The organism is Reinekea sp. G2M2-21 (assembly GCF_015687175.1).
Classification (GTDB): Bacteria; Pseudomonadota; Gammaproteobacteria; order Pseudomonadales; family Natronospirillaceae; genus Reinekea.
In genome coordinates this window covers 230,685-281,705 of record NZ_JADPQG010000006.1, presented here as the reverse complement: position 1 = coordinate 281,705, position 51,021 = coordinate 230,685, and the positions used below count along the sequence as shown (strand labels likewise).

At 45.1% G+C, this 51,021-nt stretch carries 40 protein-coding genes and 2 pseudogenes (1 of these 42 cut by a window edge); 28 read left to right on the top strand and 14 right to left on the bottom strand.

Annotated features, from left to right (window positions below; translation table 11 throughout):
- Nucleotides 1-305, top strand: a pseudogene (locus IYN85_RS20210) (IS3 family transposase); the annotation flags it as partial.
- A gap of 440 nt (nucleotides 306-745) precedes the next feature.
- A pseudogene (locus IYN85_RS20205) lies at nucleotides 746-973 on the top strand (transposase); the annotation flags it as partial.
- A 935-nt stretch (nucleotides 974-1,908) separates the two neighbouring features.
- Here the strand turns inward: IYN85_RS20205 and IYN85_RS20200 are convergent.
- From IYN85_RS20200 to IYN85_RS20160, 9 genes are all read right to left on the bottom strand, one after another.
- Nucleotides 1,909-2,547 (bottom strand): LysE family translocator, encoded by a 639-nt coding sequence (locus IYN85_RS20200; RefSeq protein ID WP_196160753.1) that lies wholly within the window; start codon nucleotides 2,545-2,547, stop codon nucleotides 1,909-1,911.
- Nucleotides 2,548-2,583: 36 nt separating this feature from the next.
- A complete protein-coding gene (locus IYN85_RS20195) occupies nucleotides 2,584-3,327 on the bottom strand; it encodes an SDR family NAD(P)-dependent oxidoreductase (RefSeq protein WP_196160752.1) in 744 nt (247 codons plus the stop codon).
- A gap of 17 nt (nucleotides 3,328-3,344) precedes the next feature.
- Complete coding sequence (locus tag IYN85_RS20190; RefSeq protein ID WP_196160751.1) at nucleotides 3,345-4,517, bottom strand: acetyl-CoA carboxylase biotin carboxylase subunit family protein; 1,173 nt, start codon at nucleotides 4,515-4,517, stop codon at nucleotides 3,345-3,347.
- Complete coding sequence (locus tag IYN85_RS20185) at nucleotides 4,514-5,770, bottom strand: ATP-grasp domain-containing protein (protein ID WP_196160750.1); 1,257 nt, start codon at nucleotides 5,768-5,770, stop codon at nucleotides 4,514-4,516. The genes IYN85_RS20190 and IYN85_RS20185 overlap by 4 nt, the downstream gene beginning before the upstream one ends.
- A gap of 27 nt (nucleotides 5,771-5,797) precedes the next feature.
- Nucleotides 5,798-6,754 carry a TauD/TfdA family dioxygenase gene (locus tag IYN85_RS20180; RefSeq protein WP_196160749.1) on the bottom strand — a complete coding sequence of 319 codons (957 nt, stop codon included), beginning with the start codon at nucleotides 6,752-6,754 and terminating at the stop codon, nucleotides 5,798-5,800.
- 141 nt (nucleotides 6,755-6,895) lie between these two features.
- Nucleotides 6,896-8,737, bottom strand: coding sequence for a carbamoyltransferase (locus IYN85_RS20175; protein WP_196160748.1), 1,842 nt, complete (start codon nucleotides 8,735-8,737; stop codon nucleotides 6,896-6,898).
- Nucleotides 8,734-10,833 carry an iron-containing redox enzyme family protein gene (locus IYN85_RS20170; RefSeq protein WP_196160747.1) on the bottom strand — a complete coding sequence of 700 codons (2,100 nt, stop codon included), beginning with the start codon at nucleotides 10,831-10,833 and terminating at the stop codon, nucleotides 8,734-8,736. The genes IYN85_RS20175 and IYN85_RS20170 overlap by 4 nt, the downstream gene beginning before the upstream one ends.
- Nucleotides 10,834-10,943: 110 nt before the next feature.
- The gene (locus IYN85_RS20165) at nucleotides 10,944-11,996 is read right to left on the bottom strand and encodes a hypothetical protein (protein WP_196160746.1); all 1,053 of its coding nucleotides are present in this window, start codon (nucleotides 11,994-11,996) and stop codon (nucleotides 10,944-10,946) included.
- Between the two features lie 511 nt (nucleotides 11,997-12,507).
- A complete protein-coding gene (locus IYN85_RS20160) occupies nucleotides 12,508-12,774 on the bottom strand; it encodes a hypothetical protein (RefSeq protein ID WP_196160745.1) in 267 nt (88 codons plus the stop codon).
- Between the two features lie 42 nt (nucleotides 12,775-12,816).
- On the opposite strand from IYN85_RS20160, the gene IYN85_RS20155 reads away from it, so the two are divergent.
- Together IYN85_RS20155 and IYN85_RS20150 are read left to right on the top strand one after the other, a co-directional pair.
- Nucleotides 12,817-14,043, top strand: coding sequence for a multidrug effflux MFS transporter (locus IYN85_RS20155; RefSeq protein WP_196160744.1), 1,227 nt, complete (start codon nucleotides 12,817-12,819; stop codon nucleotides 14,041-14,043).
- 495 nt (nucleotides 14,044-14,538) lie between these two features.
- Complete coding sequence (locus IYN85_RS20150; protein WP_196160743.1) at nucleotides 14,539-14,724, top strand: hypothetical protein; 186 nt, start codon at nucleotides 14,539-14,541, stop codon at nucleotides 14,722-14,724.
- Between the two features lie 409 nt (nucleotides 14,725-15,133).
- Here IYN85_RS20150 and IYN85_RS26015 read toward each other — a convergent pair whose 3' ends face one another.
- The 3 genes from IYN85_RS26015 to IYN85_RS20140 form a co-directional block, all read right to left on the bottom strand.
- Nucleotides 15,134-15,259 carry a hypothetical protein gene (locus tag IYN85_RS26015; protein ID WP_370592235.1) on the bottom strand — a complete coding sequence of 42 codons (126 nt, stop codon included), beginning with the start codon at nucleotides 15,257-15,259 and terminating at the stop codon, nucleotides 15,134-15,136.
- Between the two features lie 12 nt (nucleotides 15,260-15,271).
- Nucleotides 15,272-16,495, bottom strand: coding sequence for a hypothetical protein (locus IYN85_RS20145; protein WP_196160742.1), 1,224 nt, complete (start codon nucleotides 16,493-16,495; stop codon nucleotides 15,272-15,274).
- 240 nt (nucleotides 16,496-16,735) lie between these two features.
- A complete protein-coding gene (locus IYN85_RS20140) occupies nucleotides 16,736-17,887 on the bottom strand; it encodes an oligogalacturonate lyase family protein (RefSeq protein WP_196160741.1) in 1,152 nt (383 codons plus the stop codon).
- Between the two features lie 233 nt (nucleotides 17,888-18,120).
- Here IYN85_RS20140 and IYN85_RS20135 point away from each other — a divergent pair, with 233 nt between their 5' ends.
- From IYN85_RS20135 to IYN85_RS20080, 12 genes are all read left to right on the top strand, one after another.
- The gene (locus IYN85_RS20135; RefSeq protein ID WP_196160740.1) at nucleotides 18,121-19,011 is read left to right on the top strand and encodes a carbohydrate ABC transporter permease; all 891 of its coding nucleotides are present in this window, start codon (nucleotides 18,121-18,123) and stop codon (nucleotides 19,009-19,011) included.
- Nucleotides 19,012-19,042: 31 nt separating this feature from the next.
- Entirely contained in the window at nucleotides 19,043-19,912 is an 870-nt protein-coding gene (locus IYN85_RS20130) for a carbohydrate ABC transporter permease (protein ID WP_370592234.1), read from the top strand.
- Nucleotides 19,913-19,917: 5 nt separating this feature from the next.
- On the top strand, nucleotides 19,918-21,051 hold the full coding sequence (locus IYN85_RS20125) for an ABC transporter ATP-binding protein (protein ID WP_196160739.1): 1,134 nt from the start codon (nucleotides 19,918-19,920) through the stop codon (nucleotides 21,049-21,051).
- A 19-nt stretch (nucleotides 21,052-21,070) separates the two neighbouring features.
- Nucleotides 21,071-22,354 carry an ABC transporter substrate-binding protein gene (locus IYN85_RS20120; protein WP_230390881.1) on the top strand — a complete coding sequence of 428 codons (1,284 nt, stop codon included), beginning with the start codon at nucleotides 21,071-21,073 and terminating at the stop codon, nucleotides 22,352-22,354.
- Nucleotides 22,355-22,737: 383 nt separating this feature from the next.
- Nucleotides 22,738-23,496 (top strand): 2-dehydro-3-deoxy-D-gluconate 5-dehydrogenase KduD, encoded by a 759-nt coding sequence (gene kduD, locus IYN85_RS20115; protein ID WP_196160760.1) that lies wholly within the window; start codon nucleotides 22,738-22,740, stop codon nucleotides 23,494-23,496.
- Between the two features lie 14 nt (nucleotides 23,497-23,510).
- Nucleotides 23,511-24,464, top strand: coding sequence for a sugar kinase (locus IYN85_RS20110; protein ID WP_196160738.1), 954 nt, complete (start codon nucleotides 23,511-23,513; stop codon nucleotides 24,462-24,464).
- The gene (gene eda / locus IYN85_RS20105) at nucleotides 24,461-25,099 is read left to right on the top strand and encodes a bifunctional 4-hydroxy-2-oxoglutarate aldolase/2-dehydro-3-deoxy-phosphogluconate aldolase (protein ID WP_196160737.1); all 639 of its coding nucleotides are present in this window, start codon (nucleotides 24,461-24,463) and stop codon (nucleotides 25,097-25,099) included. The genes IYN85_RS20110 and eda overlap by 4 nt, the downstream gene beginning before the upstream one ends.
- Nucleotides 25,100-25,116: 17 nt before the next feature.
- Entirely contained in the window at nucleotides 25,117-25,467 is a 351-nt protein-coding gene (locus IYN85_RS20100) for a cupin domain-containing protein (RefSeq protein WP_196160736.1), read from the top strand.
- Nucleotides 25,468-25,482: 15 nt separating this feature from the next.
- Nucleotides 25,483-26,118 carry an RpiB/LacA/LacB family sugar-phosphate isomerase gene (locus IYN85_RS20095; protein ID WP_196160735.1) on the top strand — a complete coding sequence of 212 codons (636 nt, stop codon included), beginning with the start codon at nucleotides 25,483-25,485 and terminating at the stop codon, nucleotides 26,116-26,118.
- A gap of 194 nt (nucleotides 26,119-26,312) precedes the next feature.
- A complete protein-coding gene (gene kdgR / locus IYN85_RS20090) occupies nucleotides 26,313-27,095 on the top strand; it encodes a DNA-binding transcriptional regulator KdgR (RefSeq protein ID WP_196160734.1) in 783 nt (260 codons plus the stop codon).
- 215 nt (nucleotides 27,096-27,310) lie between these two features.
- Nucleotides 27,311-28,642, top strand: coding sequence for an MATE family efflux transporter (locus IYN85_RS20085; RefSeq protein WP_196160733.1), 1,332 nt, complete (start codon nucleotides 27,311-27,313; stop codon nucleotides 28,640-28,642).
- Nucleotides 28,639-30,273, top strand: a complete 1,635-nt coding sequence (locus tag IYN85_RS20080) for a pectate lyase (RefSeq protein WP_196160732.1) — start codon at nucleotides 28,639-28,641, stop codon at nucleotides 30,271-30,273. Before IYN85_RS20085 ends, IYN85_RS20080 begins: the two co-directional genes overlap by 4 nt.
- A gap of 815 nt (nucleotides 30,274-31,088) precedes the next feature.
- Here the strand turns inward: IYN85_RS20080 and IYN85_RS20075 are convergent.
- Both IYN85_RS20075 and IYN85_RS20070 read right to left on the bottom strand, forming a co-directional pair.
- Nucleotides 31,089-32,576, bottom strand: coding sequence for a polysaccharide lyase family 1 protein (locus IYN85_RS20075; RefSeq protein WP_196160731.1), 1,488 nt, complete (start codon nucleotides 32,574-32,576; stop codon nucleotides 31,089-31,091).
- Between the two features lie 141 nt (nucleotides 32,577-32,717).
- Nucleotides 32,718-36,194, bottom strand: a complete 3,477-nt coding sequence (locus IYN85_RS20070) for a pectate trisaccharide-lyase (protein ID WP_196160730.1) — start codon at nucleotides 36,192-36,194, stop codon at nucleotides 32,718-32,720.
- A 1,024-nt stretch (nucleotides 36,195-37,218) separates the two neighbouring features.
- On the opposite strand from IYN85_RS20070, the gene IYN85_RS20065 reads away from it, so the two are divergent.
- From IYN85_RS20065 to IYN85_RS20015, 12 genes are all read left to right on the top strand, one after another.
- Nucleotides 37,219-37,404, top strand: coding sequence for a hypothetical protein (locus IYN85_RS20065; RefSeq protein ID WP_196160729.1), 186 nt, complete (start codon nucleotides 37,219-37,221; stop codon nucleotides 37,402-37,404).
- Nucleotides 37,405-37,579: 175 nt separating this feature from the next.
- Entirely contained in the window at nucleotides 37,580-38,245 is a 666-nt protein-coding gene (locus tag IYN85_RS20060) for a hypothetical protein (RefSeq protein WP_196160728.1), read from the top strand.
- Nucleotides 38,246-38,464: 219 nt separating this feature from the next.
- Entirely contained in the window at nucleotides 38,465-38,599 is a 135-nt protein-coding gene (locus IYN85_RS26205; RefSeq protein WP_255533800.1) for a hypothetical protein, read from the top strand.
- A gap of 168 nt (nucleotides 38,600-38,767) precedes the next feature.
- A complete protein-coding gene (hsdR, locus tag IYN85_RS20055; RefSeq protein ID WP_196160727.1) occupies nucleotides 38,768-42,253 on the top strand; it encodes a type I restriction-modification system endonuclease in 3,486 nt (1,161 codons plus the stop codon).
- A gap of 297 nt (nucleotides 42,254-42,550) precedes the next feature.
- Nucleotides 42,551-43,630, top strand: coding sequence for a Fic family protein (locus tag IYN85_RS20050; protein ID WP_196160726.1), 1,080 nt, complete (start codon nucleotides 42,551-42,553; stop codon nucleotides 43,628-43,630).
- A 12-nt stretch (nucleotides 43,631-43,642) separates the two neighbouring features.
- Nucleotides 43,643-45,349, top strand: a complete 1,707-nt coding sequence (locus IYN85_RS20045) for an N-6 DNA methylase (RefSeq protein ID WP_196160725.1) — start codon at nucleotides 43,643-43,645, stop codon at nucleotides 45,347-45,349.
- Entirely contained in the window at nucleotides 45,342-46,847 is a 1,506-nt protein-coding gene (locus IYN85_RS20040; protein ID WP_196160724.1) for a restriction endonuclease subunit S, read from the top strand. Before IYN85_RS20045 ends, IYN85_RS20040 begins: the two co-directional genes overlap by 8 nt.
- Before the next feature lie 67 nt (nucleotides 46,848-46,914).
- Complete coding sequence (locus IYN85_RS20035; RefSeq protein WP_196160723.1) at nucleotides 46,915-47,559, top strand: hypothetical protein; 645 nt, start codon at nucleotides 46,915-46,917, stop codon at nucleotides 47,557-47,559.
- A gap of 266 nt (nucleotides 47,560-47,825) precedes the next feature.
- A complete protein-coding gene (locus IYN85_RS20030) occupies nucleotides 47,826-48,290 on the top strand; it encodes a transposase (RefSeq protein ID WP_196160722.1) in 465 nt (154 codons plus the stop codon).
- A 42-nt stretch (nucleotides 48,291-48,332) separates the two neighbouring features.
- Nucleotides 48,333-49,115, top strand: a complete 783-nt coding sequence (locus IYN85_RS20025) for a hypothetical protein (protein WP_196160721.1) — start codon at nucleotides 48,333-48,335, stop codon at nucleotides 49,113-49,115.
- 6 nt (nucleotides 49,116-49,121) lie between these two features.
- On the top strand, nucleotides 49,122-49,304 hold the full coding sequence (locus tag IYN85_RS26005; RefSeq protein ID WP_230390879.1) for a DUF3800 domain-containing protein: 183 nt from the start codon (nucleotides 49,122-49,124) through the stop codon (nucleotides 49,302-49,304).
- Between the two features lie 292 nt (nucleotides 49,305-49,596).
- Nucleotides 49,597-51,021: the 5' portion of a hypothetical protein gene (locus IYN85_RS20015; RefSeq protein ID WP_196160720.1), read on the top strand. It continues 114 nt past the right edge of the window; 1,425 of the gene's 1,539 nt are visible here — the first part of the coding sequence; it begins with the start codon at nucleotides 49,597-49,599; its stop codon lies beyond the right edge, outside the window.

The window sequence follows — 51,021 nt, the reverse complement described above, 5'->3', positions numbered from 1 at the left end:
CTCAGATCAGGGCGTTCAGTACACATGCAGTGATTGGCGCACGTTCCTGAAAGACCACAATCTGGAGGCAAGTATGAGTCGGCGAGGCAATTGCCATGACAATGCAGTCGCTGAAAGCTTTTTCTCGAATCTAAAAACGGAGCGCATCCGAAAGAAGATTTACAAGACTCGAAACGAAGGGCGAGCAGAAGTCTTTAACTATATTGAGCTTTTTCTACAACCCAGTTCGACGACATGGAAACAATGATGGACTGTCTCCGGTCGAGTACGAGAAACAGTATTTTGAGAAGCTAATGAGTGTCTAAGAAACTAGGGGCTTGCCATCGACTTCTTTCGAGACTGGATCAAATAATACAAAAATATAGCTCGTGTTTTGAACTTCAACACTTTTAAACATATTGTCCATTATTCCAAGGATATAAATTGTATTGTCACTATTTAGAATTTTGTGGAGTATGTAATGTGCGCCAATAGCAGCCTGTTGTAAAAGTAACTTTAGCGTACAATACTTGGAAATAAAATTGCAGATAGACGTATTGGCGACGATATGAATCCTTACTACGGCATGTTCAACTTTGTTGACATGGAATCCCGAATTCCTCAATCGCATCCGATCCGAAAGTTTCGCAAAATTGTGGATGAGCCCTGGCGTTAATAGAGCCGCTTTTTGATGAAGCCTATGCGGGCAAAGGGCGCTCCTCAACTATTGCGGAGATGCTATTGAAAGCTTCCCTGTTGCAAATATTGTTTATCCCGATCTGAACGACAGCTATGCGAACGGATTGATTTTGACATGATGTTCCGTTGGTTTTTCTGGCACGGCATAGACGATTCGATATGGAGCCATTCCGCATTCTCAAAAAAACGTGACCGATTCATGAGCAGCAATACCGACGATCGCTTGTTTGATACCATTAAGACGCAAGCTTACGCCAAGCAGGTATTGTCTCGTGATCACTTTTCTGTCCATTGATGTGAGATTTTAGAATTCAACCATAAATTGTCTCAAGCCGATTTACATTTTTTAAATGTTCTTTGATCGATTAAGTAAGGTGATGCTTAGAAATTGCTCACTTTGTAGCGATCAAATAGCCTAGTTGTAAGTGGTTGCTAACTCTATGTGGGCCCAATAATCGGGTTGTGACAATTTATGCTGGATTTATGTGACACTTTATGCTGTAAACGACACGCCGAAAGGAGTGGGGGCTTTTTTGTGTTTTATTGATGCAGTGAGAACCGTTCGCTTCATGCGTTCCGGGTTCGCCAAAATGTCTGGAACATTTTGCACCATCCGCAGGATGCACGAAGTGTCAGCGCCATGGACGGCGCTGAGTGCTTCCCGCCGTCGGACTCAAAACAGTCGAGCCCTTGATTCCGTTGTTTCACATATTTTACTGACGTAGCGAGAACCGTTCGCTTAACGCGTTCCGGGTTCGCCAAAATGTCTGGAACATTTTGCTCCATCCGCAGGATGCACGAAGTGGCAGCGCCATGGACCCGCTGAGTGCTTCCCGCCGCCGGACTCAAAACAGTTGAGCCCTCGATTCCGTTGTTTCACATATTTTATAGATTAGCGAAACGAGAACCGTTCGCTTAACGCGTTCCGGGAATGCTATGAAAACCATTTATGGTTTTCCCCATAGGCTCCTTTCGGTCCTGCGAATTCGTCCTCTGCGAATTAGTTGCCTGTGCGTAGGGAAAAATACAGTACCATCCGATGGATGCACGAAGAGGCCGCGCCATGGATGGCGCTGAGTGCTTCCTGCCGCTGGACTTAAAACTGTCGAGTCCCCGGTTCGGTTGTTTCACTTAATTTACTAATGCCGAGAAAACTATTTACTTCGGTAACAGGACCCTTAATACAGTCACTTTGTATGTTACGGGTCCGGCGATGGTTATTGACAGCAATTAGGTTGCTGGTGTTTTTTGAAACAGAATTTTGACGGCGAATGCGCCTAGAACGGTACCCGAAACCCACCGTTGAATAGTCATGGCTTTCGGGTTTTGCGACAAGGTATTACTGATCGAACCTGCTCCGAGTACGATCAATGCATTGATCGATGCCGCAATAGTCACTTGAATCATGCCGAATTGAATAAACTGATTAAAAGTTGATCCTATCGAGGTGTCAATGAACTGTCGAATCAAAGCCGCATACATCAATGCGATTTTAGGGTTCAATAGGTTCGTTACCAGTCCCATTGTGAACAATCGTTTAGGTGAGTGAGCTGACAACACCTGAGCTTCGAAAGGAGACGCTCCTCTGGGTTTGACCATACTCCATGCCAAATAACCCAGATAGAAAGCTCCCACAATCCTGACAATGTCATAAGTAACCGGCACCGCTTTAAATATTGCGGACAGGCCTAACGCCGAAGCGAACATATAACAAATAAAGCCGAGGACTACACCAGCTAGCGATATCATGCCGGGCATTCTGCCCTGTGAGATGGATCGAGACGCCAAATACACCATATTGGGACCGGGCGTCAGTACGATACCGAGTGCAATCACTGCAACGCCTGCCATACTTGCACCGCTAACCATAGGTAGACCTCCTTTATAAGTGTTCAGATCTTCAAACTATTTTTCATGCCAACCGAGTTCACCTCGATGCAATGCATATTGGCCACGTTGAGCAACTGGGCGTACGACAATTTCATCAATGTTAACGTGCGGAGGCAGGTGTGCGATGCTTGCCACGACTTCAGCTACATCTTCACCGGTCAACGGTCGGTCAACTCCTTCGTAGACGGCTTTCGCTTTTGCTTCATCCCCATTAAACCGATTTAATGAAAATTCTGGTGTGTACACCATGCCAGGTAATACTTCCGTGATTCGGATAGGCTTACCTTTCATTTCCAATCTAAGTGACTGCGTTAAGGCTCTTTGCGCACTTTTTGCAGCGCAGTAACCGCTGCCGCCTTCATAACCACCTAACGCTGCCGTCGATGTTATGTTGATAATGCAACCCTGAGCTTCAATGATTCGAGGTAGCAAAGCTTGTGTCATTTTCAGAGTGCCTATTACATTTCTGTCAAACATGGTTGACCAGTCTTCTGCCGAGTAAGAGTCGACTTGGTCAAGCCCAAGTGCGCCGCCAGCACAGTTGATCAACAAATCGCATTGTTCGACAGCCTCAAAATCATCTTTCGTCACGTTCGTGACATCAAGTGGTAAGGCTAGCCCTTGAAGCTCATCCGCGATTTTTGCGATACGCTCGGCCCGTCTTGCGACAAGAACTACTTGCCATCCTGAAGCGGCCAATGTGCGGGCGCATGCTTCACCAATTCCGGTACTGGCGCCGGTAATTACTGCTGTTTTCAATTTAATTCCTCTCTAATTCAGGCTTCAGACAGTTGTAAAAATACTTTCTGTACATCTGTTAATAGTAATTCTTGATGATTACTTTTAAAACGCAGCCGGGTTTTGGCGCCTTCATAGACTCCACTGGCATAGAACTCTTTCTCTTCCCCTTGGGCCCAATAAAGCGTTTTTAAGTCGTCTTTACTTGCACCGTGTCGTTGGGCAATGATCCAAGCACCCCTATCGATTTGAATGGGGCGACTGCCTGAGCTTAATTGCCGAGCACGATCTCGGTAAACGGTTGAAAGCCCGGTTTGTAATTCCCAGGCAATACCCAATAGATCAATATTTCGAATTTCTCGCCACATAAACGGAATTTCAGCTCCGCCGACTCGCGCTGCGATTTCCAGGAAGACTAACTCCTCGCCATCCTCAAATAATTCCAGGTGGAAGACCAAGTCTTCCTTTGGCGAAAATGCGGCGACTAACACTTTAACGCGATCAAGAATGCGTTGCTCTTCATCCCCATGGTTTAGCTCAACGCTGCCTAAGGGTGAGTTTTCATCGAATTCCGCGCAAGTATTTGAGTAGCGAGAAACCGTCGCCACAACCAATTCATTACCATCCCACCAACCATCAACATGTAAGATGGGCGCAGAGCAAAACTCCTGAACCATCATGGGTTCATGGAATGGCTCTTCTTGGTCAAGTTGCTCTAATGAGGTGATTCTCTTTACGCCTTTACTGGCTGTGCCAAATCGAGGTTTCAAGATTATCGGGAAGCCGGATGACGTCACAATCGACTCGACATTTTCAGGTCTTTCTGCAGGAAGAACTTTTATGGCTGACTGCATTTTCGCAACATCAAGCATTTTCAGTTTGTCACGGAACTGTTCTGCTCGTGCACTATGATCACCCTTTATTTGCCAGCGCTCTCTCAGGAGAGCGGCCGTCAGTAAGTCTGCTTCATTTAAGGCGACGATAAGCTCAGGCATACCGTGTTCACTAATATGTCGCTCTGCAATACTCAGCACTTGCTCAACATTGTCCAATGATGGAAAGGCTTCTATCGACAGACAACAGGCCCTTGGCAATGAATCAATCGATTCCTGCGTACAAAGGACGCGAAGCTTAAGGTTGGAGTCTTTAAGGTACTCTGCGTAGAGTGCCTGTTGTCCTACCCAGCGATGCAAACACAGTATGTAGCTCATTCTTGTACAACCACTTCGAAGTGAACTTGGGAAACCAGTTCGTCTGTGATCCGAACAGCATCTTCACGAGACTCACCCGTGGCAAGTACGTACCCTGAAGCACAGTCTGCGACTGTGTCTAAACGAGGGATGGTATCTCCTTCATGCTTCTGAATAACGACCGCCTTCTTGGATTCTCCCAGATCAAAAAGAAATGGTAAAAAGACCATTGGCGCTTCGCCTTTTTTCGTATAGCGCACGTCGATATCATTTGGCAGGTCCGTTGAAACACTGACAACTTTCCCTGGCGTAGGAACAAAGAACTGGATGGCCGCACCGGCTATTGGCTCAGGAGACGTCTCTGGCAAGGTATCTATACCTAATGGAATAGTCAGAAACATTCTATTCAGATCTACACCAAATGCCCGTTTTACCAGTTCTGGTGCACCAGACCCTGCCAATCGAGCGTGGGACTCCAGTACACGTGGGCCTTTTTCGGTCAGTACGAATTCGCTATGGGAAGGACCCTCCCGTAACTCAACAGCGTCTAACAGGCGGCAAACCATGTCACGCAGTTCATTGAGCCAAGGCTTTGCGTATGAGCTGGGAGTGCTGACTTCCCACTCGACATACTTTTCATTCATACGGTATTGGGAATAACCAATGGGAACATGACGACCTTCAAAGGAAAAGGAGTCAACACTCACAACAGGTCCGTCCAGGAACTCCTCGATGATGATGTTCGTTACGCCAGCAGCTTCGAGTGAGACCATCGCATTGCGAACATCGGTTTCATTGCTGCAATGATGAATATGAAGACTGGCGACGCCTTCAGCCGGTTTCAGTACAGACTGTCCGACTCGATCGACGAAGTCGATGGCTTCATCCACTTGGGTGATTTTTTGGTAGGCAACAGGGCTGAGATTGTGCTCAGCCAGATGATCGCGCATGGCCAGCTTGTCTTTAAGTAAGAAAGCCGTCTGATAGGCAACGCCCGGGAGTTGAAAATAATCGACCAATTTGCCGGTTGACTCCCCGGCATTCTCAGTTGTGGTTAGAATTCGGTCGAACGGACGTTCCTTGTGTAATGGTTCCAGAACCTTGATCATGGCTTCAGCGTCTGTGATATCTGCGTGAACAATCTGTTCACAGTAATTAATCACGCTCGGCTCGTATGCACCTTCTTCATGGACCAGGACAACATCAATTCCAAGTTCTTTTGCGTTGTGGATTGGTGAAGGGCGACCACCAATTACGGCTACACGTTTATTCATTTCTGACTCCTTATTCCTATTATCGTTTTAGCTGCCATAAATTCGGCGTAACCAACGAGCATTGCCATCGAGTTTTGGCTCAAAAGCCTTTCGTCTGTGTAACACCTGGGTATTTTTAAAGATCAGGAAATCTCCCGGTCCAAGAACCAGTCGATTTCCTTCAATGTCGTGAAGTTTTTGAATTAAAACATCCAATGCTTCTTTTCCATCTGGATCTGTAGCTGTAATGATCGATTCATCAAAACGCATCCTGAATCCACCGCCTGAATATTCCAGGATCGGGAAAATTCTGGCTTTACCGTGGAAACTTTCATTGGACGCAGGTGCTTTGAACTTAAATGCAGGTCGCATTAACTGCTCAATGGCCCAGTTCGGTAAGGTATCCAACACCGTGTCAATGAATACCACGTCGGTTGAGGCGGCTTCTTCATTGCGTACCGCAGTAAAAGCTAGATACTCTGGCGTGCAGGATGTGATATCGCTGTTTTTGTCTGCAAATGGCCAGTTTGGATTGTCCGTATGCCATGAAAAGTCGACATCAGCACCCCAGGAGCTGGTGGTACCGACAGCGTCTGGCACGGGTACGACATTTCTGACGAGTTTGCCGTAGTTCTCGTATTCCACTGCGTGTGGTTCCACCCCCAGAAGTCGTAGCATGCCAAATAGCAACAGGTCAAAATCCAGGACGCATTGGTCTTCGCTCAGAAACCCGGTACGGGGTGATGGAATATCCGTAGAGAGATTGATACCCTGCAGTAACAGCACTTTGTGACTGCTGCGGGCAAACTTTCGAATGTCGTCAATAACATCCGGATGCAAGACCGATCTCAGCCAGTTGCTTCCCGTTTCTCCAACATTTTCAGCGGTATGATGCTGACCGGCCAAAGATGCACGAAATTCATTGAGGTCCTCCAACTTCAAGTTATCCAACTTGATCGTTTTCAAAAATGAAAATGAAGGAATCTTATTGACCATAATGTTCATTTCGTTCGTCTCAAATAAGACGTGGACTTCATGTCTGGTTTCGCAGCGAAAGATTTGCTTCTACGCACGTAGATGCCGGACAAAGCAACAAAAAACATTAATAAGTAGTACATTTGGTTTCTCCTAAATGATTGGTTTGAATCAGTCCAGTGGCACTGCTTCGCGCCAGTCAATTTCTTCGATAAACTCAGGTTGCTTCGCTTTTTCCAAATAGAAATCGCCGATGGCCAAAATGTCCATATTGGTTCGCATGAAACATTGGTAGGCTTCAAAAGGCGTATTTACGATTGGTTCTCCTCGAACATTAAACGAAGTGTTAACCAACACCGGGCAACCGGTCATGTCATAAAATGTATCCAGAAGGGCACGGAATCTTGGGTTCCGTTCTTCATCAACTGTTTGCACTCGTGCTGAACAGTCAACATGTGTGATAGCAGGCAAGTCGCTACGAACCACATTGAGAAGGTCAATGCCGCTCCGTTTTTTATCTTCAGTCGGTACGGACTTTCGGATCGCTTCAACAACCGGAGAGACAACCAGCATGTAAGGGCTCTCTTCAACAATGTCGAAATACTCACAGGCTTTCTCAGCCAGCACGACTGGTGCAAATGGCCGGAAGGATTCCCTGAATTTGATTTGCAGATTCATGTTCTTCTGTGTGTCCGCGCGTCGAGGGTCGCCAATGATGGAACGATTTCCCAATGCCCTTGGACCGAACTCCATTCGTCCCTGAAACCAACCAATCACTTTTCCGGATTCAATCGCTGAGGCGACCTTTTTGTCCAGGTCGGTAGACGCTAGCTTTTCATACACCGCGCTGTGTTTATCCAGCTCCGCCTGGATTTGATCTGCAGAATACTCAGGTCCTAGCAGTGCGCCTTGCATGGCATCTTTCAATTCCTTTTTCAGCTCCCGTGTATGAACATTCCGGTACTTACGATCTGCCAGAAGTGCCGAACCCAGGGAGCCGCCCGCGTCGCCAGCAGCGGGTTGAATCCAGAGTCGATCAAACGTTCTTTCGCGTGAGACAATGCCATTGGCGACGCAGTTCAGCGCAACACCTCCCGCCATGCACAGGTGACTTTCACCAGTAAGCTCCTTTGCGGTTTTTGCCAGCCTTGAAACGACCAGTTCTGTTACTTTTTGAACGGACGCAGCCAGGTTGAATTCTCTTTCTGTCAGTGGCGCCTCTGACTCTCGGCGAGGTCCACCGAAAAGATCTTCAAAACTACCGCCCGTCATAACTTCGCCATTGACGAATTCAAATTTTGGCCAATTTAACCGGAAGCTTCCGTCGGCTTTAACGTCAATCAATTCCGTTAAAATCGTGTCTACATGCGTTGGCTTACCATAAGGAGCCAGCCCCATTAGCTTGTATTCTCCAGAGTCCACTTTGAATCCGCAGAAGTAAGTGAACGCGGAGTACAGCAGCCCCAATGAATGTGGAAACTGAATTTCAGCAACCAGCTTCAGGCTCTGAGGTGTGCCATGCCAGACAGTGGTGGTTGCCCATTCACCGACACTGTCAACACAAAGTATTGCAGCACTTTCAAACGGGCTTGGATAAAATGCCGATGCAGCGTGAGATTGATGGTGACTGTAAACATTGATGGTACGATTGGGGCGGTCACCCATGTCTCTCAGGTGGCGAACGACTTCTTTGTCCATTCGGCGTTTAGACGTTAACCAGTCTTTTAATACCGGAGCATACTTGAGCGTTCCTTTTAAACCGGCTGCGGCTGCCGTGGATACAACACGAGTAAATTTAACGGCGGAGTCTTCGTAGTAGGCGACATGATCTACATCGGAAAGCTCGATATCAGCGCAACGTAAAACATACTCTATAGCATGTTTCGGGAAGCTTCGGTCGTGCCTGACACGGGTGAAACGCTCTTCCTGGGCAGCGGCGATTATCTTGCCGTCGGCCAGTAATGTTGCAGCGCTGTCGTGATAGAATGCTGAAATTCCAAGGGTATACATCATAGAATTGATTTCATCCTTTCTTTTATTTTGTGGAAGATGCTTTTTTGCGGTATCTGACTGAGGGACATGTACCCTGTACGAATCCTTTGCCAAAGTTCCACTTGCGCATCTGTTGAGTAGGTTGATAGATAAGCGTCGATAGCGGCTGCAGCCCATGCGCTATGGCCAGTTGATGTGTTGTCGATGGTATTGTGTAAGTCCACAAACAAAGTGGGGAATCGGTACTTAACCAAAGCTTTGTGCGTTTTTCGATAGCCACCTCCGACTCCTGACAATTCCATAGCAAGGTTTAAACCGAGGATTTCAGGGGTAAATGTCAGAGGGAATCGACCAATACTGAGCCAGTAAACGGGTAGGGCGAAGTCTTTGTTATCGAACGCAGAATGCTCTGAAAACTCAACGCTGGCAGTCGGCGGAAATTCACCGTAAACCTTGTTGAGTAGCTGTCGATAAATGACAGGATGGTTTTGTCTTTCTACACCGTTTCCGAGCTCATCGTAAAAAGTCTCAAACAGCCGAAACCCAAAAGACGAAGTGGCCACTTGGGGATGGCAGAATCCACTCAACCAAGCGCCATCAATCATTGTCAACGGAGCTAAAGCCAAAATGTCTGCCACCACCGCATCTTTTTCAGGTACATCGTCGCCTTCATCAAACTGTTGATTTGATAATTGGTGACGGTGTTGTAGCCATCGGACCAATGTTCCGGCGGACCAGCTGGACGGCAGGGGGCAATCCCCTTCTTTGGCTGCGCTTGCCAGCCAATGCTTGGCGTAATCTTTCGCCCATGCTTCATCCGATGGAAGTGTTTCTGAACGCAACAGCCGATAATACCGCGTTCGGATCGGTACATCGTTTTTGCTGAAAGGGACCAAATTGTGACTACTGTGTTCGAGCAGAGCTAATTCACCGTCATCTTGCCATTGCTTGTACGCTGGCGTTGTTAAAGAATCCGACTCGTAAGGCATCCCTTTGATCCATCGATTTAAAATAGCGATGTCATCGCCATCAAAAATTCGGAACATCTTGCCCGTAGGCGCTATAAGTTTATTTAACAGTGGGCTTGATTCGGGTTTTCCTTCGGTCACAAATGCGCTCGATGCGAGGTGTTTCAAGAAATTGTCCGTATCGTCCTTATCGAGCAGTTCGCGCATGGAAACTTTTGCGAGTTTCGTCTTCCGATGATATTGACAGGCATCAAACGTTCTATTGGCGATGAGTTGTCGTGCCGCTTCACGAGGGTCCTTCCATGCATCCAAAAGGTTAAGTAATTCTCCGCAAAAGACTTTTACCTCGTTCAGAATCCAGAAATATCCCTTCAATATTTGCACTCGCCCTTTATCACCGAAATCATCGACGTAAGCCTGTACGGCACCAATAGAATCCTCCAGGCACTGATGTTGGCTATGCGATGAAGCGCCCAGGTCCAAAAACCAAGCGTTATCGGTCACTAAGGTAGACAAGAGTTCTAATGGTGGGAGCGTCCCGGGCTGCCGGAGCAATAAATTGATACCTAGAATTTCACCCGTCAATGACTGTGGGAAATGTCCGAATGTGACTAACTTTGCCGGTAGGTTAAATGCACCATCGGAAATTCTACTGTCGGTACTTGAGTGAATAAGGTTATCAACTGAAGTGGCAAGGCCGTTGTCCTGCAACAGCGTTTGAAACAGCTCTACACGTCCGTTACGGGGTTGCCCATGGGCGATGTCCTGCGCATGTACCTTCAGCGTTTCCATTGCATAGCGGGATTCATTGTTACTGTTACCACAGACGAATGATATTAAGTGCAGTGTACTGAGAAATAACGGCGTAACTTCCAAAGCAAGTTTTGCACGGATTGACGCTGTTTCGTCGGGACATTCCTTTATTTCATCACGCAAGCACAGAAACGACTGTCGCAATGGTGCCAAACACTCAGCTGCCTCTGCGCTAAGGGCATCAATAAAGCCGCGCTCATCCAACGCCTGGCCGGCAAAATGCTCTGGTATCTCAACGTTGTGAACTAGTCGATGCAGAACATCCGCCGTAAACTTAGTCCGGACATTTTGGCCGGCCTCAGCGTTAAGGAATTGTGCAAAATATTCTCGGTTCATATTATTCAAAACATTGGGTAAATCGAAGAGTCATTTTTTTTGCTCTTTTTCTTTTTTCGACCCATCAAAGCGCCGAGCATGTCACGTAGTTTCTTAATCATAATTAGTCCTTAGTTACCCAATAAATTTTGGACCGATTTCGCAACGATATCGTTCCCATGATCAGTGAAGTGAGCTCGGTCCACGAACAGCCACTCATCTTCCGCGCACTGTTGAAGTTCGGTCACCAAGTTTCCAAAGGGTATGTCCAGTTGATGGCAGCCCGTAGCAAGTATGTCTGCGTATGAACCGGCAACTGAAGGGTCTGAAATGTCCCCATACAGTGTGTCCCATGTACCCAGTCGAGAAAGTTGATCGAGTTCGTCGTAGAGGGATTGCTCTTCAGCGCAAGGTTTTCTGACCCAAGTCGCTAGCGGTTGCATTAGATACGTTAACTTTGCATCGACACCTCGAGCCAAGTGTGCCCATTGTTGCAGGCACCGGAGACTTTCGGTTGCACCAAGGTGTATGGTTTGCTCGATTGGCGGTACCGCAGTTGTTTCTGCAGGCCATTTAGGGAGTTTTTTATCCTGTACTTCACCACCGTTTTCTTTGGCTATGTCATCAAACCTCTCGTAGTACTCGCCACAGAAATAGAATGGCGGTAACTCCCCTCGAATGAACTCTGGAAGACGAGCCATAACCAGCGTGTTAAAACCGCTCATGATCACAATATTTTTAATTTTGGGTAGCCGGTGCGCATGCATGATGTACAGCAATAGTTCTTGTGCTGAGTTGTAGCAATGACCCGCAAAATTCAACCATGGCGTGCCTGATGGGTCGTGAGCAGTCAGCCTGGAAACCACTGTGGCGGCATCGGACGTTGCACCATACCCAAGTGAAGGTGATGCTCCGACGAGAAGGTTAACTTGCGGGTATTTTTCTTTGCTTAACGTCCCAACACTGATTGGATTGCCATCAGTATCGACCGAGTATCTAAACCCGAGGTGATCCGTATTGATGGAATTCGACGTGAACTCAGCAGCATTAAAACCCATTACGTAAGGCAGGTATTGTGATCGGCCACGTGCAGCGAAGCGATCATAATCCAACATTTGCGGGGTTATTTTTACCCGAATCAAGCTTGGATCATTCAATGGTTTTCGCTTTTCTTTTTTAAACATGGGTCTGCTTCTCTCCAGTGATTCGTTGGTTCGTTGTTTTGATCGTAGTCGTAACTTTTAATCGTTTAACACGCAATAAACTACGCTCAAATTGAAGGCAAAAGGCATCAGAATATGTGTTGGCTAATTAACAAAATGTGCGCCTGGCTTCTTGTTTGACTTCAATTAATTTGTGCGACTTTTTTCTTTTTGGTTTTTCTTTTAATGCCTTTTGAATGTTGTGTTCATGATTCTTGAAAAAGCTATTCTTTAGTCAACAGGTATTCCATTCGAAAGAATAATTGCGAACACGTTAATCGTTTTATGTGTCAGCTCTGTTTCAAAAAATAAATTTTTAGTCAGAAGTGTTTCCTGATTTTTCTCTCTTTTTTAGGGATAACACGAAAGTTTTTTTGTAGCTAGCCTAATAATTGAAAAGCGACAGTGTCTAATATATTTTTTTAGACCTGCGTCTAAAGTTTTTGAAGTTTCTTTGATTTTTATTGATGCCGCTCTAAGAAATCAAAGTTTTTCACTGTGGGAAAAAACTAAAAAGTAATGAATTTCGGCCTTGCTTAAAAAGCTGACCGTATGGATATGTATAAATTTTTAGACGTGCGTCTAAAAAACATAAATTGGCTTGAGTTTTTGCATGGATATCTTTCATAAATTGGAAGGTGAGTCTGTTGTTGCGCTTCTTTTTAAACTCGATGTGTGTAGAATGCGCCGCGTTTTCATAAGTTTGAATGATAATTGTTTGAACCTTCGTGCTCGTTACAAAAAGATCGGTGGCTTTCATTTTTTTGCAACGTGACCTTTTCAAAAGTTGAGGGGCTCTACCATGGCGTTTGCAAAACCTAAGAAAATTGCATTTTTGGAATTTGTTACGCTAATGGCGTTAATGACGTCATTAACGGCATTAAGCACCAATGCAATGTTGCCTGCACTGCCTGCCATTGGTAACTATCTGTCTGTGGCTAATGCTAACGATCTTCAATTGATTGTGTCTTTTCTGTTTTTGGGCATGGCTGTCGGGATGATTTTCTATGGTCCCCTGTCGGACAGCGTCGGCAGAAAGCCACCCATTTATGCCGGTATTTCCATTTATATTGTTGGGTGTCTTATTTCTTTGCTGGCAACAGATCTTGACCTGATGCTAGTCGGACGTTTTGTACAGGGATTTGGGTTGGCAGCGTTTCGAACGTTGTGCCTTGCTATGGTGCGCGATCAGTATAAAGGCGACGTCATGAGTCGCGTTATGTCTTTTATTATGGGTGTTTACATTTTTGTGCCGGCGATAGCGCCTACAATTGGACAAGCCATTGTGCATTTCATTGATTGGCATGTGGTTTTTTTGTTTTTCGTGGCCCTGTCTTTAACCGTTTTAATTTGGATTACTTTACGGCAACCGGAAACGCTAGCGAAAGAAAATAAGAAACCACTCACCTTTGCGACGTTAGCGAGCGGATTGAAAGACATTCTCACCAACCCAGTGGCGTTGGGTTATACCATTGCATCGGGTTTTGTATTGTCGCCATTCTTGGCTTATATGAGTACATCGCAGCAGGTTTTCCAAGAACTGTATGGGCTTGGTCCGCTGTATCCAGCGGTTTTTGCTGTGTTGTCGCTGTCTGTCGGGCTGGCTTCTTTTCTGAACGCAAAGTTGGTCATGAAATTTGGAATGCTCAGAATGGCGTTGGCTTCGGTTACCGTCATGGTTGTGGTCGCGGCAGTGGTTCTGTGGATAGCGTATTTCATAAATGGGTTAGTACCTTTCTGGTTAACAATGCTGTATTTCCCGATTACGCTATTTTGTGTAGGCATCTTGTTTGGCAATTTAAATTCACTTGCTATGCAGCCGTTAGGACATATAGCTGGTTTGGGTGCTGCTTTCGTCGGTTCTATTTCTAACTTTATCTCAATTCCCTTTGCGATCATTATCGGTAAAGCCTATGCCAATAATGTAACGCCTATCGTTGGTGGTTTTTTGGTGTTTGGCTTACTGACCCTGGGCATAATTATTTGGGTTAATCGGTGGTCGCAGAGCTCTGTAGCAACCGCGAACTAATGGATTCTACCTCACTGACCCGCTAAGCCAGCGACTTGTTTGTTGAATATTGATGACGCAGAGACCGTTAATCTGATTGAGTGGCGGGCTGGCGATAAGGGGAGTTTTCCATTCGATACAAACCTAGCCGGTTCTCTGTTCAAGATGTTCACCTGTCGATAAACAGGTGTCGAACCCGTACTTAGGGCGGCATGGAGCAGGCTTCACAGCTCAGCTTGGTTGTGTTGACTCGTAAGATCAAGTTCCAACAATACTGTGTTGCGCCATAGGGCTATCCAACATGTCATGCCAAGCCTGTAACACGACGCTTTCTGCGCGGTTACTCCCACAACCGGGTGAGATTCACCTCACCCAAGTTGACCCCTAACTGGGTTATTTTGCAAAAAGCCAAAATCGAGCAATCTACCCACATCAAAGAGATGGCAAGTTTCTTTGAGACGAAAAGCCAGTTAACCGACTGCGCCATAAGCAAACTCATTACGAAAGGGAAATGAAATGACTAAGTTAATCTCATGCATAATCGTTGCTTTCATCAGCTTGTTATCTGTGAACAGCTTTGCCGAGGACGGCGAAATTGTATTAAAAGCCGCAAAGCAAAGCAGAGGCGAGGCTGTTGAAACACGTACTGCGCTGACATTGACGACCCAATTTACGGGCGTTGAGCCGGATGAAATTGACTGATTCAACACAGTAAGTTGAGGCTTACTTAAGGGTATCTCTAGAAAGTTCATCTGACTCTGGATTTAAGAACGAGCTCAGGGCGAGGCAAAAATCTGAAAACCTAGCGGGCTGAGTTAAGAATTTTCAACAAAGCCATAAAATCGTACTTAAGTCCCCGCAGGGCGCGGGCTAGCAACGCACAACACAACGTTAAATATTTTTAAAAGGACTCGTCATTCCCATCAGTGTTTGCCTTGTTTGCACGCTGTTAGCACACACGCAGAGATCGACGGATATTTTAGAGATGCCCTTCGGTGGACTGGTTCAGAGCACTGCCCAAGCGAAGAAAACGAAGCCTCGTGTCGGACTGCCGTCCTTTTTTAAAGCAGCGCTTTCAGCGCTGATCTTCTAGGCTGAGATTAGCAAACACCTATTTCTGCTGGCTATTGTCTTTTTCTCGCTCATGCAGATTCTTGATATCAGAAGTTTCCTTACCACCATACTTGGATTTACAGTTGTAATAGGTGTCGATACTGATACCGTGTTGGCAACACAGTTCAATTGTGCTTTATCTAAGAATATAATTACCCAACCGAAGTGCTTTTGAAAGTTCTCTCGCTGAAACACTAGGAGTCTTTGGTGCGAAGGATAGTTGATGTATCTTGTTTACTAAATTTGTTTGAATAGATTGTGTCGTATCAATCCCGTTTGCAATACTGTGAATGACTTGATCTGCATTGTTTGCAGCCACTAGATCATTCATTGTCATTTGATTGCAGGGACTGAAATTTGTCATTCCGCTATCCATCCTCGCGGGTATCGAACTATTAGAACGATTCAAGGCAACTTGGTATAGATCGGAAATTACAATCTTAGCTAAATCTTCTTGAGCGACCACCTTTTCAAATATGTTAGGCATATTAAAAAATACAAAATTCTCAACATCAAAAATGAAGTGTTTCTCTAGTCCAGGAATATTTAAACAAGTTTCATATGATGGCTTTCTCTTTGATTGTGAATTGTCAATCGAGGTTAGGCCGCCAATCTGAAACACTGTTTTCTGATTTTCCTCGGTTACTTGAAAGTCCATCAGTTCCAGAAGTTTATAATATCTCTCAAATGCCAATTCTGTAGTCCGGCTTCGAAGTTCTATAATGTCTAGGTCTATGAAGACTTTTTTATAGTAGTCCAGTCCCCCGACAGATAGCGCGATTGACTCGAACAATTGAGCCAGTAGAACTTTATCAGTTATGGGCTCAATAACGTTATAACCTTGTTGTTGAATCAATTCAGCGGTTTTATCAAAATCCTCCCAGGTCTTCAGGCGGGGGATCTGTAATTTTTCATACAGGGCTGTATTTGCTTTTAAAACATTAGTTTTTCTCAAACTTACCGGAATGGAAATATAGTTTCCATTGTATTTCGAAATATCTGAGACTGCTTTGGGTAAGAATCTATCCCACTCTTCACTTGTGGCCAGCGCGTTGAGGTTGGCTAGAAAACCAAGCCTTGCCCATTGTTGAAAATCTAAATTTTCAATCCTAACAGCAGCTGGAGCATTACCATGGTAGATACGCGAGTTGAGATCAAATGCATTAATGTCTTTGTCGAGTATTTTAAGGTCCAGTGAATGACCTTTCTTTGCCAATGTCTTACTTAAGAAATTGTTTGATTCCAAATGATAGTGATTGTTTTCTGATTGGATAAGTTCAACTACTTCAGCCTGAACTTGCGGGTGAAGTAAAAAAGAAACATTCATTGCTAGAAGGTAAATTAGTGTTTTGTTTCTCATGATATTCCTCGGACTTTGCTGTATTTGTTGTCTCGAACTATGATCACGTGATGTGATCCCGCACACATCCTATTTCTCAACGTTTTAGTTCTAATTACGATGAAAATATTGCCACTAGGTTAACGGTACTTAGGTTGCCATAATCAGTTCTATTATCGAAAAGCAAAGAGGTCCAACTTTAATGAAATATGAACCATCCTTTGGATATGCTTATTCGGTAAATATGTATTTTTTAAAATACTAATTTAATTTAGCTAAATAGATCGCAGGGCTACCATCCTTGTCCGAGCCAAATAACACATGCGATTCGTCAGGTGTAAAAGAAGGGTGAGGGTGGTTAATTTGACGAGAACCTTCGAGAACATCCCAGCTTGTGTCGTGGCGACATAACTTCCTTGATTTTTTTGTGTTTAGATCGAGTATATAAAGATAAGGATCACTCGTGTGTTCATGCCCATTCGTGTCAGCAACATCGACGGGAGTATCGCTGCCGTCACCCACCAACAGGCTGCCATCTGAATTACTCATAATGTGGCTGCATGGAGGCATTTTCATTTCTCGCACAGATTGAGTTCCCGCAGGGTCTACTGAGCATATCCAGCGGTCACTTTCACCGCGAAGATAAGAAACAAAAATCATTCTAGAGCCATCGGGTACCCAAAATTCGTGCGTACAGCTTTCACCAGGTTCTTGGTCATGTACTTTCCGCATGTTTTGTCCATCTTCGTCCACCATCCACATTCGAGTTTCGACTAGATCGTGCGGTCCTTCATGGCAGAATGCGACGGTGTTGTCGTCGAATGGACGATAGATAGGGTGGCCTAACCATGTTTGTTGATCAGATATAACGCTTCGTTCGCCTGTTGCCAGGTCTATAGAAATAAGCCGGCAATGAGGTTTTCGGTGGTACTGCTCAGCAAATTTTTCCCAATCGGTCAGTGGCATATAGTCGCGTTCGTCAATTTCGATACCGACTACTTTTGTACACTCGGAGTTTGGTACCCAGGTGCCATATCCTACCCAGCCATCAGGAACTTCGTACATGGTCTTATGTGAGCCGTCTTTTAGTTCAACACGCATTAATTGTCGATTGTATTTGACATAAAAAAGCGCGGTTTCATCGGTAGTAAGAAAACCACCAAAGCTGTTATCTCCGTCTCCTTCCGTCAGTTGTCGCGCTATTTGCTGATTTAGCTCAAGTAAATAGTAATTCCAATGGCCATCAAAATTGCCCGCGAAAAGCAGATGTGAGCCATCGTTCGTAAAGCACTTTTGGTAGAAATAGGGGCGGTGGCATATAGCGTCTAAAGGTGTAAGGCGAGTGATTTCTACTCCAGTGTCTGGGTCATTTTCTTGATGGAAGTCTAATTGGACTTGGTTGCCTATTGCCATGGGCCGCACCTCTTAAGCTTTATTTTGTTGAAGTAATGTTGACTATATTTGCATGAAAAGCATGTTTCTTATAGCTAACGTGCATATTGTCTTCGACTCCATTCTAAAATAACACAACCATGAAAAATTAAAATGAAATAATGTTTTAAAAATATTGATGCGGGTATTGCAAAAAAAAGATAAACGCATAAGATACGTCTCGTTGTTCATAAAAATAATTCGAGCCAACATTTATGTATGAAAATCAGAAGTTAGGGCTTGCTTACATAAGTCCCTATATAATTGGGTTGATCGTCTTTACGGCATTCCCTTTTATATCGTCATTAATCATAAGCTTTACTGATTATGACCTCATAAACACACCTTCCTTCGTTGGGTTAGACAATTACGCTTACATGGTTAGTGATGACACTTTCTATAAGTCATTAGGAGTCACTTTCGCGTATGTGTTTCTAACAATTCCATTGAAATTATCCTTTGCTCTGTTTATCGCGTTCGTTTTGAATTTTAAATTACGCGGAATTAAGGCATTTCGCACGGCTTACTACATACCTTCCATATTAGGATCGAGCGTGGCCATTGCTGTGCTTTGGCGCGCGATATTTTCATTGGATGGTTTGCTCAATACCTTTATAGGGTATGTAGGAATCCCACCCGTTGCGTGGTTAGGGGAACCTCACTTTGCTATGTTGTCTGTCACGCTTTTGCGTGTCTGGCAGTTTGGCTCGGCCATGGTGATATTTTTGGCTGCGTTGCAAAGTGTTCCTCAATCTCAGTATGAAGCTGCGATGATTGATGGGGCCTCCAAGTGGCATATGTTTACCAAGATTACTATTCCACTGATTACTCCCGTTATCTTCTTTAACTTCATCATGCAAACAACCCAAGCATTTCAAGAGTTTACGGCACCCTATGTAATAACAGCAGGTGGGCCCGCTAAGTCGACTTATCTGTTCTCGCTTTATATTTATGAAACGGCATTTAAATATTTTGATATGGGGTATGGCAGTGCGCTGGCATGGGTGTTGTTTGTGATTGTCGGTATATTCACCGGCATTTCATTCAAGTCGTCGAAGTACTGGGTGTTTTATTCTGGCGATAAAGGTGGAAAAAATGGCGGGTGAAAATATGTCTACTGTCAGCGCATATAGCGCTATGCAAATTAACAAAGAAGTGAAACGTACACTTCGAAAAGAGCGGATTAACTCCTACTTTCGCTACTTCGTACTGATACTGACAGGAATTTTTATGCTGTATCCGTTGGCTTGGATGATTTCTGCGTCATTTAAGCCAAATCACGAGATATTCACTTCAATGAGCTTGATTCCAAAAGATTTTTCCTGGGATGGTTTCATTAATGGTTGGAAAACGGGAACCGAATATACTTTTGGTCGGTTTTTCTTGAATACTTTTATGTATGTCATACCAAAAGTTATTTTAACGGTAATCTCGTCCACCATTGTTGCATTTGGTTTTGCACGGTTTGAGATACCATTCAAAAAGTTTTGGTTTACCACGCTGATAGCAACCATTCTACTGCCGCAGTCGGTCTTATTGATCCCCCAGTACTTGATGTTTCGTGAAATGGGGATGCTCGACAGTTATATGCCGTTATATCTGCCGATGGCATTTGCGACCCAAGGTTTCTTCGTATTTATGTTAATTCAGTTTTTGCGAGGATTACCTACGGATATGGAAGAGGCCGCAATGATTGATGGTTGTAATTCGTTTCAATTGCTTTGGTACATCATTGTACCGATATTAAAACCAGCAATTATTTCGGTTGCCTTGTTTCAATTTATGTGGTCAGTAAATGACTTTTTAGGGCCACTTATTTACATATCGAGTGTCGAGAAGTATCCAATTGCACTCGCGTTAAAACTTTCAATAGACGTCACAGAAGCGGCCAATTGGAATGAAATTCTGGCCATGGCCTCTATCGCTATTGTGCCTTCCATTGTTGTTTTCCTGATTGCGCAGAATTACTTCATCGAAGGAGTAACTGCTGGTGGAGTTAAAGGGTAAAGATTATGGCAAACGTAACTTTTGAGAAAGTCACCAAGGTCTATCCAAACGGTTTTGAAGCTGTACATGGTATCGATTTAGAAATTCGCGACGGTGAATTTATGGTCATGGTTGGTCCTTCGGGTTGTGCGAAATCTACAACACTTCGTATGTTGGCCGGCCTTGAAATGATTTCAGGCGGAAAAATTAACATCGGCGATACGACTGTTAACAATTTGGCGCCGAAAGATCGTGGTATAGCAATGGTGTTCCAAAACTATGCGCTGTATCCGCATATGACTGTTCGTGAAAACTTAGGTTTTGGTTTGAAACTGGCGCGCTTAGAAAAAGAATTGATTGATGAATACGTTAATGAAGCGGCGGAATTGTTAGAGATTACTCCGTTGCTTGATCGCCTACCAAGGCAACTTTCAGGAGGTCAAGCACAACGAGTTGCAGTAGGTCGTGCCATTGTTAAGAAGCCGAGCGTTTTTCTTTTCGACGAACCATTGTCCAACTTAGATGCAAAACTCAGAGCTTCTATGCGAGTGAGGATATCAGATTTACATAAACGCTTGAAAGCAAGTAATCAGCCTGCGACAACAGTTTATGTGACACATGATCAAACTGAAGCGATGACTATGGGTGACCGAATTTGCGTGATGAAAGACGGTTATATTATGCAGGTAGATACCCCCGCTAATTTGTACAAGTTTCCTGCGAATTTATTTGTTGCAGGTTTTATTGGCGCTCCAGAAATGAATATGGTTGAAGCGCGGTTTATCAAGTCGGAAGACGGTGCAAGTCAATTACGTTTTTCAGATCAGTTAGTATCCATTAATGAACGTAAGTCAAAGTCTATAAGAGCAGAACATGAGGAAATTGTTATATTCGGAATTCGTCCAGAGTTTATAAATTTGGCGACAGAAGAAACACCGAAAGAGCAAATCCTTACTGGAACAGTTGTGCGGCTGGAAAACATGGGCTCAGAATTCTACGTCTATCTGGACGTCGCGGATCAATCTCTTTGTGCTCGCATTCCTACTGCAATTGTCGAAGAGCATTTACTGGATGCTGAAGGTAAAGATGTTGATGTATTTCTAGACATTGAACACTGTCATATTTTTAACAAAGAAACCGAAGAAAACATTTCACTTTAATGTGTAAGAGGAAAAAACAATGATAAAAAAATCCATGCTTTGTTTATCGATTAGCGTAACCCTTGTGGCAGGTGCTGCGACCGTGCAGGCTGACGAATTACGATTCTCTTGGTGGGGCGGAAACTCCCGCCATGAAGCAACCAATGCGGCCGTGGATGCCTATGAAGCGGCAACGAACTCTGTTGTAAAGACCGAATACACCGGATGGGGTGGCCATCTGGAGCGTTTAACGACACAGATTGCTGGTAAGACTGAACCAGACTTAATGCAGACAAACTGGAATTGGTTGCCCATTTTCTCACCAAAGGGTACAGGCTTTCGCGATCTTCGAGATTTTTCCAGTCAATTGGACTTATCTAACTTTGATGAGTCTGCACTAGCACTGGGAACTATTAACGGTAAATTAAATTCCCTTCCGGTATCGATGGCTGCTCGTATTTTTTACTATAACAAGGATACATGGGCTGCTGCTGGCTTAGATTACCCCGGAACTTGGGATGAGTTAATGGCAGCAGGTCCCGTATTCAAGGAAAAACTAGGTGATGAATATTATCCTTTAGTCCTTGAGGGCCGTGATGTTATGGCAATGAACCGTTCTTATATGGTTCAGAAATATGGTATCCCTATGATCGATGAATCTAAGCGTAGTTTCGCTTACTCTGAAGATCAAATGGTCGAGTTCTTTACATTGTATGCGGACATGATTAAGAACCATGTAGCGCCAAGTCAAAAGTATATATCTTCTTATGGAGCAGCCAATCTCTATGAGCATAAGCCATGGATCAACGGCGAATGGGCTGGTCTCTATATGTGGAACTCTGCTATTAACAAGTATGGTGACAATTTAAAGCCTCCAATGACCATGGCATTGGGCAGCTACCCGATTATGGATGGGGCTGAAAGTTCAGGAATTTTCTACAAGCCTGGATTGATGTTTTCAATATCTAAAAATTCAGAACAACCTGAAGAAGCTGCTCGGTTGTTGAACTTTTTGCTGAATGAAAAAGCTGGTATCGAAATTATGGGTTTACAGCGCAGTGTTCCGCTGAATTCATATGCGCGTGAAGTTCTGGCGGCAAACGGTACTTTAAACAGTTCTGATTTGACAGTAGCGGGCTTAGTTCAAATAAATCAGTTGGTTAAAAAGATTCCGACCTCTGGCTACTTCGAAAACCCTCAGTTAGTGTCGCTGTTCCAGGAAAATATTGAACAGATTGATCACGGTCAAAAGACTGTAGAAGAAGCCGCTAAAGATTTCTACAAGCAAGGTCAGCGTATTTTGCGCAAGGCCATCAAGGATTAATTCCAGTAAGGCCGAAGTTTACTTCGGCCGATTGTTAAAAATAGATAAGGTGGCTTGATAAGAAGGTTGCCGGCGTGTTTTTGAGCGGCGCTTTTATTCTTAGCTAGGGATAGTATTTGGCCGTAAAAATGTATCTACGACGCTGGTACTTGTGAAAAAAAGTTTTCATACCAAGGCGAAAGCTAGCGATGAATGGTATGGAGTAGAGACTAAACACCAGAAATAAATGGGTCTAATTTAAATAACTAACCAAATTCAGTAAAAAGATATTGATTGGTTTCGATTGTACTGGTTTCAGTTGTCAACAGTTTTCACTAAGAGAGAGTGAGCTATTTTAGAAAGGCGAAGTGCGACGTGCACGGAGAGTCAGGAGTGATATGTCAATGTTAGAGTTATTTAGTTTAAAAGGCAAAGTTGCGATCGTTACCGGATGCAATACAGGCCTAGGTCAAGGGATGGCAATTTCACTTGCTGAGGCCGGTGCCGTGATCGTAGGTGCGAACCTTTCTGAGCCAACCGAAACGATAGCGCTTATGGAAGAAAAAGGGTTGACGTTTCATAGCGTAATTGCCGATATGAGTGATTCAGAGGCTCCAGCAAAGATCATAACGGAGGCTGTTAATAAATTTGGTAAGGTTGATATATTGGTTAACAATGCAGGCATTATTCGTCGTGCTGATTCCATTGAGTTTTCAGAAAAAGACTGGGACGATGTGATGAATGTTAACATTAAATCTGTGTTTTTTATGTCGCAAGCATTTGCTCGACAAGTGTTGCGGCAGGGAACACCCGCAAACATTATTAACATCGCATCAATGTTGTCTTTTCAAGGTGGTATTCGCGTACCGTCCTATACCGCTTCGAAAAGTGCTGTCATGGGTGTAACTCGTTTGTTGGCAAATGAATGGGCAAAAGATGGCATCAATGTGAATGCAATTGCTCCGGGTTATATGGCAACCAACAACACACAAGCTCTACGTGAAGACGCCGAACGTTCAAAAGAGATTTTAGGTCGGATTCCAGCTGGTCGTTGGGGACTTCCCAGTGATATTGGAGGGCCCGCGGTGTTTTTAGCATCAGAAGCATCACGCTACATTAATGGCTATACCGTTGCTGTAGATGGTGGTTGGCTTGCTCGTTAGTTCAAGGTACGGGAATGAATAATTACGAGGGTAGTAACCATCCATCTATCGCCTGTCTTGGTGAATGTATGATTGAACTGTCTGGGCAGCGATTTGGAGAGGTTAAACAGGGCTGGGGCGGGGACAGCTACAATACTGCCGTCTATCTTCGTCGTTTGCTGCCAGACTCTATTTCTGTTTCTTACCTGACCGCAGTGGGTGATGATCCACTCAGTCAGGAATTAGTTAACCGCTGGCAATCAAATGGCATCGATACCAGGTACGTTAAGACTATCAGCGGAAAAACTTCTGGAATTTACCAAATTCTTGTCGACAGCAAGGGTGAACGTCGTTTCGTTTATTGGAGAAATGACTCGGCTGCGAAGTATCAGTTCGATGATCGCTCAGCAACCGAAATTGCGCGAGAACTCTCGAGTTTTGGATGGGTATATTTATCGGGTATTAGTTTGGCTGTATTGACTGATAAGGGGCGAAGCAATTTGTTAGCTGCGTTGAACTTGTATCACCAACAAGGCGGGCGAATTGTTTTCGACAGTAACTATCGATCCATTTTATGGGAGAGCAAAGCGGTTAGTCAGAAACTCTACCGAGAGATAGCAAAAATCTCCGATATCGCATTACTAACTTATGATGATGAGCAGACACATTTTAACGCAACCAGTACTTCAGATGTCTTTAACGTCTGGTACTGTTCCGAGGTGGTGATTAAGCGTGGGCACCAACCCTGTCTTATTCGTTTCGAAAATTCGATAGTGGAAGTTGATGCAGAACATGTTTCTAGCGTTGTAGATACAACAGCAGCGGGAGATTCATTTGGTGCGGGGTATATTGCAGGTCGGGTGATGGGGTGTTCAGTTGCGAGTGCTGCGAGTCTTGGTCACCAAGTTGCTGCTCAGGTAATTCAATATCCCGGGGCTGTTATTCCGGAAACTGCAACTGCACACATAAAAATGGGGGATTTCGTTTGAGCCTATTAATAGATGAACTCTCCAAGCATCGTTTGGTACCGGTCATCGATTTAGATGATGTTCACCTGGCCGCTTGGTTAGCTGACTTGCTTGTTGAGCTAGAATTGCCGGTTGCTGAAGTGACTTTGAGGTCTAAATCGGCCATCGAGGTGTTGGGTGCGATGAAAACTCGCCAGCCCTCGTTGCTAGTCGGTGCTGGGACAGTGTTAAGTCCACAACAATCGGATGAAGCCAAAGCCGCAGGTGCAGATTTTATGGTCAGTCCAGGATTGAACCCTAAAGTGGTCGAGGCGGTTTTAAAAAATGATATACCGATGATTCCAGGTGTTAACAATCCGTCTCAAATTGAGCAAGCGATGTCATTGGGCTTGTCTGCCGTGAAATTCTTTCCTGCTGAAGCTTCTGGTGGGGTAGGGTTTTTGAAGGCAATTCTGGCACCGTATCGAGAATTAAAGGTAATGCCAACAGGTGGAATTAATCTTTCAAACATCCGTAGCTACCTTGAGCTGCCACAGGTATTTGCCTGTGGCGGAAGCTGGTTCGTCAATAAAAACTTGATCGAGTCTGGTGACCGATATCGTATCGGTGAGATGATCATTCAAGCGAAAATGTTAATTCATCAGATTGATTCGTGATTAAGAAGGGTAATTATATGTTTGTACATAATTCGGAAGTTAAACTAGAAGATTTAGGTGATGGAGTTTCTCGTAAAATCATGGCTTATAGTGACAAAATCATGGCCGTTGAAGTGTATTTCGAGAAAGGCGCTGTTGGCCCGTTGCACAGCCATCCGCATGAGCAGCTGACCTATGTGTTGTCAGGTGAATTTGAATTTACGATTGGCGATGAAACCCAGGTCGTCAAGGCTGGCGATGTCTTGTATAAGAAACCGAACGTTGTTCACGGTTGTGTCTGTAAAGAAAAAGGTGTGCTTCTGGATAATTTCACGCCAATGCGTGAAGACTTTCTGGAAGCGGGCAACCCATACGCAAAAACCAAATAATTGGAGTTACATAAAATGAAAATCGCACTCATGATGGAAAACAGTCAAGCGGCTAAAAACAAGACTGTTTTGAATGAACTTGTCTCGGTTGCGGAGCCACTTGGCCATTCCGTTTTTAACGTCGGTATGAGTGATGAACATGATCATCATTTGACTTATATACATTTGGGAATTCAGGCTAGTTTGCTATTGAACTCTCAAGCCGTTGACTTTGTGGTGGCAGGATGCGGTACAGGTCAAGGTGCTATGATGTCGCTCAATTTGCATCCTGGTGTTGTTTGCGGCTACTGCTTGGACCCTTCGGATGCGTTTTTGTTTAACCAGATAAATAACGGAAATGCGTTAGCGTTAGCTTTTGCGAAAGGTTATGGTTGGGGTGCTGAGCTGAATGTTCGCTATATTTTCGAAAAAGCATTCGTCGGGGAGCGAGGGCAAGGTTATCCGCTTGAGCGAAAAGAACCACAAGTCCGCAATGCGGCTATTTTGAATGAAGTAAAAGCGGCTATTGTTAAGAATGATTATCTAGATACCTTAAGGTCAATTGATCAAGAGCTTGTTCGCACAGCTATACAGGGTGAGCGTTTCCAAAAGAGTTTCTTTGAAAACTGCCAGAACAAAGAAATTGAACAGTATGTTCGTTCTTTACTGTAGTACGAGTTAATGGATTCCTGTGAATCCTTCATCACCGAGTCTGCCAGTCATCTGACTGGCTTTTTTGTCCTTTTCTGTAGCGAGTTTCAGGTTAATTTTAACATTTCGCGAATTTAGGACGGTATCCGCGTGGCTTTTTGGAATGGTAGGTTTTATAATTTTCGAAACACCAGTGCAAAATTAGTAGAACGTCTATGGATAATACCCAAAACACGCAGATAGAGCCTGTTTCTTCTGTCTTAAAAGTTTTTAATATTCTGTCTGAATTGTCTGAGCATAAGTCGATCGGAGTGTCTGATCTTTCGCAGAAGCTGATGACATCTAAAAGTACTGTCTATCGATTCTTACAGACTATGAAACTGTTAGGATTTGTCAGTCAGGAAGGTGAATCAGATAAATACAAACTAACCTTGAAACTCTATGAGTTGAGTTCGAAAGCGTTAGAGTATGTCGATTTAATTGGAAGTGCCGATTTCCAAATGCGCGCAATTGGTGAAGCGACTAAAGAAGCTCTCCACTTAGGTACCATCGATTCAGACCAGATCGTCTATATCCACAAAGTTGATTCTCAATACAATTTGAGGATGCAATCGGTCATTGGTGGCCGTAACCCACTATATAGTACCGCCATAGGCAAGGTGTTGTTGGCTGACCGATCCGAGGAAGAGGTTCGCTTTATTCTCTCAAACACCGAGTTTGTGCAACACACAGAAAATACACATAAAAACGTCGATGAGCTGCTAGCAGAGCTTGCGGTGGTTCGTGAGCAAGGCTACGGCGAAGATGTTGAGGAACAAGAGCCAGGGTTAAGGTGTATTGCGACACCGATATTTGATCGTTTTGGACGTGTTATCGCAGGAATGAGTCTTTCATATCCGACGCTACGGCATACCGAAGAGAAGAAGCAGTCCTATATCGAGATGCTAAAGAGAAAAAGTAATGCGGTTTCTATTGAACTTGGTTATAACGGAGAATAGCACCCAGACGTACCCAGTTCTTAAACCGCCGGTTGGCGGTTTTTTTATGCATATTACAAAGGAATCGGTAAATTAAGTTTGAGCTGTTTTACTGCGTGTTTGACGCATAAACAACGCCTTATACCCGTCTTTTCAGTTGTCATAAAAATTGCCATATCAGAAACAATGACATAAAATGAAACGTGATTTCAATTTAAATGGGACGGCTGTTTTCTTTGTATCTGAATCGTGAGTTGATCGCGAAAAACGCATCACTGGCATGGCCTCTCGCTGTAAACTCTATCCTTGTTCAATCAATGACGTTGGTGGACGTTCTACTGATCGCTTCGTTGGGTGATGCCACTATTTCTGCGTTAGGTATCTCTACTGCAATTATAACTTTCATAATTGGTTTTCAATACGCACTGGCTAGTGGGACACAGTTGCTATTAGCGCGCTTCGTTGGAGCTAATCAGCATAGAGAGGTCGCCGTTCACTTCCTTTGTGGTCTGTTGATTAATGGTTTTTTTTCGTTCTGTGTTACGGCGGTACTTCTCACAAACCTCACACAAGTATTGGATGTAGTATTGACAGAAGGCGCCGTACGAGACGAAGCGTTTAAGTATCTCTTCATCGTGATGTGGGTTCTGATTCCCTCATCAGCAACTCAAGTCATGATTGTCTTTTTCAATGCCAGGGGGGAAACCCGCGTCCCGCTTTTGGGGTATTTGATAGAGATTCCCGTTAACTTCACAATAAGTCTTATTTTTATTTATGGGTTGATCGGAGCCCCAGTCTTGGGGCTCACTGGGGCGGCCATTGGGAGTGTGTTAGGAATAAGTGTTCGACTGATTTTTCTATCGAGTCGTATTATGCGAGAGAAAACCAGATCGGTTTTCTACAAAGTATCAGCGCTAACATTAAAAACAGTTAGGGCGCACTTAGTGGAGGTTATGCCTATCGCCATTAACTTTTTTATGCTTTCCACTGGTGCGCTTCTTTATCAATTCCTGTTTGCTCAGCGGAGCGTCAACGAATACGCGGCTATTGTTTTGGTCTTCCCGTGGATGCAGCTGGGGGCTCAGTTCGTGACTGCTTGGGCTCTCGCGACTTCCATCCATGTCAGTCAAATGCGAGGACGAAATGAACTGTCCAACATACCTGAATTTACAAACCAAGCTATAAGATTTGCCATGTTGCTCGCTGTAACTCTGTGCTTTCTTTACTTGTTGTTTAGTCAGTTGCTCCCAGTTTTTTATTCTAATCTGAGTACACAAACGTTAATAAGTTTGGCATCAATCGCGCCTGTCTATATTCTTGTGCCACTTGTTCGAACGTATAATGGACTCTGCGGTAATACGTTGCGCGCGCTGGGTGCCAGCTCCAAAGTTTTAGCCATTCACTTTGTGACTCAATGGATTGTCGCGTTGCCGCTCCTGACTCTCCTGATATTTTTTAACGCCAAATTATCATGGGTTTTTAGTGTAATTTTAGTTGAGGAATGTTTAAAGGTTCCAATCTTCCGAAATAGTATCAAGTATAAAAATGAAGAGCTTTCAAAATCATGAACACGTTACTAAATGAACTGATCTGGTATGCCAATCGAATTATTGAGAATTTTAGGGATCCATACCATGGTTCGCCTTTGTTTTTCGATGGTTGTAATTCAGTTTCTGGCCAGCCAGTTGAATGGATAAATTCTGACGGTCAGTCGTGGGAAGTGTCGAATATCGCCAGTCAACAAAACTTGTTCCGTTTTTTTGCCGGTCTATCTGTCATTACCGGAGATGATAAATACGTTGCTGCTGCCAAAAGTGCCATTCAATGGCACTTTGATCATTCGGATAGTAGCGGGCTTGTTCATTGGGGTGGCCATTGTTTTATCGATATGAAAACCCTGGTGATTGTCGGTCCTGAGAATAAAAGAAAAGTACATGAACTGAAACATCATTGCCCATTTTATGAGTTGATGTATGAAACGGATGCTACCGCGACTGAGAAGTTAATAAAGTCGATATGGAACTCACATGTGACCGACTGGGACACCCTTGAAATGTCCCGTCATGGTCAATTTGGTTTAGATTTTGATGCTGAGAATCTTTGGAAACATAAGCAAACATTAACACTGGAGCCTCTACGAGAAATGAACGGGCTATCCTTTGTTAACATTGGAAATGATCTTACCTATGCCGCCGGCATGATGTACTCGCTGACTAATGATACTGGCGCTTTATCATGGGCGAACTTCTTAATGCGTCAGTATGTAGAAAGCCGCCATCCAGAAACTCAGTTGGGCTGCTATCAATACAACCGGCCCGCCAAAAAAGGGGAGCCGCCACTTAGCGAAGATCATCCGCAGTACACATTTTCATTTTGGGGTGACCGAGCCCAGCGCCAATTCGGTGCTGAATATGGCGATGTCGCCAAAGAAGCCTGGGTCTTGTTTAAAATGGACGAAGAAGCGCTAAATGGTCCGGAAGGAATTTACGGAGACTGCGCTTATACTCAAACGGTATTGGCGAGAAGGCTTGGTCAGAGTGGTCAGCAGCTGTTGCAGTGGACGACAGAGGGGCTCGAAGCTTGGGCTCACTATGCCTATGATGCTCAGACCAATGAAATTAAACCTATGTTTGCTGATGGAAAAGATTTAACGGGCAAAGTTATTCCAAGGACCGGTTATTACGGTAAAGCGGGATTGCCATTTATTCGACGCAAACTCCCACCTCATGTTTTTTTGGCTTACGTTACGAACTGGGCGGTTTGCCGAAGCGAAAAAATCTATGATGTGGTTTGTCAGATGGCTAAACATTTTGACCTTGGAGATTGGCAAGAATGCAATTTGAAGGTCAATCTAGAGACGGAGAACGATGGCGAACTGTTCTTGTTTGCTGCACTTGAAATGCATAAATCAACCAACCATGGTGACTTCCTCAAGCTTGCACATAAGTTGGGTGCCAACATACGCAAACGGAGTTATCACCGTGGGCTCTATTTAAAAAGCAAGCAGCACGCGTACTGTCGGTTTGATGATGTCACTCCGTTAGCGCTGCTATCACTTGTCGCTGCTGAACGAGGTTGTGCTGATGCTATCCCAGAATATCGAAGCCAAGGTGGATATATTCACGGGGAAATGAAAATGTCAGATGGCAGTATTAAGAATACAATGGACGTTAAGGATATCTACAATCAACTGTGTTGATTCTTTGAATCAGAGAATGCCAATAATCTTTCCTTTGCCGTTTTAGGGGCATTTCTCGCTAAAGCTAAATTGGTCGCCATACTGTTTTGTTACACCCTGCGCCGTCGGTTTTCAACGGATCGAAATGGATCTGGGGTTCTGTGAAGAGCGGACTTGGAACAGCGAAACGATCCTGGCATATGAAACTTTCTATAAGCAGATAGTTTCTCTGGCTGAATACCCAAGGTACCTCGAATTTAAAAAGCGCGCCGGAAGTGGCCGCTCAATTTACCAAGCTGCCTAGGGACCTCTGCGAAATTGCCATATATCTAGGCGGATGCAGAGATTCGGAAGTTTTTACGCAAGCTCTGCAGACAGCTCATTATCTTAACAAATGACTCAGCAACGAAATTTGCCATTTCAGCCCCGCCCTCAGGGTCCTTCAGATCGATGACTGAGCTTTGTTGTGTATTTTGAAAAGGACTCGTCATTCTCTGCAACACACGCCTCGCTCATCCTTCGATCTGATAGGACTAAGTGATTTGAAGTAATCAGAGCTGTCCTAGTGTCCTGAGTCGGAAGTTCGTATAGTTTCAGAGCTAATGGAATGCGCTAGTACAAGGCGCTCTTTGTAGAGAATATCGAGATCTTTTCAAGAAGAGCAACGCCGTAGTAGTGTTTACCATTAGCTCCCTTCGGGCGGGACATTCAAGCGCTCTAGCGTTGTTCTGTCTCTTGTCAATAGAATAACCATTGACTGCGAGAGACGCCTAGCTATAAAGCTTGAATGGCACGCCGAATACATGTGAACTTCAGACTCAGGTCACTAGCTCTTACTATAATTTACCGGCACCAGCGTGACGTTTTACAAACCGTTCAACGTCTTCTGTCGGAAGTAGATTATTCTCACCATATAAATTTGGAGTCCAACCAACCTCCGCAGACATAGGCTTACCGCTTGCTTCATTAGCTAACTGGAGTAAATCGACAGGCACTCCATTAAACCAAGAGCCCGAATCAAAGAAGACTTCACCTTTCATATTGCTCACTGCGTTCGCTGCCGAACCATTTTCAATGAAGAACACATTATTTTCACTGTAGATAGCTGAGTTGATACCCGCACCTAACACATTGCGTACAACATTATGCTTTGGAGCGATGCTCAAAGAATTCAAGTGCGCCTCGTAAGAATTGTTGCCAGTTCCGGCCCCCAGTGCGTTGCCCACAAACAGGTTGTTGTAGCTATGTACTTTTCCGTAGCGTACACGAGGCATACGTTGGCCAACATTTTCGAAGAAATTGCTGTGCAGGGTCACTCGAAGGTGACCCTCATCCTGAGTTTTCTTGTCACTGTTACCAATCAGTATCGCCTTGTCATGATCGTGGAAATGGCTGTTGGAAATGGTTATCAGATCGGCTTGGTTCGTAATATCGATTAAACCATCATGGTGTTGAACTTTTTGCGTGATTTCGTTTTGAGGGAATGGATAAATTGGCGGAAATTGATCGTCGGTTCGATCCCCATCAGAGAATGTACATTGGTCAATCCAAATTCGAGTGGCACCGCTGATCGAAATTAGGTCGTATTCTGCATTCCAGCGACCACCTCGACACTTTTGTGGACCTACGTCGACGTTCTCGTATACATCTTGACAGCCAGGGTAGCTGGTATCGACTTTGAAACTGTCACCTGGATCCCACGCCGGGAAGTAGTCAAAAGCATCTTGAAAATTTATATTTCGAATAATGACGTTTTCCGTACCAGAACCTATCGATAGTGTTCCTTTGATGACCTTTGCGTCTTTACCGAGTCCAATCAGTGTCGTGTTGGAAGGTATTGACACAACAATATGGGCTTTTTGATTTGCTGCAGATGCTTTACGTGCTTCTTCCTGCTCGCCCGTCAGTTTGCGCAGCGGACGCCCTTTTACTAACGGATTTATATTCCATACCGCTGGTGCGTAAGCGTCTTTGTAAGCTTCAAATTCGTAGGGTGCGACTGCATAGTCCGCTTCCGTTAACTCCTTGCCTTCGTCATCGCTTGAAAGGTTGATGGTTCCCTTTATCTGAATGATTTTGGGTTCATTACCGGCAAGAGATAAAGCGTCGACAAAGGCTTTGCGCGAATCAACGGTGAAGATTAGCTCCTCAACGGCGTTACTACCACCGGTAACCGACCCTTCTAAAAAAGCCCAACCATCGCTGGGGTGTAATGTTTCTTTTGCGTATGGAGATTGTTCGTTTTGAATAAGGCCGAATTGGGCACATCCTGCTGCTAAACAGAGGGTTAGAGAGGCAGCAGTGATGTTTAGTTTCATGTTCATGGCGACTCCTTGAACTGAGGTTAACCACAGAACGGTCACCGTTTTTTTGTAATTGCATTTTGGTTCGATGAGGCGTCTGTGAGTGAGATTAAACCAAGCGTTCCTTGGATCAGTCAAAGAACGCTTGGGGCAGTAACACCCTTACTGACAACTACTTGGAGCGGCCGACAGGATGTGACTTTTGCCTGGGCTGTAAGTGCTAACCCAAGGTGTCAATGCACCTTTACCAGCGGTGGCGAGGACATAATTTCTTAAGTCGTTTCCAGCAGATAGACGGTTCGAATTGATCGAGCTTTGCGATGTACCGTTATAGTCGTTCATCATATTTGGCACACTGCCGTTTACCACATCCAACGAAGCATTCGTACCCGTTGCGGAGCAATTTTCACCGGACTCGTATACATAACTGTTTTTCACTTCCAACGCGCCATCGGTAACAGCGTCTGCAAAGAGCTCTCTTTGCCAATCGCTCAGGTCGTCTTCTTTGGAGTTGTCCACAGGATTCATAAACAGGTTTTCCTCAAGCAATGCTTTTGCACCGACTCTAAGGCTCATGAGGTCTTTCCGATAGCCATAGAATACATTGTTGAGTAAATGTGTTTGACCACGGCGTAACAGAGGTACACGGCGCATAGTGTTATAACTGGAATCGCCGAAGTGTTCGTCGGTGGTCACATACAAATTGTTGTGAACCGTTGTTGTGATCTGAGAATTGATTTCTCGGCTGTCACTGGAGCCATGCAACGCAGCGCGTTTTACATTCACCAATTTATTGAAGGATACGGTAATGTCGTACGCCCCAACTTTAACGTCGTAAGCAGAGTCACCTGTGGTATCAAAAGTGTTCTGATGAATCCATATGTCGTGTGATGCACCAGTAGAGCGAATCATATCCGGATCCAAGTTATGATCTTCCACATGGCCGACACCGACAAACTTATTGTTGGTGATAATGACATTTTCTGACGTGTGAGTCGGGGCCCCACTAGCATCCGATCCAATTTTAAATCCATTGAACGTGAAGGTAGCGTTCGCTCCCCGACCATCAATTGTGGTGTTGCTGTCGATCAAATAGTTGCGAACCGGCAAGCTCTTATCATTCAGTTTGTCGTTGAAGAATGTTTCTAAGCAATCCGATGACGACACGTCATTTTCTGAACACCAGGCGTATGGGTTACGACACGTTTGCTCATCAGCGCCTAACGCAGAACGAAGGTTTGAATCTGTACAATACGGGCGATACATCATCACCGGCGTTTCGTTTTTAAAATCCTCTTTATCGAAAACAATCCAATTGAAATCGGAGGAGGATATGGCCGCAAGGATCTGATCTTCCGGTTTGTCGTTAGTAATAACGACCAGATTGCTGGAACCATAAGGGTCATAGCCACCTGTTGTGTTCTCTCCATAACCAACAGGCGTTCCTAAGGATTCAGACAGGCATTTCACAATTTCCTGATCAGATTGTAAAGACGACTCGCGCCAGTTGATGTTGTCGTTGTTAATGAGTTCGGCGCATGCAGCATCTGGGTAGTTTATGCCTCCGTCGTTATCATCTCCGCCTGAACCACCGCCATTGCCTGAACCGTTGTCATCTGTATTGCCCAGAGTTGCGTTATGGGTTTCAAATTCAGCGATGCGCGGAGTACCTGTGGCTGACAGAATTTCCAAGTTCAATTTACTTGGCGAAATGGCATCAAATACGATATAGCCGTTAAGGGTTGAGCCACTGGCGATTTCCTCACCGTTGTCGTGGTTTGTAATCTTCCAGCTGGTAATAGTACCTTCAGAGCCGGCTAGTTCGATAATGCGAACAGCATTGATTGTTGAAGACAACCCTTTCACTGAAATGCGGCCGGTTGTGCCTGAAGGAGACCAGTAAGTAGTTAGGTTCCCATCTCGTACATTACTGTAACTGGTACCGTTGCCTTTGGAGCTGCCGTCAGAATCTGCAGAAAGTGAGAAGTTTTCACCAGCGGTTACAACACCTGTGGAAGAACCACTGTCATTGCCAGAGTCTGAGCCGTTGTCGGAACCATTATCGCCACCGTGGTCCGAACCGTTGTCACCTCCAGAGTCCGAGCCATTGTCACCGAGGGTGGCGTGATAGGTTTCGAATTCAGCAATTCTTGGCGTCCCGTTGGCCGAAGTCATCACGAAACTGATTTTCGTAAGTGACGTATCCTCGAACACGATATAGCTCGGTAACGCATTGCCTGCTGCGAGCGTGTTGCCATTGTCCGCATTAACCAGTGTCCATGCCGCATTAGTACCTTCACTGCCTGCGGCTTCGATGATACGAACAGCGTTTATAGAGCTGGATAATCCTTTGATCGAAATTGTTCCCGTGCTACCGGAAGGCGACCAATAAGTGTTGGTGTTTCCGTCACGAACGTTGCCATAGCTCGTTCCACTACCCTTGGAGCTGCCATCCGAACCAGCACCGATAGAGAAGTTAGTGCCTGCTTCGATGACAACCTTTCCTGTGTTGCCACCATTGTCCGAACCGCTATCGCCACCATTATCGCCCCCAGAGTCAGGTGAACAGCTGCCATCAGAAACAGCCAAACCTTTGTTCGCACCGGCAGTAGCTAAAACGATGTCGCGAACACAATTTGCAGCGTCGAGCGTGTAAGAATAAGGAATGGTGACGTAAGTGGTGGAAACAGGGTCGGGACCGGCCGGATGGTTTTTATCACCTTCTTCCGTCCAAGTAACGTTGTCAAAAATGTTGCCGTTGAGATCCCAGTACCCCATGTCATTGGTGTAGAACGTACCGATAGGGTCTTTGGAATCCTTAAACACATTGTGTTCAGCTTTGATTTGGCCGCCGATGCGAGGGTTCATCCCAGACTTGTTTATACCTTCATAAAAATTGTTGTACGCATGCGCTGTCGCACCGCGCAATAGAGGCAATCGAGAATCGATGTTTTGGTACAAATTGTGATGGAATGTGACCGGTCCGTTGTTGGTATCACTATCGCTGGAACCAACCAAGCCGCCTCGGCCTGAGTTGCGTAAGATACTATAAGACAGCGTGACATATTTTGTGCCTGCTTTCATATCGAACAGAGCGTCATAGCCATCGCTTTCACCGCCTTGCGCTTCCAATGTGACGTGATCCACCCAAACGTTAGACACGTCCGACTCCATACCGATGGCGTCACCACCATTTGAAGTCGGGGAGCCTGATTTCTTTACGTTACGTACGTGTAGGTTTTGCAGGATGATGTTGCTGGAGTTGCGTATATGAATGCCCAGTTCATCGAACAATACGCCTGAGCCTACACCAATGATCGATACGTTATTGATGTCCTTCAGCTCGATTACACCATCTGCGGTATTACAGCTGCCAGTTTGCTTGAAGGTATTACCGTGATTAATCGTGCCTGCGACGTGAATGATGATCGGCGTGTCGTTACTAGCTCTGTTACAGATAGCAGCGTGGATTTCTGTCCCGCTGGTGGCGTAGACGACTTGGCCACCCGCCCCGCCCGTGGTGCCGCCATTCAGGGAGGCAAATCCACCGGTGCCTGCGAATACAGTGCCAGCACAGAGTGTAGAGGCCACTACGACCACTCTTGCAAGCTGATTTCGGAAGTTTATGAGTATAGTCATTTGCTGTCCTTCTAATTGTTGTTTTTGAGACAAACCTCTTGTGTTTTCATCGCGGCGATCACCATATTTCCTCGCAGATTTCTAGGTTATGACGCCAGGTACACGTGAATTTGCCAGAATCTTCGATCGAGATTTTTAGCAGCTGAAGGAGCTGTTAGGTGCAATTGCTTAAGGTTGATAATTTCTGCCAGCGCTAAATCTACGTATTGTTATTGGAGGTATTTAGACTTATTGCGCAAAAAAACCTATGTACTCTAAGGCCGATCAAAAATTTCATGCTTTTATGGTACGTTGTTGTTATTTTAATGCAAATGTATTCTTTAAATAATGAAACATTATTTCAAAAATGTTAAGTAGGTCCGAAAATATTAGATGAAAACAACGAACTAGGGTCTGGAGATTGCGATTACTTGGATTGATATCCCAACTTTGGTGACCGGGATTTATGGTCGTGATCAGGCTTTTTCAGCCACACTGCCAGAGGCTTTTCAATAAAATGCTTCCTTTTTTACGCGGTGACTGTTCTAAATTATGACCGTGAAGCCTGACCGAATAGTAAAATTCGTTAAAGCAATCACAAACTGACTTATCCGCCTTACCTTCGTTTGAGTAATCAGGCTTCGGTATATTCTTGGTTTTCAATCTTCGAAAGAACCGCTCTATATGGGCATTGCCGCAGCAGTTGCCACGACGACTCTTACTTTGTTTGATTCGTTACTTTCAAATGAATTGTCTTAAAGCCCGGCTGGTTTACTCGTTGTCGGGCGAGTCGGGCTTTCGCCACCGTACTTAGACTTGTCGAGCCCACGATTTCGTGTTTCTTCGCGATTTCCATATTTCGCTCATTCCCCCTCCCACAACCGGGTGAGATTCTCCTCACCCAGGGTGACCCCTAACTGGGTTATTTTGCAAAAAGCCGAAATCGCGGATTCTACACACATCAAAGAGATGGCAAGTTTCTTTGAGACGAAAAGCCAGTTTACCGACTGCGCCATACGCAAACTCATTAAGAAAGGGAAATGAAATGACTAAGTTAATCTCATGCACATTCGTTGCTTTCATCAGCTTGTTATCTGTGAACAGCTTTGCCGAGGACGGCGAAATTGTATTGAAAGCCGCAGAGCAAACCAGAGGCGAGGCCGTTGAAACGCGCACTCAGTTGACGTTGACCACTCAATTTACGGGCGTTGAGCCGGATGAAATTGACTGATTCAACACTGTAAGTTGAGGCTTATGTGGGCTGGTCCAGCGGCCAGCCCATGGCCGTTGGGCCCGACAGCCGTACAACACCCGCATACTCATCCACGTAAATTGCCTGCTTAGGCGACCTGAACGCCCAACTTCGTTACACTACTGCACGTTTAACCCAAGTGTAATAGAGACCAATGAGCAACAACGCTAAGCCCAGCTTCAATGAACAATTATTGGCCTACTTTCAACAGCAACCACCTGAGCAAGTTGCGCAGTGGTTGGTGCAGAACATTGCCGCCGATAAAAGCCTGAAAAAGCAATGGCAAGTAAAACTGCTGTTAAGCAGCGGTAAGCCGAACGATTTTAAAAAACTGCTCACCCAAGCCCTACCCAAAAAGGAACTGCTGCATACCCGGCATTTATGGCACAAAGTAGGGCTGTATTTTGATGAAGCCCTTACCCTGTTCGAACTCGCATTTGAGCATTTGGATGCCTCCGATAGCCCATTAACCAACGAACAGCAGTTCACATGGCTTATGCAAGCCTTCGAGCGACTTAATCTGGTTCTGGAAACGATAGACGACTCCGGTGGCTACCGGCTGGAACTTGTCGACCACTTAAGTGCACGGCTTGTCCGCGCATTTCATCTACTGGACTGGCCGCTCGTCCAAAAAGCGAGTTGGTTACAAGAGCATCAATTCAAATACGACGTATTCCCGTATATCCCCGAGGAGTTTGAACTACCCGAGGACCTGCTTACGGCCTATACGAGCCTCGCCAACAAGAAAGCAAAGCAAAGCGAGCCAGACAACTTGAGCATGGCCCTTTTAGATAGGCTTCAAAACAAGAATAAACACTGATCGACCCTGGTTATGGTTTTTATGGCTCTCAAGAGAAGTCGCTATTCATGCTATAGGCTAATAGACTGGCTTCCCGACAAAAGCCCCGGTAGTTTGGAGTTGGCCGGTTTTTTTAAAACCCGAAAGCAATTGTCAAATTGGCATAGTGATTTAAGGTTTATTTGGGTAGACTGCAAACGATTCTAAACGACTCTAGTTACTTTGCCAGGTGCCAAAATCATGACCACCGAACCTTGGGTCACCGCCCTCGACGTTGCTCACCACTTGGGTGTCGCCAAAGATACCCTACCCACAGTTTGGCAACATCGGCAACTTATCATTCTGCTTCCTGCCCATTCCTTCTTGAATATTTGAAGACATCCCAATTCGAGAACTCAACGACTAAGCATTCCGTAGTGGTTCGCTGCCAAACTCAGCTATGTCGAATCAATTCACTGGTTAAATATCAGGTCTATTGGCTAACCCTCGTCCAGTGTTATATTGCCAGCTTGCCAAATTTAAGAGCTGCTAGGGTGTAAGCCAATGACAAACGAGCTAGTGAGTAATTTTGAGTTTCTCAAAGAGCACGACCCTATCTTCTTTCAGCTCACGCATAATGCCGAGAAAATCTTTGCCATAGACCCCAACGCCAGCCTAATGAAAGTGCGCCAGTTTGGTGAAGCCGTGGCGCAAGACATCGCCAGCCAAGTTGGTTTACTGAAAGGAGAGCGTGAAAACCAGCTCGATCTATTGAACCGCTTACGAAGCCGGTTAGATATTGACCAAACCATTCTTCAGCTGTTCCATGCTTTACGCAAAGAAGGCAATGTGGCCAATCACCAATTCACCACAACCTTTAAACAAGCCATGGATGCCCTAAAATCTGCGCGCGCCATTGCTATTTGGTACCACCAAACTTTCAGTAAGAACGCCAAAAACTTTAAAGCAGGCCCGTTTATTCTGCCGCCAGACCCGAGTGCGGGCTTAAAGGAACTCGAAGACCAAATTCAACAACTCAAAGCCAAGCTGCAAGATAACGAACAATCTCAAGAGCAAAGTAGCGAGCTTGCAGAATTAATTAAAGAAGAAGCTGCACAGCATAATCAACTTAAAGCTAAGCTCGCCGAAGACGCTGAGATTTATGAACAATTACTGCAACAGCAAGAGGCTGAGACAGCAAGAATCAAGGCGGAATTCGAAGCCAAAGTAAAATCGCTCACCATCGAAGCCGAACGCCTAAAACGCGAGAAGGAACAACTCGCCAATGTTAAGCAGCAAACCAAACAAGCCACCAAGCAACTGCATTTAAGTGAAGCGGAAACCCGGTTGTTAATAGACGTGCAGTTAACCGAAGCCGGTTGGCAAGCCGATACCCAAACCATCAACTTTAAAAACGGTTCCCGCCCAGAAAAAGGAAAAAACATCGCCATCGCCGAATGGCCAACCAGCAGCGGCCCTGCCGATTATGTCTTGTTCGCTGGGTTAATCCCGATTGCCGTTGTTGAGGCCAAAAAAGAAATTAAAGACGTTGGCTCGGCCATTCCTCAAGCCGAGCGCTATGCTGCAACCTTTAAAGCCAAGCCAAACTACCAAATGGCATGGGCAGAAGAAGGCCGAACCATCGCATGGCCTCAAGGTGACAGTGGCCACTATCACATTCCCTTTGTGTACGCGTGCAATGGCAGGCCTTATGTTAAGCAGTTTAAAGAAAAGTCAGGCATCTGGTTTCGCGATGTTCGCGAGCCAAGTAATTTGCGTAAGGCTTTGCAAGATTTCCACTCACCAAAAGGCCTTCTCGATAATCTGACCCGCAGCAAAGAAGCCGCCGAGCAAAAACTGAAAGCTGAAAGCTTCAGTTATTTAGACTTGCGTGATTATCAAATTAAAGCCATTCAAGCGGTAGAAGCCGCCCTTGAACAAGAGCGCAACCAAGCACTGCTTGCCATGGCGACCGGTACCGGTAAAACGCGTACCATCATCGGTTTGATCTATCGGTTTTTAAAAGCAGAACGCTTTAAACGCATTTTGTTTTTGGTTGACCGCACCTCTCTTGGGAATCAAGCGTTCGATAGCTTCAAAGAAGCCAAACTCGAACAAGAAAAAAGCCTCACGCAAATTTACAACATCAATGACTTAGGCGACATGGCCGCGGAAGCCGAAACCCGAGTACACGTAGCCACCGTGCAAGCCATGGTAAAACGCGTGTTTTACAGCGACAACAAACCCACCATCGATACCTACGACTGCATTATTGTCGACGAAGCGCACCGCGGCTACACACTCGATACCGACATGGGCGAGGGCGAAGCATTGATACGAGACAGCGCCCAATATATGTCGAGCTATCGCCGCGTAATCGACTACTTCGATGCCTTTAAAGTTGGCCTCACCGCCACACCCGCCGCCCACACCACGGAAATTTTCGGCAAACCCGTTTACACCTACAGTTACCGTGAAGCCGTTGCGGATGATTGGCTAATAGACCACGAGCCACCTTACCAATACCGAACCGAACTCAACCAAGGTGGCGTCAGTTTTAAAAAGGGCGAACAGGTCGATGTCGTCAACGTACAAACTGGCGAGGTTGATACCGCTGAGCTGGAAGACGAACTCAATTTCGATGTCGAAAGCTTTAACCGCAATGTCATCACGCCCGAATTCGATGCCGTCGTCGCCAAAGCATTCGCCCACCATTTTGATATTGGCGGTGAAGAAAAAGGCATGGTGTTCTGTGTCAACGAAGCCCACGCCCAGCGCTTCAAAAACGAGCTAGACGCCGCATTCAAAGCACTGCATGAGGAAGACTACAACCAAGACATTGTGCGCGTCATTACCGGCCAAACGGATAAGGTGCCCGATGCTATTAAACGCTATAAAAACGAAACCAACCCACGCATTGCCATCACTGTCGATCTATTAACCACCGGCATCGACGTACCGCCTATTACGCACTTATTGTTCATGCGCCGCGTAAAATCGCGCATCTTGTACGAGCAAATGAAAGGCCGCGCCACCCGCCGTTGCGATGAAATTGGTAAAACGGTCTTCTACATACATGACCCAGTTGCCTTGTATGAATCGCTAGAGGCGGTCGATACCATGAAGCCACTGGTGAAAGACCCAAACATCACGCTTACCCAGTTAGTGGATGAAATTCAGCAAGACGCCAGTTTTGATGTGCCCGGCACACAACAAGGCACCAGCCACGCGCACGATGTGCTCGACCAAATCAGCCAAAAAGTGATGCGGGTGCTGCGCAAGGCCGAGAAAAAAGCCGAAGACAAACCCGAACTTAAAACCAAACTCGATGAACTGCACGAGCTTTGGGGCGTAGAGCCCAACCAATTGCATAAACACCTACACGAGCTTGGCCCCCAGCAAGCGCGTACCTTTTTGGGCCAACACCAAAACCTGATTAACCAGTTGGAAGAGGTGAAAAACCTTATCGGTTCGGCGTTACAACCCTACATCTATCAGGGCGAAGACAAGCTTATCAATATTGAGCAAGGTTACGGCATCGGCGAGAAAAAACCGGGCGACTTCCTCGAAGACTTCAACCAATTTGTCAAACAGCAAGTCAACCAACACGCCGCCATCAAAGTGGTGTGTACCAAACCCGCTGGGCTTACCCGTGAACAACTGAAAGAAATAAAACTGTTACTCGACAACCACGGCTACTCCGAAGCCAACCTAAAGAGCGCCTGGCGTAACCAAACCAACCAGGAAATTGCCGCCAGCATCATTGGCCATATACGCCAAGCCGCACTAGGCGAACCGCTGATCGACTTCAGCGACCGCGTCAAAAAAGCCATGCAAGGTATTTACGCCCTGCACAAATGGACACCAGCGCAACGCAAATGGCTCGACCGCCTCGCCGCGCAGCTCGTCCACGAAGTCGTGATAGACGAAGCCTTTGTGAATAAAGAGTTCGCCGATGCCGGTGGCTACAAACGGCTAAACAAAGTGCTTGATAACCAGCTAGATCAAGTGATCGTCGAGTTAAAAGAGCACCTGTGGGAAGCCAGTTAAGCCCTACGATGGTAGGAGCGCTTCTAGCGAAGAAAGAGTGCAGACGCGATAGGTCGAGATTCCCCGAAAATATCGACATAACAACCAGATAGGCTTGTCGCATAAGCATGAACGTCGGGAAATGTATAGAAAACTCAATAATCTATACATGTTGGGGTTGATATGCATAGCACCTATACATATCATGAGTGAAATGCATAGATATTCTGTTTTTGTATGTATGTAGTTTTAAAAGTGTATAGATAATGGCAATTATTATATGTATCTATGCCTCATTCCACGTAAAGGACAGCACTAGTGGCTCATGTAAACAACCTACCTCTACCCGATATCGAACAGTGGGAAACAAGAACCGTATTAAAAACCTGTGCCGAAGCTCATAGATACCTGGCAGAGCTGAAAGGCCTGGTACGTACCATTCCCAATGAAGGCATCTTGTTAAACACACTGACGCTTCAAGAGGCAAAAGACAGCTCAGAAGTTGAGAACATCATTACCTCGCAGGATGATCTCTACCGAGCAAGCATTTCTGAAGATGGCTACAAAAACAGTGCCGCAAAGGAAGTTCAGGATTACGCCATTGCACTGCGAACCGGCTATCAACGAGTCAAAGCACAAAAGCTCATTCGCTTGGCGGACATTCTGGAAGTGCAGGAACTCATCGAAAAGAACCGAGCAGGGTTAAGAAAACTGCCCGGCACCGAACTCAAAAACGCTGCCACGGGCGAAACAGTGTATTCCCCACCTCAAGATGCCGTTGAGGTTGAAAGCCTCATGGAAAACTTAGCGCAATACATTAACGACGACGCAATGTGCGCCGCCGACCCATTAGTGAAAATGGCCATCATCCATCACCAATTTGAAAGCATTCACCCGTTTTATGACGGCAACGGACGAACCGGAAGAATAATCAATATTCTGTATCTGGTTGCCAAAGAATTGCTCGATATTCCCGTGCTTTATTTAAGCCGTTACGTTATTCAAAACAAAGGCGACTACTATCGAGAGCTGCAAGCCGTTAGAGAACAAGGCGATTGGGAAGCGTGGATACTATTTATGTTAAAAGGGGTCATTCAAACCTCACAAAAAACCATCCAACTGGTGGCCGACATCAGCACCCTCATGAAACGCTATAAAAAAGAATTAAGGGGAGGGTTGCCGAAAGTCTATAGCCATGAATTACTCAATAACTTGTTCAGTCACCCCTACACCAAAATTGAATTTGTCATGCAAGATTTAAGCGTAAGCCGGTTAACAGCCACCAAATACTTAGAGCAGCTTTGCGAACTCGGCCTGATACGAAAAGAAAAAATCGGCCGCAGTAATTTTTACATTAATGACCCGTTATTCGCGTTGTTATCTGATCAATCGTATTAATCGAGATATTTTATGACCACCAACGACATCGTACAAAAACTCTGGAACCTCTGCGACGTACTGCGCGACGACGGCATCAACTACAGCGACTACGTCACCGAACTGGTCTTACTGCTGTTTATAAAAATGGTGCACGAAAACAACGAAGCGGGTTTGTTTGAAAAACACCCACTGCCCGAAGGCTGCCAATGGCAAGACCTCAACAGCAAAAGCGGCATTAACTTATTAGATGACTACAAACGCATCCTACTTGCGCTTTCAACCGGCAAACAACGGGTCGCCGACCCAAAAGACCCAAGCAACACCATTGAACAAACCGTGCATAGCGACAAACTCATCAGCGCCATTTACCAAGACGCCCAAACCCGCTTGCGTGAACCTAAGCACCTAGAGCAAATTATAAAATCGCTCGACCAAATTGACTGGTTCAGCGCCACCAAAGACGGCCTCGGCGATTTATACGAAGGCCTACTGGAAAAAAACGCCAACGAAACAAAATCTGGCGCTGGCCAATACTTTACCCCGCGCGCACTCATTAACAGCATGGTACGGGTTATTAACCCGCAACCGGGCGAAGTGATCCAAGACCCAGCCGCCGGTACCGCAGGCTTTTTGATTGCCGCCGACACCTACCTGAAAGAACAAACCGACGACTACTACGCACTCAAAGCCAACGAAAAAGCTTTTCAAAAAAACAAAGCCTTTATCGGCGTAGAACTGGTGCCCAACACCCGCCGCCTTGCACTCATGAACTGCCTATTACACGGCATGGAAGGCGACGACCAAGGCGTGGTGCATTTAGGCAACGCCCTTGGCGATGTCGGCAAAAATTTAAGCAAAGCCGACGTCATATTAGCCAACCCACCCTTTGGCACCAGCAAAGGCGGCGAAGCGAGTATTACCCGTGATGACCTAACCTTCGACACCAGCAACAAACAGCTCGCCTTCTTGCAGCACATATACCGCAACCTAAAACCCGGTGGCCGCGCCGCCGTGGTATTACCCGACAACGTCTTGTTTGAAGCCGGCAAAGGCACCGACATCCGCCGCGACCTGATGGATAAATGCAACCTGCACACCATATTGCGGCTACCGACCGGCATCTTCTACGCCGCTGGTGTGAAAACCAACGTACTGTTCTTCACCAAAGGCACGAGCGAAAACCCCAAACAAGAAACCGGCTGCACCGAAAACGTCTGGGTATACGACCTACGCACCAACATGCCCAGCTTCGGCAAACGCACCCCGTTCACCGAAAAACATTTACAACCTTTCGAGAACCACTATGTAGGTGGCAGCAAAGTAGGTCGGGCTTCAGCCCGACAAAACCAAGTTGGCCTAAAGACCAACCTACAGGACTCACTCATTAACCGAACCGAAGGCGACTGGTCGTTCACCGAACAAGAAACCACACCCGAAAACCAAACACCGGAAACCTCCCGCTGGCGCGTATTCACCCGCCAATATATAAATGAAACCAAAGCCGACTCACTCGACATCAGCTGGCTAAAAGACAAAGACAGCACAGACGCCGCCAACCTACCCGAGCCCGACATTCTCGCCGGTGAAGCCATGGCCGAACTCACCGAAGCCCTGCGTGAACTGGATAACCTCATGCGCGAACTCGGCGCAGGGGCGGAAGCCGATGTGCAGAAGAAATTGTTGGCGGATGTGTTGGGGATGGACAGCCTGAGCGAAATGGAGAGTGGGGATGAGTGAGCTAGAAGCAAGGGGCAAGTTGAAAGCTGCAAGCGGAAACGAAGGTGCTTCGAGCGACGAGCTGCGAGCTGCGAGTGAGGGAAATAAATCTCCTGCCGAATGGTTGTTTTTTACGCTTGATAATATCAGCGATTTAAATGGTGGAAAAACCCCATCTAAATCCAAGGCGGAATTTTGGAATTCCCCAGATATTTTCTGGGCATCTCCAAAAGATATGAAATCAAAATACTTAAAAGATACTAAGGACAAAATAAGTTTTCAGGCTGCGTTGACTGGCGGTGCAAAAATCTATCCGAAAGGAAGTATTTTATTTGTGGTACGAAGTGGAATATTAAAACACTCATTTCCAGTTAGCCTCACGAATGTTGCGACAGCAGTAAATCAAGATTTAAAGGTGATTGAGCCTATTAAATATATGAGTTCTGAGTTTTTACTGAATTTACTTAGATCGAAACAATCAGAGATTCTTCACGACTGTACCAAAGAAGGGACTACGGTTGATAGTATTGAATTAAAGCTATTAAAAAGGTTTGTTCTTCCGCTCCCACCCCTAGCTGAACAAAAAGTCATCGCCGAAAAACTCGATACCCTACTCGCACAAGTCGATAACATCAAAACCCGCCTCGACGCCATCCCAAGCGTCATCAAACGCTTCCGCCAATCCGTACTCAGCGCTGCCGTGAGTGGGAAGTTGACGGAGGAGTGTCGGGGAGGTTCCAATCAACCTCACCCGTTAATGCACGATTGGGGATGGGCTGATGTGCCTACCAATTGGACTGTCGACACATACGAAAATTTAGTAGTTAGTAGGCTTGGAAAAATGCTAGATAAAGCAAAGAACACCGGTTTGCCTACTGCCTACTTAGGAAATATCAATGTTCGTTGGGATAGCTTCGATTTAGATAACTTACAAGAGATATTAATTAGCAAAGAAGAACAAGTAGAGTTGGGAGTTCGTGATGGTGATGTATTTATTTGTGAAGGAGGTGAACCCGGAAGGTGCGCAATTTGGCGTTGTACATTAGAGAAGCCAGTAGTTTTTCAAAAAGCTCTTCATAGAGCTAGAGTATCCGATCGGTTGTTCCCTGAATGGCTAGTTTATAATTTGAAAAACGATTCAAATACCTTGAGATTGCAGCAACTCTTTACTGGTACGACTATTAAACATTTAACAGGCAAGTCACTCAAAAAGTACCCTATACGTGTACCCCCCCTCGAAGAACAAACCGAAATCGTTAACCGTGTCGAAAAACTCTTTGCCTTCGCCGATCAAATCGAAAAGCAAGTCAGTAACGCGCAACAACGGGTGAATAACCTAACGCAATCGATTTTAGCCAAAGCTTTCCGCGGTGAACTCACGGCGGATTGGCGCGAACAAAACCCGGATTTAATCTCCGGTGAAAATTCCGCCGAGGCGTTGTTGCAAAAAATTAAATTGGAGCGCGAAAAACTAAAACCGGCGAAGAAAGCGAAAACGAAAAAGGCAACATCAACGTAGGTCGGGCTTTAGCCCGACATTTACGAGTTGGCCTAAAGACCAACCTACAATCGAATAAGGTAACGACATGACTGGCTTTATCAACATTCATGCCACGAAAAAGTTGGCGGCAAAATTACCGCTTAATGAAAACGGCTTGTTGAAAGCCAAACAAGCGAAAGCGGCTGGCGACTCCGCGGGGTTATCGCCAACGGATATAAGCCACCACAATCCGTTGAACAACTGGCACGCCAATCTGCTAACACTTCAACGCCGTAATTGCGTGTTGTTCGTTCATAATGAAACGCGCTTTCCCGTGTTTGTAAAAGGATTGTTAAAACCCGATTTCGCTGAGCTGGCTTGGCACTTTGAAGATGGGCTCATGAACACCTTGCTCAAGCTAGACGCGAACCAACAACAGCTCGACACCGCCGCCAAATATCTCGCAACCCTGACATTCGACACCACCTGTGACCGCTCCGTGCAAGGCACGATGAATCGCATGGCCGGAGACATCGACCACATTATCTATATTGATCAACTCAAGATTGAAGAGGTCAGTACTTATAAATTGGGCGCGTGGCTGGCAGAGCGGCCTTGTAACATTAAAAGCCAAAAGGAGTGGGTTTTCCCGAAAGAAGCAATGCTGGCTAAATTAGGCGAATCGACGCTGCCACCTAGTAACCTAGTACCAGACAATGTAATCCATATAAAACGCAATAAAAATATTTAGATCACCGTAGGAGCGCTCGCAGCGAAGAATGAGTGAAGACGCGATAATCCGGAACGGATTTCAACACAGGAAATCGCCTCTCTGCTCGTACCTCGCGCTGAAGGCTCCTACGGAGCGGTTAAAAAATTATTTGTAGGAGCGCTCGCAGCGAATAATGAGTGAAGACGCGATAATCCGGAACGGATTTCAACACAGGAAATCGCCTCTCTGCTCGTACCTCGCGCCGAAGGCTCCTACGGAATGCTGTAATAAAATAAGGAAACACAGTGCATAAAGGAATACAGGAAAATCTAAGGAAAGGTGGGTACAGTGATCAGGTTTATTTTTACCACGTCACTTTCCGGCTCGAAAAGAATCGAAAAGATTTAACTCACGAACAACGCCGTTTTATATCAAGGTATTTGGAATCGACAGAGTTAACCAACTTTTGGTCGCTACTGGCATGGGTTGTTATGCCTGACTATGTTCATGTGTTATTTGAATTAACGGGTGCTAAGACACTTAGCCAATTAATTGGTCGAATTAAATCGAAGTTAGCGCTTGAGTTAAATCGTGGTCAGGAAATTAAATCTTCAGTATGGCAAAAGGGGTTTTATGATCATGGTTTACGTACGCAAGAGTCATTGTTAGAAACGGCTCGGTATATTATCGCAAACCCGGTACGGGCGAACATTGTCAAAAATGTGCGTTATTACACCTATTGGAATTCGGTATGGTTGCTGGTGGCCTGAAACTTAACTGGGATATTTAGATTTTGTTAAAGGAGAATTGAAGTGACAGATATAGTAGATGACCATGAATTATTTAGTGGAAGGAAACGAAAAGCAGATCCCGATTCGAAACTAAAAGCAAGGCTTAGTAGTTGGGCTAAAATAGGAAGCTCGATAGTTTTTGGGTTCGTTAGTGCCATCTCAGCAGTTCTATATTTTAGTGGTTTTACCTATCGTAAATCATTCTTGAATACACTTTATGGTGATTCTATTCCCATTTCAATTTCTGCGACAGAGCAGAAATATTATGCTGCATTTGTCTACTTGGATTTGCACAAGGTATATGAAAAACTCCAATATGAAATATTAATAGGCCTATTCGCAATTTTAATGAGTGTTGTGTTTATCACGTTTGTATTGAAATGGATGATTTTCAGTAAATCTAGAGTAGACAAAGCCTTTGGTATTATCATTAGTTTATGCAGTGTGCTTATGCTTATTCTCGGAGGTTTTATGTTCTCAATAATCTCCGTTGCACTTGGTTTTTTTGTTGGTACTTGGTCCGCAGAAGAAAAGTTGAGTGATGGCATATGTGTTAGTAGAGAAGGGCTCTGCACGTTTCTGGAGTATAAAGATGAGGGAACTGGTCGGCCTGAGTACATTTGGGGAGAGACGTCATTCCAGTCTAATGCATCTACATTCATTTCAGCTTGCGAAGGCTCTTACGAAGTTTCCTCGAAAGGCGAAATTATACAATTCATGCCATGGCAACCTAAATATCAACAGCATCGGTGTAGTCACATTAGCCCATTTGCCGTAGAAATGATTGAACGGCTTAAGGAGTAAGGTTTCATGGATGGGTTTTCGGAATACATCGTTTATGTCGATGACAGTGGTGATCATGGTCTCAAAAAAATCGACCCCAATTATCCTATGTTTGTTTTGGCGTTTTGCATATTTAGAAAAGAAGACTATTTGCAGTTCGTAGGTTTAATCGCAAGGCCAGTAGGAATGCACCTACTCAAATCAGAGTAGCCAAACCGAGCATTCCAAGTAATTGAAGGTAAGTTTTACGGTGGTAAGAACTACAGAGGAAGAGGGCTTATGTGCTTCCCTTAGAAAACAAAAAGCCCCGAAGTATCCACCGATGCCCCTCGCCGACCGAGAATCTGAAGTCCAGTGAGAGAAGAATCGTTCATGCGCATTGGTCTGTCAACGTTTCAAGATGAATTGAAGCTATTGAGCAAGGGAACAGGGTGTTTCTTATCTATACTGGTTCTGGTGCTTCACCAATACAAAGGCTGCAAAAAGGACGAATACTATACCGATGAAAAAGGCTATTTTCTTAATATCATGTCTCGTGTTGATATGCGCCCTGTCGCTTATTGTTGGCGTATATCTGGTCGAGAATGGTTACACGCGCGAACACAGGTCGTATATACCCCTTGGAGATATCGTAATCCGCCATGATCAACCCAAGGTCAACTATTACACGGAAGCAGGTGTGGGGCCTATTGGGTCATGGAAAGCAGGTACATCCAAAATTTATGCTTTTCAAGGTAGCCAGAAAGTCTATACGTATTTTCTGGAAGGTACGGAACGGTTTCAGGTCAGAGTGCCTGTTGAAAAGGGCTGGCAGTATGAAAAATACTACTATTCACTTCTGCAAATAAGCACATTTGCTTATGCTGGTATTGCCATTGGCGTTCTATTTTTCGTTATGTCGGCAGTTCCAGTGAGAGGTCGTGGTGTTGATCAACCTAAACAAAGCCGACCTGTCCCTGAAACCAGAATGTCCAGTCAGCCAACATCAATGGCAACCAGGAAAAGGCGTTCAGGGTTTTGGAGCTTCATGGCAAAACCAGTTTATGCATCAACAGCGAACGCGGTACCAGATGATGAATTAAGTCGGCTGGAAATGGTATCGGATACCGAAAAGGGCGGTAATTACGCCATTGAAGAAGAAAATAGAAAATTAAAAAAAGAACGGAACAGAGTCGCGGAAGATTTTGAAAAAATAAAAGCGGAGAAAATCAACTTAGAAAAAACAAATCACCGGTTAACGCGCCAAAACATAGAGCTTATTAAGAACAAAACGGAAGACGTTCAACAGCTTAAGTTGGCATTTGAACAGCAAGAAAGAAAGCTGCGCGATCAATTCGAACAGGAAGCCAACGAAATTGAGAGGCGATTTCAGCAAGAACATCATGTGGAAATAGGTCGAATGCAAGAGGCCTATGAACGACTTAAAAATCAATTTGAGTTGCTCAATCAACAATATCAACAGATCAAGTCCGAAGGCTTAGTATTTGACATTGATTATGATAGCAAAAAATATGAAAACCTACTTAAGGGGCGGCTGTACGAGATTCACTTCGCAAAGAGTCTGTTAGAAGACCTCAAATTTGAAGTACTTAGCTGGACATCAGACAAGGGGTTTGAAAACGGTATTGTTGTAAAGTCTAATGGCGATCCTGATTTTATTATTCAGTACAATCAAGAGCTGACTTTTGCCGTTGAATGTAAATATCGCAGTAATTTTTACGCTCGAAAAAAGCCTTTAAGAATTGAATGGGGCGACACATGGCAAGCAGAAAGGTACTTGGAGTTTCAGAGAACACGACAAGTTCCTGTATTTGTTGCTGTAGGTATAGAGGGTCCGCCAGATCAGCCAGTCCACGAGTATTTAGTCGCATTGGACTTTTTGTATGAAAAAAGTGAAGGCTGTCACTGGAATAATGACCGGAGTAAT

Bases quoted from the DNA above. Each gene is read 5' to 3' on its own strand.
- IYN85_RS20200 (WP_196160753.1), bottom strand. From the start codon at position 2,547: ATGGTTAGCGGTGCAAGTATGGCAGGCGTTGCAGTGATTGCACTCGGT.
- IYN85_RS20190 (WP_196160751.1), bottom strand. From the start codon at position 4,517: ATGAGCTACATACTGTGTTTGCATCGCTGGGTAGGACAACAGGCACTC.
- IYN85_RS20185 (WP_196160750.1), bottom strand. From the start codon at position 5,770: ATGAATAAACGTGTAGCCGTAATTGGTGGTCGCCCTTCACCAATCCAC.
- IYN85_RS20180 (WP_196160749.1), bottom strand. From the start codon at position 6,754: ATGAACATTATGGTCAATAAGATTCCTTCATTTTCATTTTTGAAAACG.
- IYN85_RS20175 (WP_196160748.1), bottom strand. From the start codon at position 8,737: ATGATGTATACCCTTGGAATTTCAGCATTCTATCACGACAGCGCTGCA.
- IYN85_RS20170 (WP_196160747.1), bottom strand. From the start codon at position 10,833: ATGAACCGAGAATATTTTGCACAATTCCTTAACGCTGAGGCCGGCCAA.
- IYN85_RS20165 (WP_196160746.1), bottom strand. From the start codon at position 11,996: ATGTTTAAAAAAGAAAAGCGAAAACCATTGAATGATCCAAGCTTGATT.
- IYN85_RS20160 (WP_196160745.1), bottom strand. From the start codon at position 12,774: ATGAAAGCCACCGATCTTTTTGTAACGAGCACGAAGGTTCAAACAATT.
- IYN85_RS20155 (WP_196160744.1), top strand. From the start codon at position 12,817: ATGGCGTTTGCAAAACCTAAGAAAATTGCATTTTTGGAATTTGTTACG.
- IYN85_RS20150 (WP_196160743.1), top strand. From the start codon at position 14,539: ATGACTAAGTTAATCTCATGCATAATCGTTGCTTTCATCAGCTTGTTA.
- IYN85_RS20145 (WP_196160742.1), bottom strand. From the start codon at position 16,495: ATGAGAAACAAAACACTAATTTACCTTCTAGCAATGAATGTTTCTTTT.
- IYN85_RS20140 (WP_196160741.1), bottom strand. From the start codon at position 17,887: ATGGCAATAGGCAACCAAGTCCAATTAGACTTCCATCAAGAAAATGAC.
- IYN85_RS20135 (WP_196160740.1), top strand. From the start codon at position 18,121: ATGTATGAAAATCAGAAGTTAGGGCTTGCTTACATAAGTCCCTATATA.
- IYN85_RS20130 (WP_370592234.1), top strand. From the start codon at position 19,043: ATGCAAATTAACAAAGAAGTGAAACGTACACTTCGAAAAGAGCGGATT.
- IYN85_RS20125 (WP_196160739.1), top strand. From the start codon at position 19,918: ATGGCAAACGTAACTTTTGAGAAAGTCACCAAGGTCTATCCAAACGGT.
- IYN85_RS20120 (WP_230390881.1), top strand. From the start codon at position 21,071: ATGATAAAAAAATCCATGCTTTGTTTATCGATTAGCGTAACCCTTGTG.
- kduD (WP_196160760.1), top strand. From the start codon at position 22,738: ATGTTAGAGTTATTTAGTTTAAAAGGCAAAGTTGCGATCGTTACCGGA.
- IYN85_RS20110 (WP_196160738.1), top strand. From the start codon at position 23,511: ATGAATAATTACGAGGGTAGTAACCATCCATCTATCGCCTGTCTTGGT.
- IYN85_RS20100 (WP_196160736.1), top strand. From the start codon at position 25,117: ATGTTTGTACATAATTCGGAAGTTAAACTAGAAGATTTAGGTGATGGA.
- IYN85_RS20095 (WP_196160735.1), top strand. From the start codon at position 25,483: ATGAAAATCGCACTCATGATGGAAAACAGTCAAGCGGCTAAAAACAAG.
- kdgR (WP_196160734.1), top strand. From the start codon at position 26,313: ATGGATAATACCCAAAACACGCAGATAGAGCCTGTTTCTTCTGTCTTA.
- IYN85_RS20080 (WP_196160732.1), top strand. From the start codon at position 28,639: ATGAACACGTTACTAAATGAACTGATCTGGTATGCCAATCGAATTATT.
- IYN85_RS20075 (WP_196160731.1), bottom strand. From the start codon at position 32,576: ATGAACATGAAACTAAACATCACTGCTGCCTCTCTAACCCTCTGTTTA.
- IYN85_RS20070 (WP_196160730.1), bottom strand. From the start codon at position 36,194: ATGACTATACTCATAAACTTCCGAAATCAGCTTGCAAGAGTGGTCGTA.
- IYN85_RS20065 (WP_196160729.1), top strand. From the start codon at position 37,219: ATGACTAAGTTAATCTCATGCACATTCGTTGCTTTCATCAGCTTGTTA.
- IYN85_RS20060 (WP_196160728.1), top strand. From the start codon at position 37,580: ATGAGCAACAACGCTAAGCCCAGCTTCAATGAACAATTATTGGCCTAC.
- IYN85_RS26205 (WP_255533800.1), top strand. From the start codon at position 38,465: ATGACCACCGAACCTTGGGTCACCGCCCTCGACGTTGCTCACCACTTG.
- hsdR (WP_196160727.1), top strand. From the start codon at position 38,768: ATGACAAACGAGCTAGTGAGTAATTTTGAGTTTCTCAAAGAGCACGAC.
- IYN85_RS20045 (WP_196160725.1), top strand. From the start codon at position 43,643: ATGACCACCAACGACATCGTACAAAAACTCTGGAACCTCTGCGACGTA.
- IYN85_RS20040 (WP_196160724.1), top strand. From the start codon at position 45,342: ATGAGTGAGCTAGAAGCAAGGGGCAAGTTGAAAGCTGCAAGCGGAAAC.
- IYN85_RS20035 (WP_196160723.1), top strand. From the start codon at position 46,915: ATGACTGGCTTTATCAACATTCATGCCACGAAAAAGTTGGCGGCAAAA.
- IYN85_RS26005 (WP_230390879.1), top strand. From the start codon at position 49,122: ATGGATGGGTTTTCGGAATACATCGTTTATGTCGATGACAGTGGTGAT.